At 68.4% G+C, this 55,834-nt stretch carries 52 protein-coding genes (1 of these 52 cut by a window edge); 17 read left to right on the top strand and 35 right to left on the bottom strand.

The annotated features are described in order from the left end of the window. The 7 genes from DOL89_RS16350 to DOL89_RS16320 form a co-directional block, all read right to left on the bottom strand. A protein-coding gene (locus DOL89_RS16350; protein ID WP_119680115.1) for a peptide ABC transporter ATP-binding protein crosses the window boundary here: on the bottom strand, positions 1 to 29 show its start. Its footprint begins 988 nt before the window's first position; the window shows 29 of its 1,017 coding nt (coding positions 1-29); its start codon is at positions 27 to 29; the stop codon falls past the left edge of the window. Positions 30 to 36: 7 nt separating this feature from the next. Further along, entirely contained in the window at positions 37 to 285 is a 249-nt protein-coding gene (locus DOL89_RS16345) for a toxin-antitoxin system HicB family antitoxin (RefSeq protein WP_119680114.1), read from the bottom strand. After that, positions 282 to 695 (bottom strand): putative toxin-antitoxin system toxin component, PIN family, encoded by a 414-nt coding sequence (locus DOL89_RS16340; RefSeq protein ID WP_449768886.1) that lies wholly within the window; start codon positions 693 to 695, stop codon positions 282 to 284. The genes DOL89_RS16345 and DOL89_RS16340 overlap by 4 nt, the downstream gene beginning before the upstream one ends. Positions 696 to 726: 31 nt before the next feature. Beyond that, the gene (locus DOL89_RS16335; RefSeq protein ID WP_119680113.1) at positions 727 to 1,713 is read right to left on the bottom strand and encodes an ABC transporter ATP-binding protein; all 987 of its coding nucleotides are present in this window, start codon (positions 1,711 to 1,713) and stop codon (positions 727 to 729) included. 9 nt (positions 1,714 to 1,722) lie between these two features. Next, complete coding sequence (locus DOL89_RS16330; RefSeq protein WP_119680112.1) at positions 1,723 to 2,622, bottom strand: ABC transporter permease subunit; 900 nt, start codon at positions 2,620 to 2,622, stop codon at positions 1,723 to 1,725. A 144-nt stretch (positions 2,623 to 2,766) separates the two neighbouring features. Continuing rightward, positions 2,767 to 3,777 carry an ABC transporter permease subunit gene (locus tag DOL89_RS16325; RefSeq protein WP_119680111.1) on the bottom strand — a complete coding sequence of 337 codons (1,011 nt, stop codon included), beginning with the start codon at positions 3,775 to 3,777 and terminating at the stop codon, positions 2,767 to 2,769. Positions 3,778 to 3,985: 208 nt separating this feature from the next. Then, positions 3,986 to 5,587, bottom strand: a complete 1,602-nt coding sequence (locus DOL89_RS16320; RefSeq protein ID WP_119680110.1) for an ABC transporter substrate-binding protein — start codon at positions 5,585 to 5,587, stop codon at positions 3,986 to 3,988. 160 nt (positions 5,588 to 5,747) lie between these two features. Between DOL89_RS16320 and DOL89_RS16315 the strand changes: the two genes are divergently transcribed. Continuing rightward, the gene (locus DOL89_RS16315) at positions 5,748 to 6,176 is read left to right on the top strand and encodes a CBS domain-containing protein (RefSeq protein WP_119680109.1); all 429 of its coding nucleotides are present in this window, start codon (positions 5,748 to 5,750) and stop codon (positions 6,174 to 6,176) included. 99 nt (positions 6,177 to 6,275) lie between these two features. Here DOL89_RS16315 and DOL89_RS16310 read toward each other — a convergent pair whose 3' ends face one another. The 6 genes from DOL89_RS16310 to dapF form a co-directional block, all read right to left on the bottom strand. Continuing rightward, positions 6,276 to 7,793 carry an AMP nucleosidase gene (locus DOL89_RS16310; protein WP_119680108.1) on the bottom strand — a complete coding sequence of 506 codons (1,518 nt, stop codon included), beginning with the start codon at positions 7,791 to 7,793 and terminating at the stop codon, positions 6,276 to 6,278. A gap of 425 nt (positions 7,794 to 8,218) precedes the next feature. After that, complete coding sequence (locus tag DOL89_RS26040) at positions 8,219 to 8,437, bottom strand: type II toxin-antitoxin system RelE/ParE family toxin (protein WP_225889980.1); 219 nt, start codon at positions 8,435 to 8,437, stop codon at positions 8,219 to 8,221. Between the two features lie 13 nt (positions 8,438 to 8,450). Beyond that, positions 8,451 to 8,675: a hypothetical protein gene (locus DOL89_RS16300; RefSeq protein WP_119680106.1), complete on the bottom strand. Its 225-nt coding sequence runs from the start codon at positions 8,673 to 8,675 to the stop codon at positions 8,451 to 8,453. A 58-nt stretch (positions 8,676 to 8,733) separates the two neighbouring features. Continuing rightward, entirely contained in the window at positions 8,734 to 10,026 is a 1,293-nt protein-coding gene (gene ftsY / locus DOL89_RS16295) for a signal recognition particle-docking protein FtsY (RefSeq protein ID WP_119680105.1), read from the bottom strand. After that, entirely contained in the window at positions 10,026 to 11,363 is a 1,338-nt protein-coding gene (gene mtaB, locus DOL89_RS16290) for a tRNA (N(6)-L-threonylcarbamoyladenosine(37)-C(2))-methylthiotransferase MtaB (protein ID WP_119680104.1), read from the bottom strand. Before mtaB ends, ftsY begins: the two co-directional genes overlap by 1 nt. After that, positions 11,360 to 12,208 carry a diaminopimelate epimerase gene (gene dapF, locus DOL89_RS16285; protein ID WP_119680103.1) on the bottom strand — a complete coding sequence of 283 codons (849 nt, stop codon included), beginning with the start codon at positions 12,206 to 12,208 and terminating at the stop codon, positions 11,360 to 11,362. The genes mtaB and dapF overlap by 4 nt, the downstream gene beginning before the upstream one ends. A gap of 181 nt (positions 12,209 to 12,389) precedes the next feature. On the opposite strand from dapF, the gene cysE reads away from it, so the two are divergent. After that, positions 12,390 to 13,229 (top strand): serine O-acetyltransferase, encoded by an 840-nt coding sequence (gene cysE, locus DOL89_RS16280; protein ID WP_119680102.1) that lies wholly within the window; start codon positions 12,390 to 12,392, stop codon positions 13,227 to 13,229. Between the two features lie 12 nt (positions 13,230 to 13,241). Here cysE and DOL89_RS16275 read toward each other — a convergent pair whose 3' ends face one another. Continuing rightward, positions 13,242 to 13,838: a DUF2147 domain-containing protein gene (locus DOL89_RS16275; RefSeq protein WP_162937575.1), complete on the bottom strand. Its 597-nt coding sequence runs from the start codon at positions 13,836 to 13,838 to the stop codon at positions 13,242 to 13,244. On the opposite strand from DOL89_RS16275, the gene lepA reads away from it, so the two are divergent. Then, entirely contained in the window at positions 13,819 to 15,621 is a 1,803-nt protein-coding gene (gene lepA / locus DOL89_RS16270; protein ID WP_119680100.1) for a translation elongation factor 4, read from the top strand. The two genes, DOL89_RS16275 and lepA, sit on opposite strands and share 20 nt — an antisense overlap. Positions 15,622 to 15,675: 54 nt before the next feature. On the opposite strand, the gene upp is transcribed toward lepA, so the two are convergent. Further along, positions 15,676 to 16,326: a uracil phosphoribosyltransferase gene (gene upp / locus DOL89_RS16265; RefSeq protein ID WP_119680099.1), complete on the bottom strand. Its 651-nt coding sequence runs from the start codon at positions 16,324 to 16,326 to the stop codon at positions 15,676 to 15,678. Between the two features lie 91 nt (positions 16,327 to 16,417). Continuing rightward, positions 16,418 to 16,618: a hypothetical protein gene (locus tag DOL89_RS16260; RefSeq protein WP_162937574.1), complete on the bottom strand. Its 201-nt coding sequence runs from the start codon at positions 16,616 to 16,618 to the stop codon at positions 16,418 to 16,420. Between the two features lie 157 nt (positions 16,619 to 16,775). On the opposite strand from DOL89_RS16260, the gene DOL89_RS16255 reads away from it, so the two are divergent. From DOL89_RS16255 to DOL89_RS16245, 3 genes are all read left to right on the top strand, one after another. Next, complete coding sequence (locus tag DOL89_RS16255; protein WP_119680097.1) at positions 16,776 to 18,680, top strand: ABCB family ABC transporter ATP-binding protein/permease; 1,905 nt, start codon at positions 16,776 to 16,778, stop codon at positions 18,678 to 18,680. A gap of 60 nt (positions 18,681 to 18,740) precedes the next feature. After that, on the top strand, positions 18,741 to 19,283 hold the full coding sequence (locus DOL89_RS16250; protein ID WP_162937573.1) for a PRC-barrel domain-containing protein: 543 nt from the start codon (positions 18,741 to 18,743) through the stop codon (positions 19,281 to 19,283). A gap of 327 nt (positions 19,284 to 19,610) precedes the next feature. After that, entirely contained in the window at positions 19,611 to 20,744 is a 1,134-nt protein-coding gene (locus DOL89_RS16245; protein WP_162937572.1) for an acyltransferase family protein, read from the top strand. Positions 20,745 to 20,777: 33 nt separating this feature from the next. Here the strand turns inward: DOL89_RS16245 and DOL89_RS16240 are convergent, their stop codons facing one another. From DOL89_RS16240 to rpmB, 4 genes are all read right to left on the bottom strand, one after another. Continuing rightward, complete coding sequence (locus tag DOL89_RS16240) at positions 20,778 to 21,686, bottom strand: diguanylate cyclase (protein ID WP_119680094.1); 909 nt, start codon at positions 21,684 to 21,686, stop codon at positions 20,778 to 20,780. Positions 21,687 to 21,790: 104 nt separating this feature from the next. Beyond that, positions 21,791 to 22,990 (bottom strand): tRNA guanosine(34) transglycosylase Tgt, encoded by a 1,200-nt coding sequence (tgt, locus tag DOL89_RS16235; protein WP_119680093.1) that lies wholly within the window; start codon positions 22,988 to 22,990, stop codon positions 21,791 to 21,793. 109 nt (positions 22,991 to 23,099) lie between these two features. Continuing rightward, on the bottom strand, positions 23,100 to 23,888 hold the full coding sequence (locus DOL89_RS16230) for a queuosine precursor transporter (RefSeq protein WP_119680092.1): 789 nt from the start codon (positions 23,886 to 23,888) through the stop codon (positions 23,100 to 23,102). A 118-nt stretch (positions 23,889 to 24,006) separates the two neighbouring features. After that, entirely contained in the window at positions 24,007 to 24,312 is a 306-nt protein-coding gene (rpmB, locus tag DOL89_RS16225; protein ID WP_119680091.1) for a 50S ribosomal protein L28, read from the bottom strand. A gap of 295 nt (positions 24,313 to 24,607) precedes the next feature. Between rpmB and DOL89_RS16220 the strand changes: the two genes are divergently transcribed. Continuing rightward, entirely contained in the window at positions 24,608 to 26,614 is a 2,007-nt protein-coding gene (locus DOL89_RS16220; protein WP_119680090.1) for a histidine kinase dimerization/phosphoacceptor domain -containing protein, read from the top strand. Between the two features lie 67 nt (positions 26,615 to 26,681). On the opposite strand, the gene purH is transcribed toward DOL89_RS16220, so the two are convergent. The 5 genes from purH to DOL89_RS16195 form a co-directional block, all read right to left on the bottom strand. Continuing rightward, positions 26,682 to 28,268, bottom strand: a complete 1,587-nt coding sequence (gene purH / locus DOL89_RS16215; RefSeq protein ID WP_119680089.1) for a bifunctional phosphoribosylaminoimidazolecarboxamide formyltransferase/IMP cyclohydrolase — start codon at positions 28,266 to 28,268, stop codon at positions 26,682 to 26,684. A gap of 3 nt (positions 28,269 to 28,271) precedes the next feature. After that, positions 28,272 to 28,478 (bottom strand): hypothetical protein, encoded by a 207-nt coding sequence (locus DOL89_RS16210; RefSeq protein ID WP_119680088.1) that lies wholly within the window; start codon positions 28,476 to 28,478, stop codon positions 28,272 to 28,274. 21 nt (positions 28,479 to 28,499) lie between these two features. Continuing rightward, positions 28,500 to 30,221, bottom strand: a complete 1,722-nt coding sequence (locus DOL89_RS16205; RefSeq protein WP_119680087.1) for a heparinase II/III family protein — start codon at positions 30,219 to 30,221, stop codon at positions 28,500 to 28,502. 9 nt (positions 30,222 to 30,230) lie between these two features. Next, a complete protein-coding gene (rpe, locus tag DOL89_RS16200; RefSeq protein WP_119680086.1) occupies positions 30,231 to 30,914 on the bottom strand; it encodes a ribulose-phosphate 3-epimerase in 684 nt (227 codons plus the stop codon). 111 nt (positions 30,915 to 31,025) lie between these two features. Further along, positions 31,026 to 31,271: a hypothetical protein gene (locus DOL89_RS16195; RefSeq protein ID WP_162937571.1), complete on the bottom strand. Its 246-nt coding sequence runs from the start codon at positions 31,269 to 31,271 to the stop codon at positions 31,026 to 31,028. 133 nt (positions 31,272 to 31,404) lie between these two features. Here DOL89_RS16195 and DOL89_RS16190 point away from each other — a divergent pair, with 133 nt between their 5' ends. Beyond that, positions 31,405 to 32,007, top strand: coding sequence for a hypothetical protein (locus DOL89_RS16190; RefSeq protein ID WP_119680084.1), 603 nt, complete (start codon positions 31,405 to 31,407; stop codon positions 32,005 to 32,007). A gap of 105 nt (positions 32,008 to 32,112) precedes the next feature. Next, on the top strand, positions 32,113 to 33,045 hold the full coding sequence (locus DOL89_RS16185; protein ID WP_119680083.1) for a DUF481 domain-containing protein: 933 nt from the start codon (positions 32,113 to 32,115) through the stop codon (positions 33,043 to 33,045). Between the two features lie 64 nt (positions 33,046 to 33,109). Here the strand turns inward: DOL89_RS16185 and fsa are convergent, their stop codons facing one another. The 3 genes from fsa to DOL89_RS16170 form a co-directional block, all read right to left on the bottom strand. Next, a complete protein-coding gene (gene fsa, locus DOL89_RS16180) occupies positions 33,110 to 33,793 on the bottom strand; it encodes a fructose-6-phosphate aldolase (RefSeq protein WP_119680082.1) in 684 nt (227 codons plus the stop codon). Between the two features lie 118 nt (positions 33,794 to 33,911). Continuing rightward, positions 33,912 to 35,846 carry a glycosyltransferase family 2 protein gene (locus DOL89_RS16175; RefSeq protein WP_119680081.1) on the bottom strand — a complete coding sequence of 645 codons (1,935 nt, stop codon included), beginning with the start codon at positions 35,844 to 35,846 and terminating at the stop codon, positions 33,912 to 33,914. 44 nt (positions 35,847 to 35,890) lie between these two features. After that, the gene (locus DOL89_RS16170; protein ID WP_119680080.1) at positions 35,891 to 37,114 is read right to left on the bottom strand and encodes a glycosyltransferase; all 1,224 of its coding nucleotides are present in this window, start codon (positions 37,112 to 37,114) and stop codon (positions 35,891 to 35,893) included. Between the two features lie 603 nt (positions 37,115 to 37,717). Between DOL89_RS16170 and DOL89_RS16165 the strand changes: the two genes are divergently transcribed. From DOL89_RS16165 to DOL89_RS16155, 3 genes are all read left to right on the top strand, one after another. After that, the gene (locus DOL89_RS16165; protein WP_119680489.1) at positions 37,718 to 37,927 is read left to right on the top strand and encodes a cold-shock protein; all 210 of its coding nucleotides are present in this window, start codon (positions 37,718 to 37,720) and stop codon (positions 37,925 to 37,927) included. A gap of 101 nt (positions 37,928 to 38,028) precedes the next feature. Further along, complete coding sequence (locus DOL89_RS16160) at positions 38,029 to 38,253, top strand: hypothetical protein (protein WP_119680079.1); 225 nt, start codon at positions 38,029 to 38,031, stop codon at positions 38,251 to 38,253. A 217-nt stretch (positions 38,254 to 38,470) separates the two neighbouring features. After that, positions 38,471 to 40,750, top strand: a complete 2,280-nt coding sequence (locus DOL89_RS16155; RefSeq protein WP_404813500.1) for a primosomal protein N' — start codon at positions 38,471 to 38,473, stop codon at positions 40,748 to 40,750. 19 nt (positions 40,751 to 40,769) lie between these two features. Here DOL89_RS16155 and DOL89_RS16150 read toward each other — a convergent pair whose 3' ends face one another. Together DOL89_RS16150 and DOL89_RS16145 are read right to left on the bottom strand one after the other, a co-directional pair. Further along, complete coding sequence (locus DOL89_RS16150; RefSeq protein ID WP_225889829.1) at positions 40,770 to 42,080, bottom strand: CCA tRNA nucleotidyltransferase; 1,311 nt, start codon at positions 42,078 to 42,080, stop codon at positions 40,770 to 40,772. A gap of 51 nt (positions 42,081 to 42,131) precedes the next feature. Further along, entirely contained in the window at positions 42,132 to 42,461 is a 330-nt protein-coding gene (locus DOL89_RS16145; RefSeq protein ID WP_119680077.1) for a DUF6111 family protein, read from the bottom strand. Between the two features lie 168 nt (positions 42,462 to 42,629). On the opposite strand from DOL89_RS16145, the gene gcvA reads away from it, so the two are divergent. Beyond that, entirely contained in the window at positions 42,630 to 43,532 is a 903-nt protein-coding gene (gcvA, locus tag DOL89_RS16140) for a transcriptional regulator GcvA (protein ID WP_119680076.1), read from the top strand. Here gcvA and DOL89_RS16135 read toward each other — a convergent pair. From DOL89_RS16135 to DOL89_RS16125, 3 genes are all read right to left on the bottom strand, one after another. After that, positions 43,519 to 44,322 (bottom strand): crotonase/enoyl-CoA hydratase family protein, encoded by an 804-nt coding sequence (locus tag DOL89_RS16135; protein WP_119680075.1) that lies wholly within the window; start codon positions 44,320 to 44,322, stop codon positions 43,519 to 43,521. The two genes, gcvA and DOL89_RS16135, sit on opposite strands and share 14 nt — an antisense overlap. A 107-nt stretch (positions 44,323 to 44,429) precedes the next feature. Then, entirely contained in the window at positions 44,430 to 45,062 is a 633-nt protein-coding gene (locus DOL89_RS16130; RefSeq protein ID WP_119680074.1) for a CoA pyrophosphatase, read from the bottom strand. A gap of 41 nt (positions 45,063 to 45,103) precedes the next feature. Continuing rightward, positions 45,104 to 45,682, bottom strand: a complete 579-nt coding sequence (locus tag DOL89_RS16125; RefSeq protein WP_225889828.1) for a DUF1285 domain-containing protein — start codon at positions 45,680 to 45,682, stop codon at positions 45,104 to 45,106. 290 nt (positions 45,683 to 45,972) lie between these two features. Here DOL89_RS16125 and DOL89_RS16120 point away from each other — a divergent pair, with 290 nt between their 5' ends. From DOL89_RS16120 to DOL89_RS16105, 4 genes are read left to right on the top strand one after another with little or no spacing between them, the layout of a single operon-like run. Continuing rightward, complete coding sequence (locus DOL89_RS16120) at positions 45,973 to 46,890, top strand: AAA family ATPase (RefSeq protein ID WP_449768890.1); 918 nt, start codon at positions 45,973 to 45,975, stop codon at positions 46,888 to 46,890. 42 nt (positions 46,891 to 46,932) lie between these two features. Beyond that, positions 46,933 to 47,847, top strand: a complete 915-nt coding sequence (locus tag DOL89_RS16115) for a DUF58 domain-containing protein (protein WP_119680073.1) — start codon at positions 46,933 to 46,935, stop codon at positions 47,845 to 47,847. Then, positions 47,848 to 50,658, top strand: a complete 2,811-nt coding sequence (locus tag DOL89_RS16110; protein ID WP_119680072.1) for a DUF4159 domain-containing protein — start codon at positions 47,848 to 47,850, stop codon at positions 50,656 to 50,658. Further along, the gene (locus DOL89_RS16105; protein WP_119680071.1) at positions 50,655 to 52,781 is read left to right on the top strand and encodes a hypothetical protein; all 2,127 of its coding nucleotides are present in this window, start codon (positions 50,655 to 50,657) and stop codon (positions 52,779 to 52,781) included. The genes DOL89_RS16110 and DOL89_RS16105 overlap by 4 nt, the downstream gene beginning before the upstream one ends. A gap of 640 nt (positions 52,782 to 53,421) precedes the next feature. Here DOL89_RS16105 and DOL89_RS16100 read toward each other — a convergent pair. Beyond that, positions 53,422 to 54,417, bottom strand: a complete 996-nt coding sequence (locus DOL89_RS16100) for a hypothetical protein (protein ID WP_119680070.1) — start codon at positions 54,415 to 54,417, stop codon at positions 53,422 to 53,424. 97 nt (positions 54,418 to 54,514) lie between these two features. Further along, the gene (locus DOL89_RS16095) at positions 54,515 to 55,795 is read right to left on the bottom strand and encodes a hypothetical protein (protein WP_119680069.1); all 1,281 of its coding nucleotides are present in this window, start codon (positions 55,793 to 55,795) and stop codon (positions 54,515 to 54,517) included. Positions 55,796 to 55,834 lie beyond the last annotated feature (39 nt).

Here is a 55,834-nt window from a genome sequence, read left to right as displayed (position 1 = left end):
GTCCGGGCGGCGGTCAGGGTGGACGGCATCGGCTTCTCAATCCTCCAACCGGTCGTCCGGCCGGGGCTCATTCCCCTGACCGGCCTTGGCAAGAACGGCCCTCGCCCGGCCCGGAATGGCGCGGGCGGCACGAACAGCCAGCGAGCGCTCAGCATCCGACTGCGCAGCTACCCGCCCCGCCACAGCCAGGGCAATGTACTGGTTCAGGCTGATTCCAGCCTTCGCAGCCTGGGCGGCAGCGGCGGCCTTCAGGTCCTCCGGAAGTCTGAGCGGAAAGCTCGTCATCTTGTAATCCTCCTCAGCACCTCGACCGGGCGGCAAGCGATGATGCCGAAGTTTTCGGCACCAGCCCTGATGTCCTTGATATTGAACGTCGCAATGGCATCGGCCATGCCATTCACGGCGGTTTCAATCACAAGATCATCGTCAGGATCGTCTGCCACCGGACGCCAGCGGAAATCGAACCCGACGGGCACGCAAAGGGACGCGAGTTCATCCAGGAACTCCCTCACATCCACGCTTGTGACACCTGCCCTCTGCAGCACCTGTGGGCGGGTCAGTACGGCCTCATACTCAAAGAACAGCGGGGTCGAGCAGACCAGCACCGCCTTGCCATCCAAAATGGATAGCAGGAGCGCTCTCGACGCGCCGCTGGCGCTTTCGAGTGCGGCCACCATGACGTCGGTGTCGATCACCACCCGCATGCTCATGATGTCATATATAACATCACGAAGCCATTTCGCCCACCTGCCCTATCTCATCCGCCCGGATGCAGCGCACCCGCCCGCCGGCATCGTCCAGCAAGGGCGGGCGGCCAGCGCGGCAGGCGTCGATGGCGAAGGCGCAGCGGGGGTTGAACAGGCAGCCCTGCGGCCGGTCGAACACGCCGGGAACCACGCCGGGGATGGTGGGCAGGCGGCGCTTGCCCAGCGCCCGCTCTGGCAGCGCGTCCAGCAGGGCGCGGGTATAGGGATGGCGGGGGGCGGCGAACAGGTCGTCGGCCCGGCGGGTCTCCGCCACCTGGCCGGCATACATCACCACCACCCGATCCGCCATCTCCGCCACCACGCCCATATCGTGGGTGATCAGCACCAGCCCCATGCCGCGGTCGCGCTGAAGGTCGCGCAGCAGGTCCAGGATCTGCTTCTGGATGGTCACGTCCAGGGCCGTCGTCGGCTCATCCGCGATCAGCAGGCGCGGGTTGCAGGCCACGGCGATGGCGATCATCACCCGCTGGCTCATGCCGCCGGAAAGCTGGTGCGGGAAGGCGGACAGGCGGCTCTCGGGGGCGGGAATGCCGACCTGTTCCAGCAGCTCGATGCAACGGCGCTTCAGCGCCTTGCCGGATAGCCCCTCATGGGCCTTCAGCGTCTCGGCAAGCTGGAAGCCCACGGTGAAGCAGGGGTTCAGGCTGGACATGGGTTCCTGGAACACCATGGCCATGTCCTTGCCGTTCAGGGCCCGGCGCTGCCGCCCCGTCAGCTCCCGCAGGTCGCGGCCGGCGAAGGCCATACGGTCGGCGGCGATATCTGCGTTGTCGGCCAGCAGATCCATCACGGCCAGCGAGGTCACGGACTTGCCGGACCCGCTTTCGCCGACGATCCCCACCACCTCCCCCTCCTCCACGGGCAGGTCGATGCCGTCCACGGCGCGGAAGGGGCCGGCGCGGGTGGCGAAGGTGACGGTGAGGTTCCGGATGTCGAGAAGGGACATGGGACGCCTTTACCGCTTCAGCTTCGGGTCCAGGGCGTCGCGCAGCCCGTCGCCCAGCAGGTTGAAGGCCAGCACCGTGACCAGGATGGCGAGACCGGGGAAGGTCACCACCCACCAGGCGCGCTGGAGGAACTGGAGGGAGCTGGACAGCATGGTGCCCCACTCCGGTGTGGGCGGCTGCGCGCCCAGGCCGAGGAAGCCCAGCGCCGCCGCGTCCAGGATGGCGGTGCTGAAGCCCAGCGTGGCCTGCACGATCAGCGGGGCGGTGCAGTTCGGCAGGATGGTCACCAGCATCAGGCGCAGGCTGCCCGCCCCGGCCATGCGGCTGGCCGTGACGTATTCGCGCCCCTTTTCCGCCATCACCGCGGCACGGGTCAGGCGGGCATAGTGGGGCACCACGGTGACCGACACGGCGATGGCCGCGTTGATCAGCCCCGGCCCCAGGATCGCCGCCACCACGATGGCCAGCAGCAGGCTGGGCAGGGCCAGCAGGATGTCCATGAAGCGGGCGATGGCCATGTCCGCCATGCCACCATAGTAACCGGCTAGCAGGCCCAGGCAGATGCCCAGGGCCAGCGACAGGGTCACCACCAGCACGCCGATGAACAGCGACAGCCGCGCCCCGTAGATGAGGCGGGACAGCATGTCGCGGCCGATATCGTCGGTGCCCAGCGGGAACATCCAGCTACCGCCCTCCTGCCAGAAGGGCGGGGCCAGGATGTGGTCGCGGAACTGCTCCACCGGCGAATAGGGGGCGGCGATGTCGGCGAAGACCGCCAGCAGGGCGATGATCGCCACCACCACCAGCCCGCCCACGGCCCCGCGGTTCCGGCTGAAATCCTGCCAGAACTCCCGGACCGGGCCGGGGGGCGCCTTGGCGGCGGATGTGGTCGGGTCGAGGGTGGTCATGCTCCGCCCGCCTTTCGCGCAACCCGTAGGTCGGATCGAGCGCAGCGATGATCCGACGCGGTGGTGAAGACCTGGGGCGGTGTGTCGGATCGGCGCTCTGCTTGATCCGACCTACGCAATGGAACGGGGATCATCATTCTTCCCTCACCTTCCATGCCGGATGCGGGGGTTCAGGATGCCGTAGAGCAGGTCGACCAGCAGGTTCACCGCCATCACCACCGTGGCGATCAGCAGAACCCCGCCCTGAAGGGCCGGGTAGTCGCGGCGGTTGATGCTTTCCACCAGCCATTTGCCGATGCCGGGCCAGGAGAAGATGGTCTCCGTCAGGATGGCCCCGCCCAGCAGCACGCCGATCTGCAGGCCGATCACGGTCACCACCGGGATCAGGGCGTTGCGCAGGGCGTGCAGCCCGATGATCCGGGCCCGCGCCAGCCCCTTGGCCCGGGCTGTGCGGATATAATCCTCCCCCAGCACCTCCAGCATGGAGGAGCGGGTCATGCGGGCGATCACTGCCAGCGGGATGGTGCCCAGCACGATGGTGGGCAGGATCAGATGGTGCAGGGCGTCGCCGAAGGCACCCGGCTCCTCGCTCAACAGGCTGTCGATCAGCATGAAGCCGGTCACCGGCTCCACCCAGTACAGCGCGGAGAGACGGCCCGACACGGGCGTCCAGCCCAGCGTCACGCTGAACAGCAGGATCAGCAGCAGGCCCCACCAGAAGATCGGCATGGAATAGCCGGTCAGGCTGCCGCCCATCACCACATGGTCGAAGGCCGTGCCCCGCTTCACCGCCGCGATCATGCCGGCCGGCAGGCCGATGATCACGGCGAACAGGATGGCGCAGAGCGCCAGTTCCACCGTCGCCGGGAACAGGGTCAGGAACTCCTCCAGCACCGGGTTCTGGGTGACGACGGAGCGGCCGAGATCGCCGGTCAGCACTCCGCCGAGATAGTCCAGATACTGCTCCAGCAGCGGCCGGTCGAGGCCGAGCTGGGCGCGCATCTCCTCCAACCGCTCGGCCGAAATCCCCCGCTCGCCCAGCCGCACCTCCACCGGGTCGCCAGGCACCAGCCGGATCAGGAAGAAGGCCAGCAGCGTGACGCCCAGAAAGGTGGGCACCAGCACCGCGAACCGCGTCAGCAGGAACTTCAGCATGGGTGGGCCGGGATCAAGGAGGCTGCATTCGTTGGCCGGGGGCGGTCAGAACCGGCACAGCCGTCATCCCGGCGAAAGCCGGGACCCAGGGGCGGCATGCACCGCCCTAGGGGCTCCTGGGCCCCGGCTTTCGCCGGGGTGACGCAAGAAAATGCAACGGCAGACAGGAGCTTCGACACAGGAAGTTTTCCGCACCAGTCGAAAACCCTCACTGCTTCAGGTCCACGCCGTAGAACTCATGCCGGTTGAAGGGGCTCTGCTTGTAGTCGACGACTTCCTTGCGCACCGGCTCGAACACGATGGAATGGGCGATGGTGACCCAGGGGGCCTCCTCCTTGAAGATGCGCTGGGCCTCGGCATAGAGCTTGGCGCGTTCCGCCTGGTCGGGCACGCGCTTGGCCTCCGTCACCAGATCGTCGTAGGGCTTGTGGCACCATTTGGCGATGTTGCTGCCGCCCGGCACGGCGCCGGCGCAGCCCAGCAGCGTGTGCATGAAATTGTCCGGGTCGCCATTGTCGCCGGTCCAGCCGAACAGGGCCATGCCGTGGTCGCCGTTCTGGATGCGCTTGCGGTACTCGCCCCATTCGAAGCTGACGATGTCCGCCTTCACCCCGATCTTGGCCAGATCGGCCTGGATCAGCTCCGCCATGCGGCGGGCGTTGGGGTTGTAGGGGCGCTGCACCGGCATGGCGTAGAGGTCGGTCTGGAAGCCGTCGGGGAAGCCGGCCTCCGCCAGCAGCGCCTTGGCCTTCTCCGGATCGAACTCATAGTCCTGGACCTGCTCGTTATAGGACCAGATGGTGGGCGGGATCGGGTTCTTGGCCACGACGCCGGAGCCCTGGAAGACATTGTCGATGATGGCCTGCCGGTCGATGGCCATGTTGATGGCCCGGCGCACGCGCACATCGTCGAACGGCTTCTTCTGGGTGTTCAGCGCCATGTAGCCGATGTTCAGCCCCTCCTGCTGAAGCAGGTTGATGGCGGGATCGGCCTTCATGGCCGCCAGGTCCGGCGGGTTCGGATAGGGCATCAGATGGCATTCGCCGCGCTGGAGCTTGGCATAGCGCACGGCGGCGTCGGGCGTGATCGAGAAGACCAGCGAGTCCAGCGCCGCCTTGCCGCCCCAGTAATCCGGGAAGGCCCGGTACCGGACCTGGGCATCCTTCTGATAGACCTGCAGGAAGAAGGGGCCGGTGCCGATCGGGTCCTGGTCGATCCGCTCCTTCGCGCCCTTCTTGGCCAGGAAGTCGGCATATTCCGCCGATTGGATGTTGGCGAAATCCATGCCCAGCGTGGCGACGAACGGAGTTTCCGGATGCTTCAGCCGGAATACCACGGTGTGGTCGTCCACCTTCTCCACCGATTCCAGCAGGTCGGCCAGGCCCTGGGACTTGAAGTAGGCGTAGCCGCCGCCGGAGACCGGGTAATAGGGATGCTCCGGCTTCCATTGCCGGTGGAAGCTGAACACCACGTCGTCGGCATTGAAGTCGCGGCTCGGCTTGAAGTCCTTGTTGGAATGCCATTTCACGCCGCGGCGCAGATGGAAGGTGTAGGTCAGCCCGTCGTCCGATACCTCCCACCGTTCCGCCAGGGCCGGCTGCACATTGGTCTTTCCGCGCTCGAAGGCCACCAGCCCTTCCGCGATGGGACGGTTGGCGTCGAAAGTGGTGCCGGTGGTGTTGAGGGCGGCGTTGAAGTTCTCCGGACTGCCCTCGGAGCAGTAGACCAGCGTCTTCGGTGCGGCCTGGGCCGCCGGATGACCAACCATCAGAGCGGACAGAACCACAGTCCCCAACAGCAACGCGCGCATGCTTCCCCCTTGCCGGCAGATGTGAGCGGCAGTAGAGCCCGCGGGCATGGCCCGCGTCAACGGCTGCGGACCTTCGATGGCCCGGAACCTCGACTACCGGCCCCGGTTGAGGGCGCAGCGCCCCGAAATGGGGCACGGTACGCAGCAGGGAGCAGGACCCATGAAGATCCGCGACATCATGACCAGCGATGTGGAGCTGGTGAAGCCGACCACCACGCTGCAGGAGGCGGCCCGTCTCATGCGCGACGCCGATACGGGTTTCCTGCCGGTGGGGGAGGACGACAAGCTGGTCGGCACCGTGACCGACCGCGACATCACGGTGCGCTGCGTGGCGGAGGGGGCGAATCCCACCGAGGCCACGGTGCGCGACGCCATGACGGATGAGCTGGTCTATGTCTTCGACGACCAGGACAGCTCGGAAGCCGCCCAGCTCATGTCGGAGCGCAAGATCCGCCGCCTGCCGGTGATTGATCGCGACAAGCGGCTGGTGGGCGTGCTGTCCATCGGCGACGTGGCCGGCCGCACCCATGACGACGATGTGGTCGGCCAGACCGAGCAGGACATCGCCAAGGCCCCGCCGAACAATTGATGCAGCTCGTAGGTCGCAAGAAGCGGAGCGGATTGCGACGCCGCCCGACCGGCCCGTCGCAATCCGGGCTTTCAGCCCTCCTTGCGACCTACGCCGACCTCACTGGAATGCCGCCTCGGCGAAGCTGCGGAGCTTGCGGCTGTGCAGGCGGGCCAGGCCGTAGTCGCGCATGATCTCCATCGCCCGCATGCCGATGGCCAGATGCTGGTCCACCCGCTGGCGGTAGAAGGTGTTGGCCATGCCGGGCAGCTTGATCTCCCCGTGCAGCGGCTTGTCCGACACGCACAGCAGCGTGCCGTAGGGAACCCGGAAGCGGAAGCCGTTGGCCGCCACGGTGGCCGATTCCATGTCCAGCCCGATGGCGCGGGACTGGCTGAAGCGCAGCACCGGCTCGCGATGGTCGCGCAGCTCCCAGTTCCGGTTGTCGATGGTGGCGACCGTGCCGGTGCGCATCACCTTCTTCAGCTCCCAGCCGGACAGGCCGGTCACCTGCTCCACCGCCTGTTCCAGCGCCACCTGCACCTCGGCCAGCGGCGGGACGGGCACCCAGAGCGGCAGGTCGGCGTCCAGCACCTTGTCCTCCCGCACATAGCCGTGGGCCAGGACATAGTCGCCCAGCCGCTGGGTGTCGCGCAGGCCGGCGCAGTGGCCCAGCATCAGCCAGACATGGGGCCGCAGCACGGCGATGTGGTCGCTGATCGTCTTGGCGTTGGACGGGCCGACGCCGATATTCACGATGGTGATGCCGTTCCCGTCCGCCCGCATCAGATGGTATGCGGGCATCTGCGGCAGCCGCGCCACCCGCTCCCCGCTCGGCTCGCGGCCGGGATACAGGGCCTGGTTCCAGGTGATGCGGTCGCCAGGCTCCACAAACGCGATGTACTGGTTGCGGTAGGCCTGCGTGTCCGGATCGTCGCTGGGCTGCATCAGCTCCATGCCGCGGCGCACGAACTCGTCGATATAGAACTGGTAGTTCGTGAACAGCACGTAGTTCTGGAAGTGCTCCGGGATCGTGGCGCAGTAGTGCTTCAGCCGGTGCAGGCTGTAATCCACGCGCGGGGCCGTGAACAGGGCCAGCGGCTTCGGCTGCCCCTGCGCCGCCTCATAGGTGCCGTTGACGATGCTGTCGTCCATCAGCTCCAGATCGGGCAGGTCGAAATAGTCGCGGAGCTGGTACAGCCGCTGCGGGTCCAGGTCGCCTTCCACATGCATGCCTTCCGGGAAGGCGAACTGGATCGGGATCGGGCTGTCCGACACCCCGACCTCCAGCGCCACGCCATGGTTCTTCACCAGCAGCCGGAACTGGTCCAGGAAGTAGTGGTCGAACAGATCCGGGCGGGTCACGGTGGTGCGGTGCGTCCCCATGCCATGGACGAAGCCATAGGCCAGGCGACCGTCGATGCGCGGTTCGCTGCGGATCGTCACCTGGACATAGGGGTAGCAGGCGCGGACGCGGCCCGGCAAATCCTCGCCCCGGGCGAAGGCCTGGAACCGCTCCCTCAGATGGCGGACGGCCTGTTCATACAGGTCCTGGACACGGGCGAGGGCGGCCTCGGCATCCGTGAAGGTCTCAACCGGCGCGGCGCCGGGTACAATTTCGCTCACGTTACGCTCCATCCAATTTTCGACTTTATAGGGCCGGACGGGGCGAAGCGGAAAATGAATTTGCAGGGACGGGACCGGGCAGGGGCGGAAACAGCTTCTCCGGAATCGCGAAAGCGGGGAGTGGACTGTCTTGAAGGACGGATGGGGCCGGGTGTTTTTGGAAGGATGCCGGCTCCACCGGCTGGAAGATGGAAAGGATGGAGTTGGCTTGACGTCGGCGGGGTGCCGACCGTGTTGATCAGGCCGCCTGCCAAAGGCATAGCTGCATCGGCATGGTCCTTACCACGCCAGCCCCGCGCCCCACTTCATCCTTGCCATCTTTCAAGATGGCACATTGACGAAAGCCATCACGGCGGTGTGCGCAGAATATTCTCCGCCGGAACAGCGCCGTGGAGCACACGCAGGATGCGCAGGTGGCCGGAGTATACTGGGCGGTGCTAGAGAATGTATTTCGGGAAGGCAGGCACAGGCCAGGCCCGAGTGTCCCGCAGGGCCGGATTCTTCCAAAGCCGGGTCGATCCGATCTCTGGAAATGAGGAAATGCGCGTCGCCGCCGCGCTTACGGCATCAAGAAACCTGTCGGCAGCCGCAGGATCGCGCCCGCCGATATTAGCATAGATGTCCAGGATATCGGTCCGGGCGCGAGCACTGAGCACAACGCGCACCGGATCAGTTCCTCCCGAGCCGCGCGCGTCCTTCCGCCCGCAACGCCTCTATGTCCAGCGGCAGATCCGGTCCCTGGAGCCCGTCTGCGAGAAGGCTCTCCAGGTCGACCCCGGCGGCGGCATCGGTTGCAACCAGATGGGCGATGTAGTCGGCCGTATCCGTGAACCCGGCCTCCTCGGCCCGACGCCGGGCGAGTTCTTCAATGGCTCGGGGCAGGACCACACCCATGCATGCCTCCTTGCTTGCCGACCCAGTATGGCAGAAGCCCGGCAGCGCTGTAAGCCGCCTACTCCAACCCCACCAGCGCCCTGGCGAAGGCCTTCGCCTCGAAGGGGCGCATGTCGTAGACGCCTTCGCCGACGCCGATGGCGTGTACCGGGATGCCGAATTTGCTCGCCAGCGCCACCAGCACGCCGCCGCGGGCGGAGCCGTCCAGCTTGGTCAGGATCAGGCCGTTGATGGAGACCATGTCCTTGAACACCTCCACCTGGGAATGGGCGTTCTGGCCGGTGGTGGCGTCCAGGGTCAGCAGGGTGGTGTGCGGCGCGTCCGGCTCCAGCTTCTTCAGCACGCGCACGATCTTGCGCAGCTCCTCCATCAGCCCGGCCTTGTTCTGCAGCCGGCCGGCCGTGTCGATCAGCAGCACGTCGGCCTTGGCCGCGCGCGCCCGCTCCAGCGCCTCATAGGCAAGGCCCGCGGCATCGGCGCCGGTGTCCTTGGAGACAACGGGGCAGCCGGTGCGCTCCCCCCAGATCTTGAGCTGGCTGACGGCGGCGGCGCGGAAGGTGTCGCCGGCGGCCATCCATACCGTCTTGCCCTCGGAGGTGAGCTGGCGGGCCAGCTTGCCGATGGTGGTGGTCTTGCCGGTGCCGTTGACGCCGACGACCAGGATGACGTGCGGCTTCTTCGCGGCGTCGATCACCAGCGGCTGCGCCACCGGCTGCACCAGCTTGGTGACCTCCTCCGCCAGATATTCGCGCACCTCCTGCGGGCTGACCTCCTTGCCGAAGCGGGTCTTGGCAAGGCCAGCGGTCAGCTTGGCCGCCGTGACCGGGCCCAGATCGGCGCGGATCAGCAGCTCCTCCAGCTCCTCCAGCGCCTCGTCATCCAGCTTCTTCTTGGTGAAGATGCCGGTGATGCCCTCCGTCAGGCGGGAGGTGGATTTGGAAAGGCCGGACTTCAGCCGGGCGAACCAGCTCTTCTTCTCCGGCCGGTCCTCATCCTCGGGCAGTGCCGGGGCGGGCGCCGGGGCGACCTGTTCCGGTTCCGCAACGAAGCCGGCCTGCTCGGGCGTGACTTCGGGGGTGTCGTCGGCAGCAACGGTGCCATCCGCACCTTCCCCGTCGTCCTCGCGAAGGTCGGGACCCAGAGCCGCAGGCTCCGGCGCTCGGGACTCCTGGGCCTCGGCTTCCGCCGGGGTGACGACTGGAGCAGCAGTCCCGGCCGGAGTCTGCTCCTGCTCCGGCGCGGCAATGTCATGCTCCTCCGCCGGCGTGGCGGGGGCCTGCTCTTCCGGGCGCTTGGCCTCTTCCGGTTTCGGCTGCGCTTCGGGCTTCTTCTTGCGGAACCAGTCGAACATCAATCCTCGACCACAGCGGTGAGCCTGTCCCCGTCAACGCCGGTGAGGCGGCAACGGACAATGGTGCCGGGGGCATGATCGCCATCCACCCGCACCTCGGCAAAGCCGGGGGTGCGGCCGGTCCGGCCCTTTTCGATCAGCACGTCGGCAATGGCGCCGACCTGTGCGGCCAGATGGCGGGCCACGGCGGCCTGTCCCGCCGCGCGCAGCCGCGCCGCACGCTCCTTGCGGACGGGGCCGGGCACCTGGGGCATTCTGGCGGCCGGGGTGCCGGGGCGCGGGCTGTAGGGGAAGACGTGCAGCCAAGTCAGCCCGCACTCCTCCACGATGCGGAGGGAGTTCTGGAACATCTCCTCCGTCTCGGTAGGGAAGCCGGCGATGATGTCGGCCCCGAACACCATGTCGGGGCGCAGGCGGCGCGCCTCGGCGCAGAAGCGGATGGCGTCGGCGCGCAGATGCCGCCGCTTCATCCGCTTCAGCACCATGTCGTCCCCGGCCTGGAGCGACACATGCAGATGCGGCATCAGCCGCGGCTCCTCCGCGATCAGGCGCCAGAGGTCGTCGTCGATCTCCACCGCATCCAGGGAGGACAGGCGCAGGCGCGGCAGCTCCGGCACCAGGGCCAGCAGGCGGCGCACCATCTGGCCCAGCGTGGGCTTGCCCGGCAGGTCGGGGCCGTAGCTGGTGACGTCCACGCCGGTCAGCACCACCTCGCGGTAGCCGCTCTCCACCAGGGCGCGGACCTGGGACACGATCTCCCCGATCGGCACGCTGCGCGAATTGCCCCGGCCATAGGGGATGATGCAGAAGGTGCAGCGGTGGTCGCAGCCATTCTGCACCTGGACGAAGGCGCGGGCGCGGCCCTCCATCCCCTGGATCAGGTGGCCGGCGGTTTCCTTCACCGACATGATGTCGTTGACGCGCACCCGCTCGGTCGCACCGGCGCCGAAATCGGCCCAGGGCTGGGCGGTCAGCTTGGCGTCGTTGCCCAGCACATGGCTCACCTCCGGCATGGCGGCGAAGCTGTCCGGGTTCACTTGGGCGGCGCAGCCGGTGACGACGATCCGCGCCTCCGGCCGGTCGCGGCGCAGCTTGCGGATGGTCTGCCGCGCCTGCCGCTCCGCCTCCGAGGTGACGGCACAGGTGTTGACGATCACCACATCGTCCAGCCCGGCGGCGCGCGCATGGTTGCGCATCACCTCCGACTCATAGGCGTTCAGGCGGCAGCCGAAGGTGACCAGCGTGGGGCCGGCGCCATCCTGCTCGATCACCGGCGGCCCGCCCTCGCCATCGGCGTGGATGTCTTCGCGCTCGCGCAACTGCGTGGCCTCGGTCATGCCGCCACCTCTTCCACGGCCAGCAGCGTGTCCGACAGCTCTCCGGTGAAGGAGGTCGCGACCGGGCCGGTCATCAGCACATGGCCGTCCTCGCGCCACTCGATACGCAGGTCGCCGCCGTCCAGCCGGATGGTGGCCTTGCGGCCGGTCAGGCCGCGGCGGGCGGCCGCCACCAGCACGGCGCAGGCGCCGGTGCCGCAGGCACGGGTGATGCCGGCCCCGCGCTCCCACACCCGCATGCGGATCAGTTCGGGCGACAGGACCTGCGCCACCTCGATGTTGCAGCGCTCGGGGAAAATGGGATGGTGCTCCAGCCCCGGCCCCAGGGCGGCAAGGTCCACGGCCTCCGCATCCGGCACGAAGAACACGGCGTGCGGGTTGCCCATGTTCACACAGGTGGCCCCGTGCAGCGGGCCGGCGGACAGGGGAACGTTCAGCGTGTCCACGGCTTCCGCCAGCGGAATCCGGTCCCAGTCCAGCCGGGCCGGGCCCATATCGACGGTGACGCTGCCATCCGCATTCTCGCGGCTTGCCAGCAGGCCGGCAGTGGTCTCGATTGTGACGGCCTCTGCCCCGGCCTCGCGCGCCAGCAGGCGGGCGACGCAGCGCGTGGCGTTGCCGCAGGCGCCGCTTTCGCTGCCATCCGGATTCAAGATGCGCATGAAGGCGTCCGCGCCCGCGTTGCGGGGCGGTTCGATGAGGATAAGCTGGTCGAAGCCGACGCCGGTGCGACGGTCCGCGATGGCGCGGGCCTGCGCAGGCGTGACGGTAAACCGGTCCTCGCGGGCATCGAGAACAACGAAGTCGTTGCCCAGCCCGTGCATTTTCAAAAATCGGCGCGCCATGATGCGCCCTTATATGGCGATGCGGGGGTGAAGGTAAACGGGCGCTGGCGGCGGGGCGGGAATGCGCCGGGAGGATTGGGGCATTCCTGTGACGATGGGCACTGCGCGCGCCAATATGGTATGAGAACTGTTTGAACCCGGCGGGAAGGCCCGGGACCAGGTTTTTCGGGAGGAGGCGGCGATGCCGGCCTGTGCAGCGCGTATTGACGATCGGGCGGCGCCCACGCCCCTGTGGAAGGAGATGCGGCGGGAGGCGTTCGACGGCGGCCTTGCGGAACCTGCCCTGGCCCGCCTGTTCGAGCGGCTGATTCTGCGCCATGACGATCTGGACGGCGCGCTGGCCGACCTTCTCTCCGCCAAGCTGGCGGGGGAGGTCGGGGCCAACACGCTGTACGACCTGATCCGGCAGGCCCTGGCCGACGAGCCTTGCCTGGTGGAGGCCGCGGCGGTGGATCTGTCCGCCGTGCGCGACCGCGATCCCGCCGCCGCCGGTCTGGTTCATCCCTTCCTGCACTTCAAGGGCTGGCAGGCGCTGCAGGCCCACCGGGTGGCCCATCACTATTGGCAGGCCGGCCGCCACTGGATCGCGCACCATCTGCAGAGCGTGGTGGCGGAGCGGTTCGGGGTGGACATCCACCCTAATGCCCGCATCGGCGTCCGGGTGCTGATCGACCATGCCACCGGCGTGGTGATCGGGGAAACGGCGGTGGTGGGCGACGATGTCTCCATCCTCCAGGGCGTCACGTTGGGCGGCACCGGAAAGGAGTGCGGCGACCGGCATCCCAAGGTGCGCAACGGCGTGCTGATCGGGGCCGGAGCCAAGATCCTGGGCAATATCGAGGTCGGCATGTGCGCCAAGATCGGGGCGGGCAGCGTGGTGCTGCATCCGGTCCCGGCCTACAGCACCGTGGCCGGCGTCCCCGCCCGCGTCGTCGGCCGCCGCGCCAACGAAGTTCCCGCCCTGAACATGGACCACTCCCTGCCGGAAGCGGCCTTCATGGAGAACGGGGCGGGCATCTGACCTGCTCCCGTATCAGCGGGCTTCCGCCGTCATCGGCTGCGTGCAGAGGTCCAGATCGTCCGGGGCAGGCGCCCAGGTCTGGGTCTTGCCCAGCAGGGTCACGTATTTGTAGCCACGCACATTCAGGGTCTCCGGCCCCTCAATGACGATCCGGGCATTATAGGTGCTGCCGGTGGAGGGATCGTAAACCCAGCCATCCTCCCAGGTGTCGGGGCCGTCCCATTCCAGCCCCCACAGGATGACGGCTCCGCACAGTTCCCGGCTGCGTAAATCGGGGTCGGGATTGTTGATGTCCCTGGTCTGGCCCTCGGGATAGACGCTCTTGCGCGCCCACATCAGCCGGCCGCACAGCTTCCCGCCCTCACAGGCGAACAGCTCCACCGCCGCCTTGCCGCCAGGCTTCATCCAGATGCCGGCGGGCACCTGCGGTTCGGCCTGGGCGGAGGCCGGAAGAAGTCCCGCCAGCAGGGCGAGAAGGGGCGCGCAGAGCAGCCGCGAAGCGGCGCGGGCCGCCCATCCGCCGCGCCGACGTTGCACCGCATGCGCCGCGGCCTTATGTTCCTGCGGTCCTTTGAGGTGACCGCGCTCCATGACCGACCTGTCCCACATCCGCAATTTCTCCATCATCGCCCATATCGACCACGGCAAGTCCACCCTTGCCGACCGGCTCATCGAATTCTGCGGCGCCATCGAGGCGCGGGAGATGAAGGCGCAACTGCTCGACAACATGGATATCGAGCGGGAGCGCGGCATCACCATCAAGGCGCAGACCGTCCGGCTGAACTACAAGGCCAAGGACGGCAAGACCTACCAGTTGAACCTCATGGACACGCCGGGCCATGTGGACTTCGCCTATGAGGTCTCCCGCAGCCTTGCCGCCTGCGAAGGCTCCATCCTGGTGGTAGACGCTTCACAGGGCGTCGAGGCGCAGACCCTGGCGAACGTCTATCAGGCCATCGACGCCAACCATGAGATCGTGCCCGTCCTGAACAAAATCGACCTGCCCGCGGCGGACATCCCCCGTGTGAAGCAACAGATCGAGGACGTGATCGGTCTCGACGCCTCCGACGCGGTGGAGGTGTCGGCCAAGTCCGGCATCAACATCGAAGGCGTGCTGGAGGCGATCGTCACCCGCCTGCCGCCGCCCAAGGGCGATGCGGACGCCCCGCTCCAGGCCCTGATCGTGGATAGCTGGTACGACCCCTATCTGGGCGTGGTCGTGCTGGTGCGCGTCATGAACGGGGAGCTGAGGACCGGCCAGAAGGTGCGCTTCATGGCGACCGGCGCCACGCGCGAACTGGACCGCGTCGGCATCTTCGGGCCGAAGAAGATGCAGATCGACCGGCTGGGGCCGGGCGAGATGGGCTTCATCACCGCCGCCATCAAGGACATCCGCGATACCAAGGTGGGCGACACCATCACGGATGAGAAGCGGCAGGCGACCGGCATGCTGCCCGGCTTCAAGCCCAGCATCCCGGTGGTGTTCTGCGGTCTGTTCCCGGCCGACGCCGCGAACTTCGAGGATTTGCGCGACAGCCTGGGCCGTCTGGCGCTGAACGATGCCAGCTTCCAGTTCGAGATGGAGAGCAGTGCCGCGCTGGGCTTCGGCTTCCGCTGCGGCTTCCTGGGCCTGCTGCATCTGGAGATCATCCAGGAGCGGCTGGAGCGCGAGTTCAACCTGGACCTCATCACCACCGCGCCATCGGTCGTCTACCGCATGCACATGACCGACGGCACGGTGAAGGAGCTGCACAACCCGGCCGACATGCCCGATCCCATCCGGATCGACCGGATCGAGGAGCCCTGGATCAAGGCCAGCATCATGCTGCCGGACGAGTATCTAGGCGGCGTGCTGCAGCTCTGCACCGAGCGGCGCGGCATCCAGAAGGACCTCACCTATGTCGGCGGCCGGGCCATGCTGGTCTATGAGCTGCCGCTGAACGAGGTGGTGTTCGACTTTTACGACCGGCTGAAATCCATCTCCCGCGGCTATGCCAGCTTCGATTATCTGCTGGAGGAGTATCGGGAGGGCGACCTGGTCAAGATGTCGATCCTGGTGAACAACGAACCGGTCGACGCGCTGTCCATGATCGTCCACCGCACCCAGGCCGAATATCGCGGCCGCCAGCTGGTGGAGCGGCTGAAGGACCTGATCCCCCGCCACATGTTCAAGATCCCGATCCAGGCCGCCATCGGGGCCAGGGTCATCGCCCGCGAGACTATCGCCGCGATGCGCAAGGACGTGCTGGCCAAGTGCTATGGCGGCGACATCAGCCGCAAGCGCAAGCTTCTGGACAAGCAGAAGGAAGGCAAGAAGCGCATGCGCCAGTTCGGCGAGGTGGAAATCCCGCAAAGCGCCTTCATCGCCGCCCTGCGCATGGGGCAGGAGTAGAACGGAAACGGGGAGCGCCGGCACAGCGCTCCCCGTTCCTGCTTCAGCGGTCCGTTACTTCGTGCCGAACAGCCGGTCGCCGGCATCGCCCAGGCCGGGGACGATGTAGGCGTTCTCGTTCAGATGACTGTCCAGCGCCGCTGTGAAGACCGGCACGTTGGGATGCGCCTCATGGAAGACGCGGACCCCTTCAGGCGCCGAGACCAGCGCCATGAAGCGGATCTGCGCATCCAGCACGCCGTGACGGTTCAGCACGTCCACCGCATGCGCGGCGGAATAGCCGGTCGCCAGCATCGGATCGACCAGGATGAACATGCGGCCGGCCGGGTCCGGCAGCTTGACCAGATATTCCACTGGCCGCTTGGTCTCATGATCGCGGTAGAGGCCGATATGGCCCTCGCGCGCGGCCGGCACCAGCTCCAGCAGCCCTTCGGCCATCACCAGCCCGGCCCGCAGGATCGGCACCACGGCCAGCTTGCGCCCTTCGATCACCGGGGCGTCCATGGACACCAGCGGCGTCTCGATCCGCTCCGTCGTCATGGGCAGGTCGCGGGTGATCTCGTATCCCATCAGCAGTGCGATTTCCCGCAGAAGCTGGCGGAACCCCATGGTAGAGCGCGATTTGTCCCGCATGTGGGACAGTTTGTGCTGGATCAGCGGGTGATCCAGGATGAACAGGTTCGGATGATCGTGATGGGTGCGCATGTCCGCCCGGCAGTCGAAATGGTCGGTCCTGCCGCACGATAGCGGATCGCTCCCGCCACGTCAGCCGCTCCCGTTGCCGTCCTCCGGCGTTTTACGCCGCAACGACCGCAGCCGGCACGGGAGCAGCCTCCTGCGCCTCCACCTGCCCGGCGGTGACGACGGCGAGGCCCAGCAACAGCGTCGCGCCGAGCGCCGCGGCACGGGCCAGCATGGCCTCCCGACCCTGGCGGGTGACGGCTATGGCGCGCGCGCGGTTCCGGCGCTGCGGCATGGTCGGGTGATTCCGGATCATCTCTGCCCCTTTCCCGAAAGCGTTCTGCATCTCGCTTCCTTAACCGGACGGGGCAGCCCTGCGTTCCCACAATGGACGAGAGGGCTTTGCCCATGGCGACATCGCCCCTAGCTTTGGAGTGGATTGACAAAGACGAACGAAGCGAAGTTTCCCGCCCATGCGCCCCTCTGGCCTGCCGACCACCTATGCCCGCCCCGACGTGAACCGCCTGGGGGAGATCGGGACCATCCGCTCCCTGCTGCCCTATCTCTGGCCGCAGGGTCAGGGATCGATCAAGGCGCGGGTCGTGACCGCGTTGCTGTTCCTGGCCATCGCCAAGGCTGCCAACGTGGTCATTCCGATCCTCTACAAGGGCGCGGTGGATGCCCTGTCGGGAGAGGGCGGCGATCTGGCCCGCACGGCGGCGGAAAATCCCGCTGTGGCCATCCCGGTGGGCTTCATCCTGGCCTATGGCCTGGCCCGCGTGCTGTCCCTGGGCTTCGGGGAGCTGCGCGATGCCGTGTTCGAGCGGGTCAGCCAGCGCGCCATGCGCCAGGCGGCGCTGAACACCTTCCGCCATCTGCATGCGTTGTCCCTGCGCTTCCATCTGGAGCGGCAGACCGGCGGCCTGTCCCGGGTGATTGAGCGGGGGACCCGCGCCATCGACAGCATCCTGTCCACCATGCTGTTCAACGTGCTGCCCACATTGCTGGAGATCGCGCTGGTCACGGTGATCCTGTGGCGGATGTTCGACTGGCGCTTCGCGCTGGCCACCTTCGTCACGGTGGCCGGCTATATCGCCTACACCATCACCGTGACCAACTGGCGCACCCGCATCCGCCGGCAGATGCTTGAAGCCGACACCAAGGCCAACGCCAAGGCCATCGACACGCTGCTGAACTACGAGACGGTGAAGTATTTCGGTAATGAGCGGTTCGAGGCGGAGCGGTACGACAAAGCCCTGCACGCCTATGAGAACGCGGCTGTCCGTACCCAGTCCTCCCTGTCCCTGCTGAATGTGGGACAGGGCTTCATCATCGCCGTAGGCGTGGTGGTGGTGATGTGGATGGCGGCCAGCGGCATCGTGGCGGGCACGTTGACCATCGGCGACTTCGTCCTGGTGAACACCTATCTGCTGCAGCTCTACCAGCCGCTGAACCTGTTCGGTTTCGTCTACCGGGGCATCAAGGAAGCCCTGAACGACATGGAGAAGATGTTCGAGCTGATGCAGGTGGACCGGGAGGTGCAGGACCCGCCCGGAGCACAGCCCCTGCGCACCCTGGGCGGGGAGGTCCGGTTCGAGGACGTCTTCTTCGCGTACGATCAGCGCCGTCCCATCCTGAAGGGCATCGATTTCACCGTACCCGCCGGCCGCACCGTGGCGGTGGTGGGGCCGACCGGGGCGGGCAAATCCACCCTGTCCCGCCTGCTCTACCGCTTCTACGACGTCACCGGCGGCTCGATCCGGATCGATGGCCAGGATATCCGCGAGGTGCGGCAGGATTCCCTGCGCGCCGCCATCGGCATCGTTCCCCAGGACACGGTGCTGTTCAACGACACCATCCGCTACAACGTCGCCTACGGCCGCCCCGGAGCCTCGGACGAGGAGGTGGAGCGGGTGGCAGCCAGCGCCCAGATCCTGGACTTCATCCGCGCCCTGCCCGACGGCTGGAACACAGTAGTGGGAGAACGGGGCCTGAAGCTGTCGGGAGGCGAGAAGCAGCGCGTCGCCATTGCCCGGACCCTGCTGAAGGACCCGCCCATCCTGATCCTGGACGAGGCCACCAGCGCGCTGGACACCCATACGGAACGGGAAATCCAGGCGGCATTGACGGAAGCCAGCCGCGGACGCACCACACTGGTGATCGCCCACCGCCTTTCCACCATCGTGGATGCGGATGAGATCATCGTGCTGGATGCCGGCCGCATCGTGGAGCGCGGCACCCATGACGGCCTGCTGGCCCGCGGCGGGGCCTACGCGGCGCTGTGGGCCCGGCAACAGGCCGCCGGCAAGCGCGACGCCGACGGCGCTCCGGAAATTGCGGCCGAAGACGCCGCGGCGGAGGAGGCCGGCCCAGCGTGACGATTCCGGTCGGGGATGGTTGAGAAGGGCAATCCCAACGGAAAACCGGAGGAAATCAGCATGCTAGGCATGAACCGCACCCTGTTGCTGGGCGCCGCCGCAGGCGCGCTTCTCCTCGGCGGCCAGGCCCTGGCGCAGACCGACGCCACCCCGCCCCTGGAAGCCCGGCCGGCTGCGCCGGCGGTGACCACGCCGCAGGGCACCTCCACCGACCCCGCCATGACGCCCGACACCGTGGGCGACGACCGCACGGCCATAGCCTCTCCCCAGGGGCTTCAGGCGGGGATCGCCGACATCGACCTCGACGATCTGGACGACATGGACGTCTACAGCGCCGAAGGGGCCGAGATCGGCGAGATCGATGAGCTGATCCGCCGGAACGGCGAGGTGTTCGCCGTGCTGGAGGTGGATGACGGCTGGTTCAACTGGAACGACCAGGAGGTCCTGGTGCCGCTCCACATGTTCGAGCGCACGGAGCAGGGCCTGCGCCTGCCGCTGACCGAGCAGCAGGCCAAGGAGCTCCGGGAGTATTCCCGCATGGACGGCGATGAGCGTATCAACGACGACCAGGGCACCGTGGCCGAGGTCCTGGGCATCCAGTAACGCCGCACATCCGCGCGCATGAAGGGCCGGTCCCTCCGGGAGCCGGCCCTTTTTCATGTCCCGGTCGCCGCGGCCACCACCTTTTCGGAGCCGCCTCACGCGGCCTGCAGAGCGCCTGCCGCGCTTTGAAACGCAGCGCCGGTCCCGAACGGGGTGCGGCGCTCCCCCATTTCCCGCTGTGACATGGTCCCTGGGCCGGGAATGCGCGCCTCCCCGCCACGTTCATTCTACAGGGACCTGCATAGAAGGCCGGCCGCGAAACGCATTCGGAAGCCGGCACGAGGACCCGCCTGGGCGCTTCCCGCGCCCACAGCGGAGGACGCGAACATGGAGCCACCGCGCCAGATCATGGCGGACCGGCTGGCGGCATTGGATGGGTTGCGGGGCATTGCCGCCCTGCTGGTGGCGCTGCTGCACTTCAAACACTTCGGACCATGGTTCGAAGTGCCGTGGCTTGGCGGGACGCAACTGATCCAGAAGGGATATCTCTGGGTCGACCTCTTCTTCGTGCTCAGCGGATTCATCCTGGCCCATGTCCATGCGGGCGAGTTCCTGGACGGACCCGTCCGATGGAACCGGGTGCGGGGCTTCTGGTGGGCGCGGTTCGCGCGGGTCTATCCGCTCCACATCGCCACGCTGGCGCTGCTGATCGGGCTGGTCGCCACCGGGATGGTCGAAGGCGGCAACAGGTCGGTCGGGCGTTGCTATGATCCCGGCAATCTGGCGGCTTCCGTAGTGCTGCTGAACGCCTGGGGGGTCACAGACGGGCTCTGCTGGAACGTGCCGTCCTGGTCCATCAGCGCGGAGGCCGCGGCCTACGCCCTGTTCCCCTGGCTTGTGCCGCTGGTGATGCTGGTTCCGCGGGGCTGGCATATGGTGCTGCCGGCCGCCTGCATCGGCACGCTGACCCTGCTGGCGGAGGGGTTGGGACAGGGGCGACTGAATCTGCACCATGATTTCGGCGTGGTCCGCTGCCTGCCCTCCTTCATTCTCGGCATCTGGCTGTTCCGCGAATGGCGGAGCGGCGCGCGCTGGCTGCGGCTGGTGCAGACCGATACCGGCTGCGTGCTTGCGGGCGCCACGGTGGCGCTGCTGATGCATCACGGCGTCCATGACGAGCTGACCGTGGCGGCGATGGCGCTGCTGGTGGCGGGACTGTCCGGCAACCGCGGGTCCGCGGGGCGGGTCTTCGGCTCCCGCCCCCTGGTCTGGCTCGGCAGCATCTCCTATGCCGCCTACATGCTGCACTGGCCGTTGCTGCTGGTGATGTGGGCTCTGTTGCAGGCGTGGTTCCCGGGGCAGGAAAGCTCCCCCGGCTATCTGGCCGAGATCGCGCTTTACGCCGTCTTCTTCACCCTGCTTCTGGCGGTCTCCGCGGCGAGCTACCGGCTGGTCGAAGTGCCCGCCCGCCACTGGCTCCGCACCCACAGGCCCGGCGCCGGCCTGTCCTTCCGGGCGTAAGGGCTTCTTCCGCCCAGGCTGTCTGGGGCCTGCTCAGCCGGCGTCGGCTGCCACCAGATCCGCCTCGCCATGACAGACCACCCGGTTCCGTCCGGTGCGCTTGGCGCGGTAGAGGGCCTGGTCGGCCTGGTCCACCAGCTCTTCGAGCGGCGTATGCAGGGTTGCTTCGGCCAAGCCGAAGCTGGCGGTGACGTGCAGGGTGCCGCCGTCGGCGAGTTGCACCGGCAGCGCCTCCAGGTCGGCGCGCAGGCGTTCCAGCACGAACAGCGCTTCCGGCGCGGTCGTGTCCTTCAGCAGGATCAGGATTTCCTCGCCGCCCATCCGAAAAGCCTCGTCGAAGCTGCGGATGCCGCGGTTGATGGCCCCGGCGGCGGCCATCAGGACCCGGTCGCCGGCCTCATGCCCGTAGGTGTCGTTGACCGACTTGAACTTGTCCAGGTCGCACAGGGCCACGCAGAAGGGTCTGCCCATGCGGCGGAAGCGGTTCAGTTCCCGCTCCAGCTCCTCATGCATGCCAGTGCGGTTGCGCAGGCCCGTCAAGGGATCGATGCCGCTGCCGGCAATGCTGAACGCCTTCTCGAACCGGCGGCACTGGGCGATGAAATCCTCGAACTTCTCCACCACCGACTCGTACGCCGGCAGGGTCAGCCGGTCGCCCTCGATCGTGCGGGCCAGCATCAGCCGGGCCATGCGGTGAAGCTGTTCGTGCAGATGGACCAGCCGGTCCACCGCCGGCTGCTCCGTCAACTCGGTGTCGCGGATGCGGCGGACCCAATCCAGGAAGGCCGTGGGCGGCGTCACCGCCTCCACGCCCGGCAGGCCGGACTCCGCATGGAAGAACACCGCCCGGTGCCAGCGGGTCAACCAGCGCAGATGTTCATCCACCACGGGGCCCAGGCTGGCGGCCGTGCTGGAACTGCTGTGCGGGACGGGGCTGGACATGACGGATCAGGTCCTTGTCGAATGCTGACCCATCCAGTTTAGCGCGATTTTGGGTTAATTCATACTCTATCGGAGCGATGCACCGCTCCGGCTGCGGAGGTGCGTCACCCCTGCCACACCCAGCGCCGCCTCGCCTCCTCCAGCGTATTGGTGCGGATCGCCTCGCGCACGTCCCGCATCAGGCGGTTCATGGTGTGGATGTTGTGCAGGCTGACCAGCGACATGGCCAGCAGCTCCCCTGCCTTCAGCAGATGGTGGATATAGGCGCGGCTGTAGGTGCGGCAGGCGTGGCAGCCGCAGCTTTCATCGATAGGGGCCGGGTCCTCGCGGAACCGGGCATTGCGGAGGTTCAGCCGCTCCCCCTTCGCGCCGGGCATCAGGGCCCAGCCATGGCGGGCGATGCGGGTGGGGCTGACGCAGTCGAAAGTATCGATGCCGAGCTTCACGCCCTCGAAGATGTCGACGATGCCGCCGATGCCCAGCAGATGGACCGGCCGGTCGGGATGGACATGCGGCATCGCCATGGCCACCACCTCCACCATCTGGTCCTTGTGCGCGCCCAGGCTTCCGCCCACGGCAGTGGCGAAGAAGGGCCGGCTGGCGGTGTACTCAGCGCTTTCCTTGCGCAGGTCCGGATAGATGCCGCCCTGGATGATGCCGTACATGGCCTGGGGCATGCCGTTGGCGCTGATCCCCCCGCCGCGCTCGAACTCCGCCAGGCTGCGGTCGCCCCAGCGATGGCTCATCCGCATGGAGCGGGCGGTGTAGTCGCGGTCCACATGGAAAGGCGTGCACTCGTCCAACTGCACGATCAGGTCGGCGCCCAGCTTGCGCTGGATGTCGATGGACCGCTCCGGCGTCAGGAACAGCTTCTCGCCGTTCGTGTAGCTGCGGAAGGTCGCCCCCTCCTCGGTGATCTTCAGCAGGGTCTTCTCGCGGGCGGTGCTGCGGCGGCCCTTCACCTCGTCCGCCACGCTGCCATGGCCCATGGCGAAGATCTGGTAGCCGCCGCTGTCGGTCAGCATCGGCCCGTCCCAGCCCATGAATTTGTGCAGCCCGCCCATTGCGGCGACCGTGTCCGCACCGGGCTGGATCATCAGATGGTAGGTGTTGGACAGGATGATGTCCGTCTGCTCCGCCCGGAGCTGCTCCGGCGTCACACCCTTCACGCTGGCCTTGGTGCCGCAGAAGATGAAGTTGGGCGTCTCGATGGTCCCGTGCGGCGTCTCCAGCCGGCCCGTGCGGGCGCGGCTCTCGGGATCGCGGTGGGTGATGTCGAAGGAAAAGCCGGGATAGGAGGTCATCTTATCGGTCTTGCCAGATGCGTAGGTCGCTCGGTGCGGATTGCGACGCCTTGGGGAGGGAGGATGCCGGTGCGGGACCATACAGGACGGGGCTTGGCCCGTCCCCTGCTTAAAGCGCCGCCGTCCCCGCCACCTGCCGTCCCAGCGCCCGGCGGGACAGGTACATGAAGGGCGTGTCCAGCACGGCCAGGGCGAGGCGCATCAGATAGGTGCCCAGGATGTAGGTGAAGACCAGCGCTTCCCAGCTCACCGGGGTCGGGGCGAAGACCACCCAGGCCAGCACGCTGAAGACGATGTTGTCCACCAGACTGGAAATCGCGGTGGAGCCGGTGTTGCGCAGCCACAGATACCGCCCGCCCGTTGCCGCCCGGATGCGCTGGTAGACCCAGACGTCGAAGAGCTGGCTGGTCAGGTAAGCTGTCATGCCGGCCGCGAACAGGGCCGGGGCCGGGGTGAACAGGGCGGCGATATGGTCCTGCATCGGCAGCGCCCATTCCATCTCCGCCCCAGCCTGCGCCGGAGTCATGGGCGAGAAGCCCAGCGTCACGATCATGAAGACCGTGAACAGCAGGTAGGCCGCGAAGCCCAGGAACACCGAGGTGCGCGCCGCTTCCCGCCCGAAATGCTCGGTCAGTATGTCGGTGGCGAGATATGTCGAGCCGAACAGCACCGTGCCCATGGCGACCGGATGGTCGTAGAAGCCGAACTGGACAGGCTTCAGCACCTCCACATTCGCGCCGATCACGGCCACGGCGATGTAGAGATACAGGCCCGCGGCCCCGAACAGGCGGCCCATCAGGAGGATGGCGCCGAAGCACAGCAGGGCCTGACCTAGGAGCAAAAACTCCGGCGGGATGCCGTTCAGGAGCTGGATCAGGGCTGCGGGAGAGAGCGACATGGAACCGGCTCGGGCTGGGGCGCGGACGCGCAAACGCATGCGGCCCCGCGGGTGAGCGCGGGGCCGGATCAGCCCGTCAAGCGGATCGATGCGTCAGCGAAGCTGGGACGCGCCTGTATCAGGCGGCAACGTCGTCCTGCTTCTTCGCGATCGCCTTGGCGATCTGCTTCTTGACCTTCAGCGCGGCCGGGGTCAGGTCGGCGTCGCGGATGTCCAGCAACGCCGCGTCCAGACCGCCCTTGTGCTCGATCGTGCGGATGCCGTTGGTGGACAGGCGCAGGCGCACCATGCGGCCCAGCGCGTCGGACAGCAGCGAGGTTTCCTGCAGGTTGGGCTCCCACCGGCGGCGGGTCTTGTTGTTGGCGTGGCTGACGTTGTTGCCGAACTGCACACCCTTGCCGGTCACGGCGCACTTGCGGGACATCGGAACACCCTATGCTTTGCGGCGAAATCCGCCCACACTGGCGGGGCGGCAAAGATCGCACGGACACACGAAAATCGTAACGCCGGACACAGATGCGCCCGGCGAAGGCGCGCTTTCTAACCGAGGCTGCGATATGAGTCAAGCCGCCGCGACGCATGGAATGCGCGCAGGGCCGCGCCGCTTGGCCCATCACCAGCCGCCTATGCCGTTCGGCATATCTCCAATGCCTTGTGGCGGAGATATTGCCTGATCGGTCTAATAGCCTGCTGCTACATCCGGTCGGGGCCAGTCTGCTATGCGCACCCGTCTGCTGGCCCGACTGCCTGGGTCCACCACCTTCCGGTGGCTCATCGCAGCGGCCATCCTGTTTCCGTTGGCCGTCCTTGCCATTGCCGGCTTCCTCAGCCGGCAGGAGGCTTTGCGCGCGGCCGAACGGAACGTGGCGCAGAAGATCGATATCCTGCATGAGCATGCGGCGAAGCTGTTCGAGACGCAACAGCTTGTTCTCTGGCAGGTGGATGCGCTGATCCGCGGCATGAGTTGGGAGGAGATCGCCGCCTCCCAGGCGCTGCACGGGGAGCTGGTCCGCACCGCGGACGCGCTGGACCAGGCCGACGCCATCTGGCTGAGCGATGCCGACGGAACGGTACGGGCCGGCAGCCACTCCTTCCCCCTGGCCCCCTTCAGCATTGTCGACCGCGACTACTGGCAGGCCCTGCGCGAGAGCGGCGTCGGCCCCTATATCAGCCGGGCCTACCCCGGCCGCGTCACCAGCCGGTTCCGCTTCAATGTCGCCGTCCGCCGCACGTCGCCCGGCGGAGAAGGATTCGACGGCGTCCTGGTCGTATCCGTCGCGCCGAAATATCTCGAGGATTTCTATTCCCGCGTCAGCGACGAGGCGGGTTTCATCGTGGGCCTGGTCCGTGACGACGGCCACATGATCGTCCGCTACCCGAGCCTGGGCGGCGCGCCCCCTGTCCTGACGCAGCAGAATCCCGTTGTGGCGGCTGTCGCCTCCGGAGCCGACCGTGGCCTCTATTGGGCCCGGTCCGAACTGGAGGGCGTCTTGAAGCTCTATGGCTGGCGGCGCGTTTCCGGATTCCCGGTATCCGTGATCTTCGCCCTACCGGAAAGCACGGTGCTGGCCCCCTGGCGGGAGGCGATGGTGCGGAACGCCTGGGTCGCCGCGGCATCGATTGCAGTGCTGATCGCCGTGATCCTGGGCGTCTACAAGCTGCGCCGGCTTGAGCTGGAGGTGCTGGCGGACAGGTTCCAGACCGTGCAGCAGCTTTCCCTGGACAGCTTCGCCCTACTGACGGCCGTGCGCGGGCGGGACGGGCGCATCGTGGATTTCGTCTGGGATTATGCCAATCCCGTTGCTCTCCGGATATTCGGAGCGGAGGAGACGGGGCTGAAAGGCCGGCGGCTGCTGGAACAGCTTCCCGCTACCGCGGCCGGGCCGGGCGGCCTGCTGGAGCGCTATGCCCAGGTGGTGGAGACAGGGGAGCCGCACGATATCGAGGTGAGCTTCAGCGGCGACGGCATTCCCGGCTGGTTCCGCAACTCCGCCATCAGGTTCGGCGACGGCGTCGCCATCCAGTGCAGCGATGTGACCGAGCGGCGCCAGGTGCAGGAAGGTCTACGCGCGGCCCTGGCGGAGCGCGACCGTCTGCTGGAGCAGAAGGAGCTGCTGATCAAGGAAGTCAACCACCGGGTCAAGAACTCCCTCCAGCTCGTCTCCGGCATGCTCAGCCTGGATGCGCTCTCGGCCGCCGATCCGGCGGTGCGGCGGCGGATGGAGGAGGCCGTGGGGCGTGTGCGCGCCATCGCCGCCGTGCATGAGCGGCTCTATCGTAGCGACGATGTCCAGAAGGTGGAGGTCGGGGTGTTCCTGCGGGAGCTGTGCGGCCATCTTGCCCGGCAGCTCGGCTTGCCGGCGCAGAATCTGGTCGTCGATGCCGACGACACCACGGTGCTGACCGACCGCGCCCCGCCGTTGGCGCTGCTGACCAACGAGCTGGTGACCAACGCGCTGAAGCATGGCCGGGCCGAGCGCGGGGAAATGCGGGTGGAGATCACGTTCCGCCGCAGCGAGGCCCATTTCCGGCTGGAGGTACGGGATTACGGCCCCGGCCTGCCGCCGGGTTTCGACCCGTCCCAGACCAAGGGGCTTGGCATGCGCATTGCCCAGGGCCTTGCCGCCCAGGTCGGCGGCCGCGTGGCCTTCGAGGCGGCCAACCCCGGCACCCGCGCCATCATCATCGGCGTGGTGGAGGAGCTGACCGCCTCGCAGGCTGCGTAAGCCTGGGCTGAGCGCCTGGAGGCTACGCCCGATTCCCCTCTCCCCGGCAAGGAGAGGCGGCTTGGCATCAATGCCGGAAGTGGCGCATGCCGGTGAAGACCATGGCGAGGCCGCGCTCATTGGCAGCGTCGATCACCTCCTGGTCGCGCATGGAGCCGCCGGGCTGGATCACAGCGGTGACCCCGGCCTCCGCCGCGGCGATCAGCCCGTCGGCGAAGGGGAAGAAGGCGTCGGAGGCGACCACGCTGCCCTTGGTGCCCGGCTCCGCCTGACCGGCGGCCTGGGCGGCGTCACGGCTCTTCCAGGCGGCGATGCGGGAGCTGTCCACCCGGCTCATCTGCCCGGCGCCGATGCCCACCGTGGCCCCGCCCTTGGCGTAGACGATGGCGTTGGACTTCACATGCTTGGCGACGCGGAACGCGAAGAGCAGGTCGCGCAGCTCCGCCTCGCCGGGCGCACGCTCCGTCACCACCTTCAGCCCGTCCAGCGCGACCCGGCCGGAATCGCGGCCCTGCAGCAGGAAGCCGCCGGAAACCGACTTGTGGTACAGCCCCTTGGCCGCCGGGTCCGGCATGGCGCCGGTCAGCAGCACGCGGAGATTCTTCTTGGACGCCAGCAACTTGCGGGCCTGCTCATCCGCGTCGGGGGCGATCACCACCTCGGCGAACAGCTTCGCGATCTCCTCCGCCGTGACGGCGTCGAGCGTGCGGTTGGTGGCGATGATGCCGCCGAAGGCCGAAACCGGATCGCAGGCCAGTGCGCGCAGATAGGCCTCGTGGATGCTTTCCCCCTCGGCCACGCCGCAGGGATTGGCGTGCTTGATGATGGCGATGGCGGGCTTCTCGAACTCGGCCACCAGCTCGAAGGCGGCGTCCGTGTCGTTGAGGTTGTTGTAGGACAGCTCCTTGCCCTGCAACTGGGTCGCCGTGGCGATGCCGGGCCGCTTCTCCCCCGTCACGTAGAAGGCGGCGGACTGGTGCGGGTTCTCGCCATAGCGCAGGGTCTGGCGCAGCTCGCCGGCGATGGCGAAGCGCTGCGGATACTCCTGCCCGACCTGGCCCGCGAACCACTGGCCGATGGCGGCGTCGTAGGCGGCGGTGCGGGCATAGGCCTTGGCCGCCAACCGGCGGCGGAACTCCAGCCCCGTCCGCCCGTCATTGGCTTCCAACTGGGACAGCAGCTCGGCATAGTCGCCCGGCTCCGTCACGATGGCGACGAAGTCGTGGTTCTTGGCCGATCCGCGGATCAGGGACGGGCCGCCGATGTCGATATTCTCGATGCAGGTCTCGAAATCGGCGCCCTTCGCGACCGTGGCCTCGAACGGGTAGAGGTTGACCACCACCAGATCGATGCCGGGGATGTCGTGCTGCTCCATGGCCTGCACATGGCCGGGCTCATCCCGGCGGGCCAGGATGCCGCCATGGATTTTGGGGTGCAGGGTCTTGACCCGGCCGTCCATCATCTCCGGAAAGCCGGTGTGGCTCCCGACCTCGACGACCGGCACGCCGGCCTCCAGCAGGGTCTTGGCCGATCCGCCGGTGGACAGGATCTCCACCTTGCGGGCGGCCAGCGCCTTGCCGAGATCCACCAGCCCCGTCTTGTCGGAGACGGAGATCAGGGCGCGGCGGATGGGGACGAGATCGGGGGAAGCCATGGGTCAGTGTCTCTGATGCGTGGGAGGAACGTTGCGGACATTGTCCGCCTGCCGGGGCTGGGGATGGCCTTCCCGCAGCTCGCCGGGGGTCTGCATGGGGCGCCGACGGCGATTGCGGATCATCGCGTAGAGCAGGATGGCGCCCAGCAGAATGGTGCCGCCGACAACGGCGATCAGATAGAAGAGATCGGTGAAATCGTTGTTTTCCATGTCCGGAGGCTCGCCCTTGTGTCAGGTGGCCAGGTCCGGCGTGGAGCCGTCCGCGTCGTCGTCGGTGGTCCGGGCGGTCGCGCGGGGCGCCGCCGGCTTCTCCCGGCGCAATGCCCACTTGACCGTAGTCGCGCCGGACCCCGTCAGGCCCCGGATGACCAGCTGGCTGCTTTTGCGCGGTTCCGGGCCGCTGCCCAGATAGACGCTGTCCGCCAACTCCAGCACACCGCCGGCCACACGAAGGCGCCAGCCTTGCCCTGATGCCATCCTTAACAGCGCAGCGTCGCCAGCGTTCAGAATGCTTGCTTGAACAGTTGGATGAAGGTGGAAGCGGACGGCGAATTCCTTGCCCTGGCCGGCCGTGCCGACACCCTCCAGGCTGTCCTCGCCCCGCAGATCCTCCCCGTTCTCGAACAGGAACAGGCGGCGGCGGTGGATCAGGCCGTGCGCCTCGCGGTAGCCGTCGTGGCTGGCCTCCACCAAGCAGCCGGCATCGCTGTCCTGCCGGGTGACCTCCACCTTGCGGGGCCGGCGGACCAGCCCGCCCTCATCCATGACGGAGGAGGAGTTGGTATCCGCCACCGTCACGGTGGAATGGGCCGCGGTGGCGGCCAGGGCGGCGCGCCAGGGACCGAACTCGGACGGATGCGCCCCGCAATTGACGATCAGCCGCTCCCGCCCCACTGACAGCTCGAAGCTCAGCGTGCCGGCATGGGCGACGGCGTCCAGGCCCGGCGGCGGCGGCGCGCCCGTATCCATCAGCAGGCAGGCGCGGCCGGCATTCATCCGCTCGAACCCGATATGGGGCAGCGACTTCAGCGGCCGGCCGCGGGCGTCCGCCTGACCCAGCACGGTGTCGATCAGCACCGCTTCCTGCTCCGCCGTGCCGTTGAACAGGGCCAGCCCCCCGTCCCCGTGGCGGAAGAAGCGCAAGGTCGGCGTCATCCGATCAATGGCGTGCTGCAACGCCTCCGGCACCTCCGCCCGCGCGGTGCGGAAGCAGGTGCGCAGATCGATCAGGTGGCGCAGCGTGTGGAGCTGCACGGCGGGCGAGCGTTCCACATGCCCGCCATCGGGCAGAATCTGGCGCGGCAGCTCCCGCACCAGCAGGTCGCGCGCGGCCTGGGCCGCCGCCTCGAACCCCGGCAGGCAGAGACCGCCATAGGCCAGCCCCTTGATGGCCAGCAACAGGGCATCGCCGCGCAGCTTGCCCGGCACGGTGCGCTGCAGATGGCGCATCTGCTGCGCCATGCTGTCGAAGACGCGGGCGCGGAGATGATCGTCGGCGCTGGCCAGGAAGAAATCATGCTGCCCGATCCAGGCGCAGAGCCGGCCGCCCATGATATCGGGAGCCCAGGCCACCGGGTTCCAGCGGCCCTGCGTCTCCACCCAGTGATCCACCAGCAGCCGCGCCTGCCGCCGGGCCGCGTCCCCGCCCACGGCGCGCAGGTCGCGCAGCCAGTCGAAGCCGTGCATCCGCGCCAGCCAAGCCGGACCGGCTGCATCGTCCAGCCAGGGCGGCAGCTCCGCGCTCAGCGTCTGGCCGGCGAAGCGGAAGACGTTGTTCAGCAGCTCCTGCCCATGCGCGGCATCGCCCGGCCAGGGATCGGGCGGGGCGGCGGACAGGCCGGACGGGCCGCGCCCGGCCAGCGCCGTCAGGCGGTAGAGCGCGCTGCCATACAGCCAGCCGCCGCCGGCGGTGAAGCGCTTATGCGTTCGGCCGGGGCGGGATGGGCTTGGCATCTGGCGGGATCAGCCCTGCTCGCCGCGCAGCCGGCGCATGTTCGCGCCATAAGCCGCCGGCCCGCCCTGGAAGGTGGAGGTGCCCGCCACCAGCACGTTGGCCCCGGCCTCGACGCACAGCTTCGCCGTCTCGACATTCACGCCGCCATCCACTTCCAGGTCGATGGGGCGGCCGCCCTGCTGGCTGCTGACATCGTCGATACGGCGGCGCAGCTCCGCGATCTTGCCGAGCTGGCTCTTGATGAAGCTCTGGCCGCCGAAGCCGGGATTGACGGACATCACCAGCACCAGATCCACATCGCCCAGCAGGTAATCCACCATCTCCACCGGCGTGTGCGGGTTCAGCACGATGCCCGGCTTCTTGCCCAGCGACCGGATGAGCTGGACCGTGCGGTGCGGGTGCGGCCCGGCTTCGGGATGGAAGCTGATGATGTCCGCGCCGGCATCGGCGAAGCCCTGAATGAAGGCATCCACGGGCGAGATCATCAGATGCACGTCGAAGGGCTTGGCCGAGTGCGGGCGTAGCGCCTTCACCACGCCGGGGCCGATGGTGATGTTGGGCACGAAATGCCCGTCCATCACATCAACATGGATATAGTCGGCGCCGGCGGCGTCGATGGCGCGGACCTCCTCCCCCAACTTGGCGAAGTCGGCGGAAAGGATGCTCGGGGCGATCTTGACCTGCGTATTCATGCCGGGTTCCTACCAATCTCCGGCCCCGCCCGCAAGGTGCCGCCGCTCCCTGCATGCATGCCTTTCGCGGAGCGCGGTGCCGGTAACCGTCAACGACCGCAATTCACCGGGTTACCCGCTCCAATCCTCATAGAAATCGCGGGCTTCAGGGCATTCGGCGATACAGGCGGCAAGGGCATTGCTTTGTGCGCGGATGCGCTCCCGCCGGATGCGTTTTGCCTCGTTCACGGCAATTTCATGAAGATAAGCGGAGAGGCTGATGCCGCGCTCCTGGGCAGCGCTGTCCAACAGGCTCCATACCGCATCGTCCAGAGATAAGCGGATGTGATGTTCCATGACCACCTCCTGCTCCAGCATATGGCCGAAACCCGTTTCGCCCAAATCGAAAGCCGCGCCTGGAATAGGGGTTCAGGGTGACCTGGATATCTGGTCCCCTTGGGAGCCGTCGCCATCATCGGCGGACCATCCCCGAAGCCAGGCATGAGGTTCGATGCAGCCGGTCATCATCAATCCCCGCGGCACCGCCGGTGCCGGCAAGACCCATTTCGTCCGCAGGCTGCTGGCCGCCTATGGCTGGACCGGCGAAGCAGCGCCGCCGCAGGCCGTGCCGGTGATGCGGGCCGGGCGGAGGCGGCCCATCGCCTGGCATCTGGCCCACCCTGCGGGCGGGCGGCCATTGGCGGTGCTGGGTCATTATGGCGAGGCCACCTGCGGCGGGTGCGACACCATCCGGGCGGTGGATGGCGGCTTGGCCGAGGCGTTCCGGCTGGCCCGCCGTTTCGCCGCGGAAGGGCACGACGTTCTGCTGGAGGGGCTGGTGCTGAGCGCCGAGGTCGAGCATACGAGCGAGTTGGCGCGGGAGCATCCGCTGCATGTAATCCGTCTGGACACCCCGCCGGAGGATTGCCTGCGCCGCCTGCTGGCCCGCCGCCGTTCCGGACCGGCCGCCAGGACCCGACTGGCGGAGAAGCTGGAGCGGGAGCGGCGGCGGCTGGAGCGGGCCTGCGCCGAGCTGTCCCCGCCGGTGCGGCTGGAAATACTGCGATTCGACGCCGCTCTGGGCCGGGCCCACAGCCTACTCGAGCTGCATTGAGGGCGGCGCGGGGTTGCCAGAGGGGACGCCCCTGTGCTTGAACCCCGGCCGGACGGGCCGATCCCGCCCCGCCCGCCCCTGCTACCAGTCAGACATCGCTTCTCCATGATCCAACGGACACAGATGCGCGCCGTGGCGCTCGCGCTTTGCCTCGCCTTTTCCGCTTCTCCGGCCCTGGCCGGACAGGGCCTGCCGGACGGCGTGGAGCGGATGCTTCGCCAAGCCGCCCTGACCGACGGAGAAACCCTGGGCGAGACCGCCGCCCTGGCCACCGCCGCCTATCCGGAGCTGGCGGCGGAGATCGCGGCTCTGACAGCGGTGCTTCAGGGCGAGCAGGCGGAGGCAACGCGCCGGGCCAAAGTCGCCGCCGCCGACTATGTATTCGTCGGCTGGGCCGGCAGCGCGGAAGCCGGCGCATCCCTTTCCACCGGCAACAGCAATGAGACGGCGGTGACGCTGGGCTTCGGGCTGTCGAAGGAGACGGTTTATTGGCGTCACGCTATCAAGGGCACCGCCGACTACCGCCGTGCCGGCGGCCAGACCACGTCCGAACGCTTCACCACCAATTACGAGCCGAACTGGTTCTACGATCCCCGCTTCTTCGTGTCCGGCCATCTGGGGTGGGAGCGGGACCGCTTCGCCGGCTATTCCTGGCGCTTCACCGAGACGCTCGGCCTCGGCTGGGTGGCGGCGGACGGGCCGGCGGTGCGGTTGGAGCTGGATGGCGGCCCCGGTCTGCGCCAGACCCGCTACGTCTCCACCGAACAGGAAGCCGCCCGAACGGAGGCGGAGACGGTGCTGCGCGGCTCGGCCTCGATGCGTTGGCAGATCGCGGCGCGCGCCCGGTTCCTACAGACCGTCAACGCCCTGGTCGGCGCGGACAACCGCTCGCTGGAAGGCATCTCCGCCCTTGAGCTGAAGGTCAGCCGCCATATCTCCTCCCGCCTGTCCTTCACCGTCCGGAACGAGAGCGATCCGCCGGAGGGGCTGACCGGCACCGACACGATCAGCCGCGTGACTCTGAAATACGATTTCTGAGCCCGCTCCAATGAAAAAAGGGCCGCCCCTGCGGACGGCCCTTTCGGGAACGCGTGCCTGCGGCTCAGCCGCGCTTCGGCAGCTCCTGGCTCAGAATGTCCTGGCCGGTCTTCTGCCAGTCGGCCACGAACTGGGACAGGCCCTTGTCCGTCAGCGGGTGGTTGGCGAGCGAGCGGATCACGGCCGGCGGCATGGTGGCGACATGGGCGCCCATGCGCGCACTCTCCACCACATGGATCGGGTTGCGCACGCTGGCCACCAGCACCTCGGTGGTGAAGGCGGGATATTGGTTGTAGATCTCGACGATCTCGGCGATCAGGTTCAGCCCGTTCTGCCCGATATCGTCCAGCCGGCCCACGAAGGGGGAGACGAAGGCGGCGCCCGCCTTGGCGGCCAGGATGGCCTGGGCGGCGGAGAAGCAGAGGGTGACGTTCACCATCGTGCCCTCGTTCGCCAGGGTGCGGCAGACCTTCAGCCCGGCCGGGGTCAACGGCACCTTCACCGCGACATTCGGGGCGATCTGGGCCAGATGGCGACCTTCCTTCAGCATGGTCTCGAAGTCGATGGCAGCGACCTCGGCCGAGACCGGCCCGTCCACCACCTCGCAGATGTCCGCGATCAGCTCCACGAAGCTCGACCGGCCGGACTTGGCGACCAGCGACGGGTTGGTGGTCACCCCGTCCAGCAGTCCAGTGGCGGCGAGATCGCGGATCTCGGCAATATCGGCGGTGTCGGCGAAGAACTTCATGAGGGACCTGTCCGGCAAGGGTGGCAAGGGTTGGCGCCTATATAGGGCAGCGGGCCGGGAGGGTCCATACGCCACCCATGCAGCCTGCGGCTGTCTGCTGCGCCCGATGCAGGTTCCGTCAGGCCTGCCCGGCGCCGAACCAGAGCCGCTGCGGCACCACCCGTTCCCGGAAGCTCTTGATCGCCGGCCCCATCGCCTCCCGCGGGCCGCGGGGCAGAAGGGCGAACAGCAGCCACATATAGAGGCGCGGCTCCGCCGGACGGTTCTTGATGGCGCGCAGCAGCGCCTTCACCGCCGCCCGCGAATCCCCAACGGGAGAGCGGAGCTGGCGGCGGGCGGTTTCCAGCAGGAACAGGTGGCGCACCCCCTCCCGCTTCGCCTCCGGCGCATAGCGCTGGGCGTAGGCATGGCGGGCGGCCATGTTGGCGGGGAAGTTGCGCGACCGCCGCTCCAGTTCCGCCGACTCGTCCTGATCCTCATTGTGATAAATGGTCAGAGCGTCGGGCACGAAGTCGAACTCGTAGAAGCGGGCGATGCGGGTCCAGTAGTCGAAATCCTCGATGGCGGGCAGGGTCTCGTCGAAATAGCCCACCATCTCCACCACCTCGCGGCGGAGCATGGTGCTGCTGGTGCCGTGGATCGCGTTCCGGTGCAGCATCTCCCGCCAGACATCGCCGCGATGGACGGGCACCTCGATCTGCCGGTCGCCCTCGGCGCCGTAGGTCAGCACGCCGGTGTAGAACAGCCCCACCTTGTCGGGCCGGCGGCGCACCAGCTCCACCTGCCGGGCCAGCTTCTCCGGCACCCATTCATCGTCGGAGTCGAGGAAGGCGATCAGCTCCCCTTTCGCTTCCCGCAGGCCGCGGTTGCGGGCCGCGGAGACTCCGCCATTCTTCGGCTGACGGATATAGCGGATGCGGGCATCGCCGAAGCCTTCCACCACCTCCGCCGTATTGTCGGTGGAGCAGTCGTCGATGATCAGCAGTTCGAACCGGTCATAGGTCTGGGCCAGCACACCGCCCACCGCCCGCGGCAGCAGATGGGCACGGTTGTAGGTCGGCACGATGATGGAGACCAGCGGGCGCTCCGGCCCCGGCTCCGCCCGGTCGGGCGACACGCCCCTGGCGGCCACCGGCGGCAATGCTGGCGGGCGCATGCTGCGGCGGGCGCGGTCCGTCACGCGCTCCAGCCGCCGGCGCAGGCGGCGCAGCTTCTCCGGCCCACCATGGGTCGTGGCGGCGGCAAGGGCACGGCTACGCAGATCGGGGAACCCGCCGGCATCGCGGACCAGCCCGTCATAAGCCTCCGCCAGGGCGGCGCGGTAGCGGGCGATCCGGCCGGCTTCGCCCAGCCGATCCGCCACCCGGTCCAGCACGGCCAGCCGGGATTCCAGGCCGGTGCGGGTGAAGCGCTTGCCGCTCAGCGACACGGCGTCGCCGGGCAGGCGGCGGTAATAGGCCGTGCCGCCGGCGGTCGGCGCCAGCTCCACGCCCGCGATCAGGGCGCGCATCATGATGTCGCCGTCGGTATTGACCTTGATCTCCGGGTCCCATCCCCCGCTCGCCTCATAGGCGGCGCGCGACCACAGCAGGGCGCAGGGCGGATGGTACCAGCCGGTGAGCCAGGCCTGCAGATCGTCATGCCCGTTCCGCCGCGGCGCGCAGGAGGCCGGGGCGGCCAGCCAGCTTTCCCCCACCAGCTCGAACCGCATCCAGGGGCAGCAAGCCACCGTGCCCGGCCGCCGTTCCAGCACCGCAGCCAACTCCTCGATCACCGTGGGGCCCAGCAGATCGTCGGCGTCCAGGAACATGATGGCGTCGCCCGTGGCCTCCCGCACCCCGGCATTGCGGGCGGCCGACGCGCCGCCGCCGGGCGCGCTGATCGTCCGCACGATGCCGCCGAAGCCCTGCGCAATCTCCACGCTGCGGTCGCTGGAGCCGTTGTCGACCACGATCACTTCATCCGGCCGCCGCGTCTGGTTCAGGACGGAACGGAGGGTCTGGGCCAGGAAGGCCTCGCCATTGAAGACGGGGATGATCACGGACACGCGCACGGAGTCGACCCTCGCTGAATTCCAGTCACAGGCAGCCCGACGGGTCAGGCCCTGCGCAGTAACGGTTCATGCAGGGGGAAGGGTTCATGCTCCCGCCCGGCCAGCCGGCGCAGCATCGCGTCCAACCTGTCGTTCAGGAGCCGCTCATTGAAGTGAAGCTCCACCGTCCGCCGCGCCGCACGGGCCAGCTCCGCCCGCCCGTCCGCATCGGTCATGATGCGGGTGAGCTGCCGGGCCAGATCCTCCACGTCGCGCTCCTCGGCCAGGAGGCCGCTGACGCCGTGCTCGACCAGTTCCGGTATGCCGCTGTGGCGGGTGGAAACGACCGGAAGCCCGCTCGCCATCGCCTCCATCAGCGACACGGGAATGCCCTCCATGTCCCCATCGGACGCCACCACGCTGGGCAGCACGAAGGCGTCGGATGCGGCCAGCACCTCCGCCACCCGCTCATGCGCCACCGCCCCCAGGAACTCCACCCTGTCCTGCAATCCCAGCTCGGCGCGCAACGCCTCCAGCGGTTCGCGCAGCGGCCCGTCGCCGATGGCGCGCAGCCGGAAGCGGAGATCGGGGCGGCTCTCCCGCACCCGCGCCAGGGCGCGCAGGATGAATTCCGCCCCCTTCTTCTCCACAAGTCGCCCCACGGTGACCAGCTCGAAGGGTCGAGCCTCGGCCGGCGGACGGAGATTGAACGGATAGCGGTCCACATCCACACCCATATGGTGGACGGTCAGCTTCTCCTCCGGGGCACCCAGCTCGACCAGGCGGCGGCGCCAGAAATCACTGACCGCCGCCAGCACGTCGCCGACCCGGAACAGTTCGGCATAGAGGTCCGGCTCCGCCTGGGTCACGGTGCGGGACATGTCGTCGCCATGGAAGATGGTGAGGATACGGGCGCGGCGCTGCCGGCCGCCGACGCTTTCCGCCGTCATGGCCCCGAACCAGCCGAAATTGCAGACCACGATGTCGTTGTCCCGGCACATCCGCCGCTCTTCCACCCCGGCCAGGGCACGGCGGATGCGATAGGGCAGGTGCATGTAGGTCTGGGCCAGCAGCGGGCTGCGCGGCAGCACGTAATTGACCTCCTCCAGCCCCGCCAGTCGGCCCGGCAGCGCGGCAGGCCCGTCCCCGTCCGCCGGGGAATCGGCCAGGATCGAGACGCGGTGGCCGCGCTCGATCATGCCTTCGATCTGGCTCAGCACGAAGGTTTCGCTCAAGGTCGGAAACCGGCCGACGCGGAAGGCGATGCGCAAGGGATCGCGATTCGTCATCAGGCTGTCAGGTCCGGATTGAAGGGTTGGAATGCAAAGGGCGGGGCTTCGGCAACGGAAATGGCGACGGCCGCGCCGCGGCGCGGTCCCAGATATATTCGGCTTCTCTGGATCGTCATGCCTTCCCAGCGACCCCACGCAAGCAATTGGCCAAGGCTCTCACCACTCCGAATCTTACCGGAACCAACCGCCGCTCCGCCCGGGTGTTACGGGGTTAACGCGCAAGGGCCGCAAAGGGGGTGTGGGACAAAAAGAGGAGATGGGATCGGGCCGTGTCTTTTCCGATCGCCCGGCGCAGTGCCGGGCGGGCGATCCGGCGCGTGGAGTCCAGGGCCGGCCGTGCATCCAGGATGTCGGCGACCGCGCTTCCACAGGGCGGGCACGGAGCCGATCCCACTCCTTGCGACAACGCTGTTCCTCCCTCCGGCTAGGGGGGCCGACGAATTCGTTCTTGTCTAGTGGGCCTGACAGGCTCACATCTAGGGGGTCATTCTGTTTCGGACGACCGGCCTATCCGCCTTCGGGTGATCGGATCGCTACTCCCCAGTCTGGCGCGCCCCTGCATGCGCGCAGGGGTGCAACTCTTCCATGATGGAGGATTGGATGCCGATCGGCACCGTGAAGTGGTTCAATGGTACCAAGGGCTATGGTTTCATCCAGCCCGACAATGGCGGCGCTGATGTGTTCGTGCACATCTCCGCGGTCGAGAAGGCCGGGATGCGCAGCCTCAATGAAGGCCAGAAGGTCTCCTATGAGGAAGTGCGCGATCCGCGGCGCGGAAAGACCTCTGCGGAAAACCTGCAGAACGCCTGAGCAGCCGGGACCGGCTCGCTCATACAGGTCGGCGAAGGGCACCGGGAGACCGGTGCCCTTTTGCTTGCCTGTCTTATGACCGATGAATTGGGAGCAGTCTGATGGCTCGCAAGAAGCCGCCCGTCGAGACGGGCTATGTTCTTTACGACGTCCTCTACCAGGACGGCGCGCGCAGCTCCAACCGCAAGGTGCCCAAGGCCGAAGTGCCGGAGCATGAAGGCGAAGCCGGCGTGCGCGCCTGGCTGGAGGCACAGGACCGCAAGATTGCCGAGATGTCCGGCAATCCTCGCGGCCCCATCAAATCCATCAGCCGTTCGCCGACCTGATGGACAGGGCGCCTCCCTTTTCCTGCCAGGGGATACGCCCACTCTACTCTGTCATCCCGGCGCAAGCCGGGCTGACGGCGGACACGGAAAAGCACCCCGCCCCTGGCGCGGAAGCTCCCATATCTGCTAAGCCATCACCAGGAACGAAAGCGGCACGGAGCCGGACGTGGAGCGGGAAGGCAGCAGCAGCGGCAGCCTTGCGCCGGACGACTTCCGCCTGACGGCGGAGGAGCCGGAAGCGCCGAAGCTTGGCCGCGCATCATCGCCCAAATCCAAGCCGCCCCCGCCCGCCGGCCCGGCCCGCCGCGTGGCCGTGGCCCTGCCGCTGCCCTTCCCCGAACCCTTCGACTACCGCGTGCCGGACGGGCTGGACCTCGCCCCCGGCGATTATGTGGAGGTGCCGCTGGGTCCCCGCCGGGTCTTCGGCGTGGTCTGGGGCGCGCCGGCGCAACCCGCCGAACCGGCGGAGAACGCGGTTCCCGATGCCAAGCTGAAGCCGGTGGCGCGCCGCTTCGACCTGCCGCCCATGCCGGAGGCCTCGCGCCGCTTCATCGAATGGGTGGCCGGCTACACCATGTCCCAGCTCGGCAACGTGCTGCGCATGGCGGTCAGCGTGTCGGCAGCGCTGGAGGAGCCGCGGGCCATGACCGGCTATTGCCGGGCCGACGCCGACCTGCCCGACGGCTTCAAGCTGACCGCCGCGCGGAAGGCCGTGCTGGCGCTGATGGCCGACGGGCCGCCCCGCACCGCCGCCGACATCGCGAACGAGGCCGGATGCAGCCCGGCCGTGGTGCGCGCCATGGCCGATGCCGGCGTGCTGCTGCCCGTACCCATCCGCCCGCTGGGCCGCTTCCAGGCGCCGGACGGAACACTGGCCGGCCCGACCCTGTCCGACTTCCAGCGGGAGGCGGCGGACCATCTGGCGGCCCGCGTCACGGAGGGCGGCTATAGCTGCACCCTGCTGGACGGGGTCACCGGCTCCGGCAAGACGGAGGTGTATTTCGAGGCGGTGGCGGCGGCGCTCCGGGCCGGCAAACAGGCGCTGGTGCTGCTGCCGGAGATCGCGCTGTCCGCCCAGTGGCTGGACCGGTTCCAGGCCCGTTTCGGCGCGCGCCCGGCGGAGTGGCATTCCGACCTGACCGGCATGATCCGCCGCACCACCTGGCGCGCCATCGCCAGCGGGGAGGCCAGGGTGGTGGTGGGGGCCCGTTCCGCCCTGTTCCTGCCCTATCCCGATCTCGGCCTCATCGTGGTGGATGAGGAGCATGAGCCCGCCTTCAAGCAGGAGGACGGGGTGATCTACCATGCCCGTGACATGGCCGTGGCGCGGGCGCATCTGGGCAAGATCCCCACCGTCCTCGTCTCCGCCACCCCGGCGCTGGAGACGCTGGTGAATGCGGAGGTCGGGCGCTACACCCGCATGGACCTGCCGGGCCGGCATGGCGGTGCCACCATGCCGGACGTGACCCTGATCGATCTGCGCAAGCCCGACGCCGCCCCGCCGCGCCACCAGTGGCTGAGCCCGATCCTGCGCAAGGCCATGACGGAGACGCTGGAGGCGGGGGAGCAGGGCATGCTGTTCCTGAACCGCCGGGGCTATGCGCCGCTGACCCTGTGCCGCGCCTGCGGCCACCGCTTGCAATGCCCGAACTGCACCGCTTGGCTGGTGGAGCACAGGCTGACCAAGCGGCTTCAGTGCCATCATTGCGGCTTCACCGCCAAGACCCCCGAATCCTGCGAGAATTGCGGGGCGGAGGAGAGCTTCGTCGCCTGCGGTCCGGGCGTGGAGCGGGTGGCGGAGGAGGCGGCGATGCTGTGGCCCGAGGCCAGGGTCGCCATGATGACGTCGGACACGCTGCTGGGTCCCCGCGCCATCCAGGACGTGATCGACAAGGTGAAGGCGCAGGAGATCGATCTGCTGATCGGCACCCAGGTGATGGCGAAGGGACACCATTTCCCCATGCTGACCCTGGTGGGGGTGGTGGATGCCGATCTCGGCCTGTCCGGCGGCGACCTGCGGGCGTCGGAGCGCACCTTCCAGCTTCTGCACCAGGTGGCGGGCCGTGCCGGGCGTGAGAGCCGGCCGGGCCGTGTCTACCTCCAGACCCACATGCCGGAGCATCCGGTGATGCAGGCCCTGGCCTCCCACGACCGGGAGGCGTTCCTGGATCATGAGAAGCAGAGCCGGCTGGAGACCGGCATGCCGCCCTTCGGCCGGTTGGCGGCCCTGATCGTGTCCGGAGAGGATGACCGGCTGGTTGACCAAGTGGCCCTGCGCCTCGGCCGCACCGCGCCTCGCGACCGGCAGGAACTGCTGGTGCTGGGGCCGGCCCCTGCCCCCCTGTCCATCCTGCGTGGGCGGCACCGGAGGCGTCTGCTGATCCAGGGGCCGAAGGGCCTGGCGCTCCAGCCCATCGTGGCCGAGTGGCTGGACAAGGTGGAAATCCCGCCCCAGGTGCGGGTGCAGGTGGATATCGACCCCTACAGCTTCATGTAAAGGCGCGGCCGGGCCGCGCTCAATCGCCCGCCGCGCGCTCCGCCAGCTTGCGCCGAAGCTCGGCCAGACACTCCTCCCGCGTGGGCTGGAACTCGCGGGCGGCCCACCATCCCTCCACCCCGGCCAGAATCCGCCCGACTTCCGGCCCCGGCGGCACGCCCATGTCCAGCAGATCCTGCCCCTTCAACGGGAAGGGAACGATGATCCAGGACGCGGCCTCCGCCAGCGGCTCCAGCAGTTCCGCCGCCGGGGTGCCGCGGTCGGATGCCGCCAGCAGCAGCAGATCGCGGTAGGGCTCCGTGCCCAGCTTCTGCAATGCGTGCCGCCGGGCCTTGATGCCGAGGTCGGGATGCACGTCCACCGGCGGATCGGCCAGCAACAGCAGCCGGTCCCGCTGGGCGTTGGACAGTTTCAGCCGCTCCGCCACCTCCTGCGCCGTCGTCCGCCCCTTGGGCAGCAAAGCCGCAAGCCGGGCCATGGGATCGGCTTCCCCCACCATCCATTCCAGCCGGTCCAGTGCTGCCAGCCGCTCCACCCGCGTCGCCTGGGGCAGCAGATGCGCCACAATCCCGTAATCCAGCATCAGCCGCCAGACATCCACCGCCCGGTCGGCGTCCAGCAGGCGCAGCAGTTCCTCCCGCACCCGTTCGCCAGACAGGGTCGGCAGCAGGTGCGCCAGTTCGGAGCAGGCGCGGATGGCCGTCGGCTCCGGCTCCGGCCCGCCGAACCGGGCATGGAAGCGGAAGAACCGCAGGATGCGCAGCACATCCTCGCGGATGCGGGCCTGCGCCTCGCCGACGAATCGGACGCGGCCTTTCTCCAGATCCTCCAACCCGTTGAACGGATCATAGAGGTCCCCCTCCGGGGACAGGGACATGGCGTTGAAGGTGAAGTCCCGCCGGGTCGCGTCTGCCACCCAGTCATCCGTGAACTCCACCCTGGCATGCCGGCCGAACGTCTCCACGTCCCGGCGCAGGGTGGTGATCTCGAAGCTGTCATGGTCGAGTACGGCGGTGACGGTGCCGTGCTTGATCCCGGTGGGCACGACGCGGATGCCATCGGCCTTCAGCCGGCGCATCACCTCTTCCGGAGGCAGCGGCGTCGCGATGTCCACATCCGACGCCTCCACCCCGAGCACGGCGTCGCGGACGCAGCCGCCGACGAACCGCGCCTCCTGCCCCGTACGCATCAGGGATTGCAGCACCCGGCGGGCCTGAAGGCTGGCCATCGGGCCGACGGGATCAAGGTGGCGGACTGGTTCCATGCGCGGCGTGCCGATGGCGCCTCTTGGCAACGGTCTCGAACGGTCGGGACCGGAAAGGTCCAGCATTGCCGATCTAACCAAGCCGGCGCGGGATTGTCCAATGCCCCCTTCGGACGCTCACTGCGGGGCTGCGTCCTCGGCCGGCGCAGCCTCGCGCGGCAACTGGTCGGCCGGAATGACGCGCGCCGGAACGGTCTGCCCGTCCGGCCCCACATGGGCGGGGATATAGAGGCTGTCCGTACCGTGCCCGCCCAGCAGCGCCAGCGAGACCAGGAAGGCCGCCATCAGACCGATACCCGCCGCCAGCAGCCAGACCCAGGGGACATCCGCCGCCGGCTCCCCACCCCGCCCCACGGCCGCCCGCCGGCCGGTCAGCACCAAGTAGCCGACATAGACCAGGGTCGGCAGCAGCAGGGGGATGAGGATGGTGAGCAGGACCCTGAGCATCGGCGGAACCGCATTATGGTGGCTATACCGAAGATGGGGCAGCCGGAGCTGGATGCCAATGCATCTCCAAATCCACCGGCTATTCGGGTGAATTCCACTCACTCGGATCGAAATGGATTTCGTTTGGCCGCCTTCCGGCACCGGGCCATGCTTCCGCGATCTGGAGGGATGCGCGCCTTGGCCTACCGACTGCCCCCACTGAACGCCCTACGCCTGTTCGAGGCGGCCGGCCGGCATCTGAGCTTCAAGCGCGCGGCGGAGGAGCTGCACCTGACGCCCAGCGCCGTCAGCCATGGCATCCAGTCGCTGGAGGCGTGGCTGGGCGTGCCCCTGTTCGCGCGCGGCAACCGCAGTCTGGAGTTGACCGCCGCCGGGGCCGCCTACCTGCCCCAGGTGCGGGCCGCGCTGGAGCTGCTGACAAGGGCGACCGAATCGGTGCCGGGGCGCAGGCCCTGCGGGCGGCTGTCGGTCAGCGTGCCGCCCAGCTTCGGCCTGCTCTGGCTTGTCCCCAACCTGCCCCGCTTCGCAGCACGCCATCCGGACATCGCCGTGTCGCTGGACACCAGCCACCGCCATGTGGAGTTCCCGCGCGACGGCGTCGATCTGGCCGTGCGGATGGGGCGCGGCGGCTGGCCCGGCCTGTCCGCCGTTCGGCTTGCGCCGGAATATCTGGTTCCCCTCTGCGCCCCGTCCCTGGCCGCCGGCATCCGCACGGCCGCCGACCTGGCCGGAACCACCCTGCTGCATGTGGAGAGCGTGGAGGAGGATTGGAGCCGCTGGTCGGAGCTGACGGGGGCGGGGCTGGAGACGGGCCGGGGCGGGCTGCGCTTCGACACCATCCACATGGCGCTGGAAGCAGCGGCCAGGGGCCTCGGCGTCGCCATGGGACGCCTGCCCCTGGCCGGGGCCGACCTGGAAGCCGGGCGGCTGGCGCCGGTGCTGGGGCCGCCGGTGCGGGCAGAGACCGCCTACTGGCTGGTGGCGGCCCCGGAGTCCCTGGCCCGGCCGGAGGTGGCCGCCTTCCGCGACTGGATGCGCGGCGCCTTGGCGGAGACGGTCAGCATCCCGTGAAGGCGGGCGGCCGGCGCGCCATCCAGGCATCCAGCCCTTCGCGCAGGTCGCGGCTGGGCACCACCCGCGCGAACTGCTCTGCCTCCATCTGCAGCCCCTCCCCGATACTCATGTTCAGCCCGCGGGTCGCGGCGGTGATGATGGCCGCGGCGGCCAGCGGGGAATGGCGCAGGATCCGCCGGGCGAGATCGCGGGCGGCCGCCATGAGGTCCCCATGCGGCACCACCTGATTGACGAGGCCGAGTTCCAGGGCGCGGGCTGGCGGGAACGTGTCCCCGGTCAGCAGCAGCTCCAACGCCCGCTTCCGCCCGGCCAGCCGGGACAGGCGCTGGGTGCCGCCGAAGGTGGGCGGCATGCCCAGCCTGATCTCCGGCTTGGCGAACAGGGCGCGGTCGCTGGCGACGGCCAGATGCGCCGCTTCCGTGATCTCGCAGCCGCCGCCAAAGGCGAGGCCGTTGACGGCGGCGATGATGGGCTTGGGAAAGGCTTCCAGCCGGGCGGTCATGGACTGGCCGCGGCGCACGAAGTCACGCACGGCGACCAATGGCCCCTGCGCCACGCTGCCCGAAAATTCGCGGATGTCCCCGCCGGCGGAGAAGGCCCGGTCGCCGGCCCCGGTCAGGATCACCGCCCCGATGCTCCGGTCCGCCTCGATCCCGTCCAGCAGCTCCATCAGCCGGTCCGCCATGGCGTAGTCGATGGCGTTCAGCTTGTCCGGGCGGTTGAGGGTCAGGGTGGCGATGCCGTCGGCGGCCTCGAAGAGAACTCGGCTGGTGCTGGTGCTGGACATGGGCGCTGGCTCCGGATCGGTGGGGCTGTGTCCCCACTCTCGGCAGCTTCCCGCCCGTCGGCAAACGCGGCCTTTTCACGATCGGGTGAAGCGGATTCACCCGGCCGTCACGCCGCCTCCACCTCTCCGCCCAGAACCTCGCACAGATTGATCAACATGCCGGCGGTCGCGCCCCAGATATAATGCCGGCCATAGGGAAAGGCCCAGAAATGGCGCATGGCGCCCTTGAACTCCCGGGATTCGCGGATGCGGTTGGCAGGGTCCAGGATGAAGGAGAGGGGGGCCTCGAACACCTCCTCCACCTCATAAGGGTCGGGGCGCAGGATGAAGGGCGGGCGGATGATCGCCACCACCGGCGTGATGCGGAAGCCGGTGCGGGTGATATAGGTGTCGAGGAAGCCCAGCACCTCCACCCGCGTGCGGGGCAGCCCGACCTCCTCCTCCGTCTCGCGGAGCGCGGTGTCCACCGGCCCCTGATCCTCCGGCTCCACCCGGCCGCCGGGGAAGCTGATCTGGCCGGCATGGGCGGCCAGATGGGCGGTGCGCTGGGTCAGCATCACCGTCAGCCCGCTGTCATGCGCGACCAGCCCCACCAGAACGGCGGCGTCCCGCAGCTCCGCCGGGGGATGAAGGCCGGGATTGCCATCATGGTCGCCACGGATGCCGATCACCCGCATGGGCGGATTGCGGCGTCGGCGGAAGCGGCTGCGGATATCTTCTTCGGTGGGCGTCGGCGTCATCGTGCCATCAGGTTACACGAACAATCCAATGCGGGCCAAATTCATGCAGGCAGCCGGCCCAGGGGGAAGAAGCAGCCGCCGCTCCAGACGCCGAACTCGGTGCCTTCCGGTCCCGCTTGTTCCTCGCCCCGTTCGACCAGATGGTAGAAGGTAGCGCGATTGATGCGGGCTTCCAGATTGTCGCGCACCAGCACATAGGGGCTGGGTTCGCCCGTACCCGGATCGGTCTCTACCCGGATCGGGTGGTCGGGACCGGCCGTGACCTCATGGTCCAGGTTGGTGCGGAAGGTCAGGCGCTGATCCTGCCCTTCGCCGTCGGCGGTGACCTCCACCGCGACAAAAGGCGCATCCTCCACCGTGATGCGCCCGCGCTCCGCCGGCGTGATCAGCCAGTAGTCGCCCCTCTCGTCCCGGCGCAGCACGGTGGAGAAGAGCTTGCACAAGGCGATGCGGCCGATCGGGCTGCCGTGATAATACCAGGTGCCGTCCCGGGCGATGCGGATTTCATAGGCTTCGTCTTCCGCCGTCGGGCCGGGTCCGCCGCTGGCACGGCGGGCGCCGCCGAGGCTCGGGAACTTTTCCTCTCGGCTCTTGCTTTCCTCCATGGCGGGATCGACCATCTACTCGGTGAAAGGGTTGCCGTCGGCGTCGTGGTCCAGGGGAGTCACCCCTGAATGGCACCGCACAGGGCCATGAAGTTAACATAGTCTGGCGGTCTTGGTTCGGGAACCGGACCGGACTTGCTGACCGCGGCGCCTTCCAGGAGGCCGGGTCGGCCTGGGACAGAAGGAATCTGGATGTGAGCACGTTCGACCTTTCCCGCGGCGCCCCCGACCCGCAAGGCCCCGACGCCAAGGCCCTGGTGGCGGAAGTGGAGCAGCTCGGCGAACGGCTTGCCACCGTGCGGGAGATGATCGGCCGGGTGATCTATGGCCAGCAGACCGCCATCGACCTGTCGCTGGTGACCCTGCTGGCCGGCGGCCACCTGCTGCTGATCGGCGTGCCCGGCCTTGCCAAGACCCGGCTGGTGGAAACGCTGGGCACGGTGCTGGGCCTGGATGAGAAGCGCATTCAGTGCACGCCCGACCTGATGCCGGCCGACATCCTGGGTTCCGAAGTGCTGGAGGAGGGGGAGCAGGGCCGCCGCGCCTTCCGCTTCATCCCCGGCCCGGTGTTCAGCCAGCTCCTGATGGCGGACGAGATCAACCGCGCCAGCCCGCGCACCCAGTCCGCCCTGTTGCAGGCGATGCAGGAGGGGCGGGTCAGCGTCGCCGGCCATTACCATCCCCTGCCCCGCCCCTTCCATGTGCTCGCCACCCAGAACCCGCTAGAGCAGGAGGGCACCTATCCCCTGCCCGAGGCGCAGCTCGACCGCTTCCTGCTGCAGGTGGACGTGCTCTATCCCGACCGTGATGCGGAACGCCGCATGATGATCGCCACCACCGGCGCCGACACCGCCCGCGCCTCGGCCGTGCTCACCCCGCAGGAGCTGATGACCGCGCAGGCGCTGGTCCGCCGTATCCCGGTGGGCGACAGCGTGGTGGACGGCATCCTGGACCTCGTGCGCAACGCCCGGCCGGAGGAAAGTCCGATCGAGGAGGTGCGGCGGCATGTGGCCTGGGGTCCCGGCCCCCGCGCCAGCCAGTCGCTGATGCTCGCCGCCCGCGCCCGCGCCCTGCTGGATGGCCGGCTGGCCCCGTCGCTGGACGATGTGCTGGACCTCGCCAAGCCGGTGCTGCGCCACCGCATGGCGCTTAATTTCTCCGCCCGCGCCGACGGCGTCACGCTGGACGACGTGATCGACCGGCTGTGCCGGCCCTTGATGTGATGTAGGCGGCCCGGACACGGGCCGTCCGATTTGGACAACGGAATGGCCGCCACCAATTCCCGCACCGCCCCCGATACCGCGGACGTGATCCGCACCCAGCACCGGGCGGAGGATCTGGCCCTGCGCCTGCCGCCGCTTCTGGTCGCGGCCGAGCGGGTCGCCGCCACCGTGTCCCAGGGCGTCCACGGCCGCCGCCGGGTCGGCACCGGCGAGACCTTCTGGCAGTTCCGCCGCTACATGGAGGGCGACAGCGCCCAGTCCATCGACTGGCGGCAATCGGCCAAGAACCGCCACGTCTTCGTCCGCGAGACGGAGTGGGAGGCGGCGCAGACCGTCTGGCTGTGGCGCGACGGCTCCCCCAGCATGGACTGGCGCAGCCACAAGAGCCTTCCCACCAAGCGGGAACGCGCCGACCTGCTGCTGCTGGCCGCCGCCGTGCTGCTGGTCCGCGGGGGGGAGCGCACGGCCATCCTGGGCAGCGGCATCGCCCCCAGTGCCGCCCGCAGCATCACCCCGCGCCTCGCCCTGCATCTGGCCGGCAAGGCCGGTGCGCCCGACGGCGACGGTCTGCCCACGCCGGAGCCCCTGCCCCGCCATGCCCAGGTGGTGCTGATCGGCGACCTGCTGTCTCCGATCGAGGAGACCCGCCGCGTCGTCTCCGCCCTGGCCGGGCGCGGGCTGCGCGGCCATCTGGTCCAGGTGCTGGACCCGGCGGAGGAGACGCTGCCCTTCGAAGGCCGGGTCGAGTTCAAGGGGCTGGAAGGCGAGGAGGAGTTGCTGGTGCCCCGCGTGGAGGGCATCCGCGCCGCCTATCTGGAGCGACTGGCCGCCCAGAAAGCCGGCCTGTCCGATCTGGCCCGCGCCACGGGCTGGAGCTACACCCTGCACCTGACCGACAAGCCGGCGCAGACGGCCCTGCTGGCCCTTTGGGGCGCATTGGCGATGGAGGCCGTCTAGATGTTGAGCCTCGGCCCCCTGGCCTTCGCGGCCCCCTGGCTGCTTGCAGCGCTGGCGGTCCTGCCGGTGGTCTGGCTGCTGCTGCGGGTGACCCCGCCGGCCCCCCGCACCATCGACTTTCCCGCCATCCGGCTGCTGCGCGACCTTACCAACCGGGAGGAGACGCCGGCCCGGACCCCGCTCTGGCTGCTGATCCTGCGCATGCTGCTGGCGGCGCTGATCATCCTGGCGCTGGCCCGGCCGCTGCTGAACCCCGATGCGGTGCTGCCCGACGGCGGGCCGCTGCTGCTGGTCGTGGACAATGGCTGGGCCGCCGGCCGCGACTGGCCGTCCCGGCAGGAAACCATGGAGCGGCTCATCGACCAGGCCGAGCGGTCGGACCGGGACGTGGTGATGCTGGCCACGGCCCCCGGCGCCGGGGACGGGGTGCCGCGGCTGGTCGGCCCAATGGTGGCCGCGGATGCGCGCCGGGAGGCGCAGGCCCTGGCGCCCGTGCCCTGGTCCTCCGACCATGCGGCGGCGCTGAAGGCGCTCGAGGCCTTCCAGCCGGACGGCACGCCCTACACGGTCTGGCTGGCCGAAGGGTTGGCCGGCGAAGGCACGCCGGCGCTGGTCGACCGGCTACGCCGCATGGGCGGGCTGGAGGTGGTGGGCGACGGGGCGGAGCGTCCGGCCCTGCTGCTGCGCCCGCCCGCCGGCGACCCGCAAGGGTTGACGGTGCCGGTGGAGCGCAGCTTCGGCGGCCTGCCGCAACCCGTCACCCTGCGCGCCACCGGCGAGGATGGCCGGCTGCTGGCGACCGGCGAGGCGGCGTTTGAGCCCGGCCAGACCCGCACCGAGGTCCGGCTGGAGCTGCCGACCGAGCTGCGCAACGAGGTGACGGCCGTGCGGCTAGACGCCCAGACCACCGCCGGGGCCACCATCCTGCTGGATGAGCGCTGGCGTCGCCGCCCCGTGGGCCTTGTCTCCGGCCGGCCGGAAGGCGAGAACCAGCCGCTGCTGTCCGAGATCTATTACCTGAACCGCGCCCTCGCCCCCTTCGCCGAGGTGCGCCAGGGCACCACGGCCGACCTGATGGCCCGCGAACTGGCCGTGCTGATCCTGGCCGATGTCGGCTCCCTGACCGGGCCGGAGGCGGAAGGGCTGACCGAGTGGGTGGAGAATGGCGGCCTGCTGGTCCGCTTCGCCGGGCCGCGGCTCGCCCAGAATGCCGACGAGCTGGTGCCGGTGCGCCTGCGCGCCGGCGACCGCGCCCTGGGCGGCGCCCTGAGCTGGAGCGAGCCCGCCCGTCTGGCCCCCTTCGCGGAGGAGAGCCCGTTCCAGGGCTTGCGCATCCCGCCCGACGTGACGGTGAGCCGGCAGGTGCTGGCCGAACCGTCGGTGGAGCTGCAATCCCGCACCTGGGCCCGTCTGGCCGACGGAACCCCGCTGGTGACGGCGGAGAAGCGCGGGGCCGGCTGGATCGTGCTGGTCCACACCACCGCCAGCCCGGACTGGTCCAACCTCGCCATCTCCGGCCTGTTCGTGGAGATGCTGCAAAGGATGGTGGCCCTGTCCTCCGGCGTCGCCGCCGAGGGTGCGGCCGGCACGCTGCCCCCGCTGGAGCTGCTGGACGGGCTGGGCCGGCTGGCCCCGCCGCCGGCCACCGCCTTCCCCGTCTCCGCCCGGCAGGCCATGGAGCAGCCGGCAGAGGTGGTCGGACCGCGCCACCCGCCCGGCTTCTACGGTACGGCGGAGGCGCGGCAGGCCCTGAACCTGTCCCCGGCGGTACCTGAACTGCGGCCCCTGCAAGCGGAGATCAATGGATTGGCACAGGGGCTGTACGGCGCCCGCGGCGAGGTGGATCTGAAGCCCTGGCTGCTGGCCGCGGCGCTGGCGTTGGCTGTCATCGACCTGTTCATCGGACTGGGCCTGCGCGGCCTGCTGGGCCGTCCGGGGCGGATCGGCAAAAGCGCGCTCGGCCGCTTCGCCCGGCGGGGGGCTGCGGTGCTGGCGGTTATCACCGCCGCCGGTCTGGCCGTGCCGCCCGAGGTCTCGGCACAGGACTGGACCTTCGGCGCCCGCAGCTTCGCCCCGCCGCCCGATCCGGACACCATGTCGCCGGAGGAGCGGGCCATTGCCGCCACCTCGGAGAACTGGCTGGCCTTCGTGCGCACCGGGGACGGCAGTGTGGACCAGACCAGCAGCGCCGGGCTGACCGGGCTGGGCCATGAGCTGGAGCGGCGCACGGCGGTGGAGATTGCCGGGGCCATGCCGGTCGATCTGGAGACGGACGAGCTGGCCTTCTATCCCATGATCTACTGGCCGGTGACGCCGGGGCAGGCCTCGCCGTCCGAAGCCGCGAAGGCCCGGTTGAACGAGTATCTGCGCAATGGCGGCATGCTGCTGGTCGACACCCGCGATCAGGCCTTCGGCAGCGGCGGCCCCGGAGGGCCGTTCCTGGAGGAGATGCTGTCCGGCATCGACGTTCCCCCGCTTGCCCCGGTTCCGCCGGAGCATGTGCTGACCAAGGCCTTCTACCTTCTCCAGGATTTCCCCGGCCGCTATGCCGGCGGCGATGTCTGGGTGGAGGCGACGGAGGGGCGGACGAACGACGGCGTCTCCCCCGTCATCGTCGGCAGCAACGATTGGGCCGGCGCCTGGGCCGTGAACGATCAGGGGCGGCCCATGAACGCGGTCGTTCCGGGTCCGGAACGGCAGCGGGAGATGGCCTACCGCTTCGGCATCAATCTGGTCATGTACGCCCTGACCGGCAACTACAAGGCCGACCAGGTGCATGTGCCGGCCATTCTTGAAAGGCTGGGGCAATGATCACCGGCACCTCCATCGCCCTGGACCCGCTTGTTCCAGTCTGGGTCGTCCTGGCCCTGGCCGCCATCGCCGCCATCGGCATCGGGATCGCCGTCTGGCGGCGGGCGCGCGGGGCGGGCTGGCGCACGCTGGCCGTGTCCGTGCTTGTGCTGGCCCTGCTGAACCCGTCGCTGGTGCAGGAGGAGCGGCAGCCCATCAAGGACGTGGCCGTCATCGTCGTGGACCAGTCGCCCAGCCAGAATGTGGGCGACCGGCGGGAGCGCACCGAGCGCGCCGTGGCCGCCTTGCAGGAGGAGCTGGCCCGGCACGAGGATCTGGAGGTGCGCATCGCCCGCACGGCCGACGCCGCGGGACCGGAGGGCGGGGCCATCGAGGAGACGCGCCTTCTGGAAGCCATGACCCGCGCCGTGGCCGACGTGCCCCGCCGCCGCATCGCCGGGGCCGTGCTGGTCACGGACGGTCAGGTGCATGATGTGGAGGAGGCGCTGCCCACGCTGGAAGGCTTCGGCCCCGTCCATGCGCTGCTGAGCGGGGAGCGCAAGGAGGCCGACCGCCGGCTGGCCGTGCTCCAGGCCCCCAGCTTCGGCATCGTGGACCGGGAGGTCACGGTGACGGTGCGGGTGGACGATCTGCCCGGCAACAACCAGGGCGGCATCGCCACCCTGAACGTGTCCCAGGACAACCGCCCTGCCCGCCCCTTCCGCGTGCCGGTGGGGATGGAGGTGCCGCTGACCTTCCAGGTCGAGCATGGCGGCCAGAACGTCATCGAGCTGGAGGTGGATGAGGGGCCGGGCGAGTTGACCCTGGCAAACAACCGCGCCGCCATCGTGGTGAATGGCGTCCGCGACCGGCTGCGCGTGCTGCTGGTGTCCGGCGAGCCCCATGCGGGGGAGCGGACCTGGCGCAACCTGCTGAAGGCCGATCCGTCCGTGGATCTGGTCCACTTCACCATCCTGCGCCCGCCGGAGAAGCAGGACGGCACGCCGATCCGGGAGCTATCGCTGATCGCCTTCCCGATCCGCGAGCTGTTCGAGATGAAGCTGGACGAGTTCGACCTCATCATCTTCGACCGCTACCGCCGGCGCGGCGTGCTGCCCAACATGTACCTGGCCAACATCGCTGAATATGTGCAGCGCGGCGGCGCGTTCCTGGAGGCGAGCGGCCCGACCTTCTCCACCCCGCTGTCGCTCTACCGCACCCCGCTGGGCACGGTGCTGCCGGGCGAGCCCACGGGCGATATTGTGGAGACCCCCTTCACCCCCGCCGTGACGGGGCTGGGCCAGCGCCACCCGGTCACGGCCGGCTTGGCCCCGCTGCCCGCAGGGGAGCAGCCCACGGACGACGCCGCCCCGGTGGAAGGCAAGTGGGGACGCTGGTTCCGCCAGATGGATGTGGTGCCCACCAGCGGCTCGGTGGTCATGAGCGGGGCCGACGGCCGGCCGCTGCTGATCCTGGACCGGGTCGGCGAGGGGCGCGTGGCCCAGCTCACCAGCGATCATATCTGGCTCTGGTCCCGCGGCTTCGAGGGCGGCGGCCCGCAGGCGGAACTGCTGCGCCGGCTGGCCCACTGGCTGATGAAGGAGCCGGAGCTGGAGGAGAACGACCTCCGCGCCCCGGTCGAGGGCAACCGCATCACGGTGGAGCGCCGCTCGCTGGAGCCCGACCCGCGCCCCGTCCAGATCACCTCCCCCAGCGGGGAAACGACGGAACTGGTGCTGGAGGAACATGGCAACGGTACCGCCACGGGCACCATCCTGGCGACCGAGCCCGGCATCTGGCGCATCACCGACGGGGAACGCACCGCTCTGGCCGTGGTGGGGGCCGTCAACCCCAAGGAGCTGGCCGACATGCGCACCAGCCCGGAGCCCCTGGCCCCGGTGGCCGAGGCGACGGGCGGCGGAGCCTTCTGGCTGGCCGATTATGACGGCGGCAGCAGCGCCATCCCGGCGGTGCACCGCACGGCCCCCGGCCGCGACGCCGAGGGCCGTGGCTGGCTGGGCCTGCGGGCTAATGGCGATTACGTCGTCAGCGGCGTGAACCAGGTGCCTCTGCTGCCTGCGGCCCTGGTGCTGCTGCTGGCCATCGGCCTGACCCTGGCCGCCTGGCGGCGCGAGGGAAGGTAATCACCCCTGCACGCCCCTTCCGGCTGGAGTCGAGCCGTAGGTCGGTCACGCACAGCGTGGCCGACGATAATCGCTCATCCGGCAGGCCATTCGACGCCGCCCTCCCCGTGGAGAGGGCTGGTTCGGGGTATGGGCAAGGATGGATGGGATGAATGGGATGGCACGCCGGACCGGCGGAGCCAGCCCTGGATCACCAGCCCACACCGGCGGATGAGGTGCTCTCCCTCATCCTATTCATCCCATTCATCCTTGCCTTATAACCGATTGCCTGCCGGAACTGGCGCGGACAGGGTCGAATGGATGGGCCGGTGACATCTCGAAAGATGAAAATGATGAAGAGGATGAAAATGATGGTGCGGTGCCATTCGGCTTCCGCCGCAGCTCCTGCCCGGTCTTGATCACGGCCTGCGGCGCGCCCGGTCCATCATTTTAATCCTTTCCATCCTTTTCATCATTCATGATGTCTCGAACCCCGACGCCGAAGCGCGGACAGTCCTGTCGGCCACGCTCCGCGTGACCGACCTACTCCGGATATCGATCCGTAGGTCGCAAGGAGGCCGAAGGCCGGATTGCGACGTTGGTACCCGCCAAACGGCAGGAGCCGTCGCAATCCGCTGCGCTCCTTGCGACCTACGCCGGCTTATGCGCTACGGGTCCAGACCTGGGCTACCAGGAAGTGCTGAGCCAGGAACTGGTAGGTCCGCTTCAGCAGCATTTCAGTCTCAGCGCCTTTGTCCACTTCACGCTCGGACCATGCCTGAATCAGCTCATCCCACAGCATCAGGCGGATATGCAGCTCGTCACGCATGCGCCGGATGAAGGCGATGGAGGCATCATAGGTCTTCAGCATGGCCATGACCTCGGCCGTCTGGCCGTCCACCTGCATGAAGACGTCGTCGAATGCCCCGATGGGCGTCTTGGCCAGGGCCTGCATCCGGGTGATGTCGGCCTGCAGATGGTTCTCCCCTTTGAAGGCGCGCTTGGCCTGGTTGATCTTGACCATGATCTTCTGGATCTGCCCGTAGCGCTCGCGCAGCGCTTCGATGTAGCTCAGCTCGCGGGCCAGCGCGTCCACCTTCTCCACCACTTCCTGCCGACGATCGTCCGGCAGGCCGAACTGACGGGCCAGCTTGGAGAAAGCCTCCTGCGTCCGCTGCTTGGTGGTCGGGTCCTCCATGATCTGCTCAAGCTGGTAGCGCTCGGAAATCGCTACCTCCTTGCCCGTGATCCAGGAGACGAGCTGGAGGGTCAGCCTTCCCTTGGCGAGTTCGAGATGGTGATCCTCCACCCGCCAGGAGGCGGTGCCGTCCAGCAGTTCCCGCGGAATACTGTCGCCCGGCCGGATCTCCTTCACATATTTCAGGCCTTTCTCGACCACGCCCAGCAGCTTGGCATCATCGCTTCCCTCCGCGATATCGAAGGATTCGCGGAGCGCGCGGAAAGCGATCTTGCCCCAGACATCGCCCAGATCGACGTTCAGGACGGGTTCGCCCGTGTCCCGGGCGGTGCTGAAGTACGCGCCCGGCAGAGCGAAGACCTTGCCGGTGAAGACGAAATGCGTGTTGCCGGACGCTCCGCCGGAAGGTGCCGTGGAGGCCGGCGTTCCGGATGTGGTTGGCACGGTCATCGCCGTCATGCGCGACGCCTATCTCCTTGGAGGCGGGGAAAGGGTTCGGGAACCCTACCCACTATGCTACCCCCGAAGAGGTTAAGAGAACCACATATTATGGTAGTCAATCCTCGTTCATCACGCGCGCGGTCTTGATGGCGTCGCGGATCAGCACGCCCTTGCGCAGGATGTTGTCCACGATCCGGCCCTGGACGAGGGAAATTCCCACCCTTTCCGCGAACATCAGGCCGGAGACAGTGCCGCAGCGCGCCAGGATGAAGCGGCAATTGTTCTGAGCCTGGATTTTTTCCCGGAACGATTCGTACTCGTCCGGCGACATCTGCTCCAGATCGTCGGACCAGATGATCTTGGCATAGTCGGCGGCCATGTATTCCAGGTCCATGTGCGTGACCCAGAAGTCGTTCAGCCCGTCGATGGAGATCTGGTAGCCGCGGGCGGCGGCGAAATCCACCACCTCCTTGTACATGCCGATATTCTCGACAAGGTCGGCCTTGTTGATCTCCAGCACCACATTGCCGCGCAGGTCGGTGGTCAGCCGCTCATCGAATTTGATGAAGTTGGCGGACAGGATGGTGGAGAGGTTCAGGTTCAGCCCGATGCGGCGGCCGCGCAGGAAATCCACGCCGTAGTTCAGCGCCTTCAGGACGGAGTTGTCCAGATTGGCGCTGAAGTGGCTGAACAGCCACTTGTTGGCTGTGATGTCGTAGTCCGGCGACAGCCGCTCCTCCAGCGCCTTCACGGCGATATAGAGCTCGAAATACTCGTATTCGTTCTGCTCGCCGTTCTGGATGTTGACCACGGGCTGGTTCAGCATGAAGGGCGAGAGGTCGAACATCTGGACCGCGCGCTCGATCTTGCCCAGCTCCTCCAGCGTGATCGGCGGCTTGGTCTTCTGCTGCTCCCCCTCGCCGATGCCGTCCTTGTTCAGCCCCTCGATGAAACGGATGACGTTCACGAAGTTGAGCGACAGCTCCATGATGGAATAGAGGCTGTCCTCCCCATAGGGATTCCGCTTCATCATCTGGGTGCGCGACAGCATCAGCTTCTCGATCTTCGAGCAGACCTCGGAAATCAGTGAGAATTTGATGCCCTTGTACAGAACGATGACGTCATCGTTGGACAGGCTGAAAACCTGGAGATAGGCGGACTGGTCCGCAGTCTCCTGCATGGCGCGCTTGATGGACATGGCGTCCAGGTTGGACTTGTCCTTCAGCAGCGACATGTGCAGATGGATCAGGCGCAGCCCCTGCACCTCCCGCTTCGCCGATTGGAGCAGGGTCAGGAGCTTCTGATCGTCATAGTCGGGCTTTTCCGGGACCGCGGCAGTGCGCTCCCCCGGCTTGACCCTGACCCAATCCCGCTTCGGTGCGTTGCCTCGGTTCATCCCCGCCCTGCGATCAACACCCCCGCTTCGAGCCCTGCC

The sequence above is a fragment of the Indioceanicola profundi genome (assembly GCF_003568845.1).
Classification (GTDB): Bacteria; Pseudomonadota; Alphaproteobacteria; order Azospirillales; family Azospirillaceae; genus Indioceanicola; species Indioceanicola profundi.
The sequence above is the reverse complement of the archived record's forward strand: the minus strand, read 5'-3'. Positions and strand labels throughout refer to the sequence as shown.

What these genes read in the sequence shown, in the direction of transcription:
- DOL89_RS16240 (WP_119680094.1), bottom strand. Translation starts at nt 21,686, where the DNA reads ATGTCCAGCCCCGTCCCGCACAGCAGTTCCAGCACGGCCGCCAGCCTG.
- DOL89_RS16120 (WP_449768890.1), top strand. Translation starts at nt 45,973, where the DNA reads ATGATCGGCCGGGTGATCTATGGCCAGCAGACCGCCATCGACCTGTCG.
- DOL89_RS16245 (WP_162937572.1), top strand. Translation starts at nt 19,611, where the DNA reads ATGGAGCCACCGCGCCAGATCATGGCGGACCGGCTGGCGGCATTGGAT.
- DOL89_RS16110 (WP_119680072.1), top strand. Translation starts at nt 47,848, where the DNA reads ATGTTGAGCCTCGGCCCCCTGGCCTTCGCGGCCCCCTGGCTGCTTGCA.
- DOL89_RS16165 (WP_119680489.1), top strand. Translation starts at nt 37,718, where the DNA reads ATGCCGATCGGCACCGTGAAGTGGTTCAATGGTACCAAGGGCTATGGT.
- DOL89_RS16315 (WP_119680109.1), top strand. Translation starts at nt 5,748, where the DNA reads ATGAAGATCCGCGACATCATGACCAGCGATGTGGAGCTGGTGAAGCCG.
- DOL89_RS16160 (WP_119680079.1), top strand. Translation starts at nt 38,029, where the DNA reads ATGGCTCGCAAGAAGCCGCCCGTCGAGACGGGCTATGTTCTTTACGAC.
- DOL89_RS16255 (WP_119680097.1), top strand. Translation starts at nt 16,776, where the DNA reads ATGCGCCCCTCTGGCCTGCCGACCACCTATGCCCGCCCCGACGTGAAC.
- DOL89_RS16185 (WP_119680083.1), top strand. Translation starts at nt 32,113, where the DNA reads ATGATCCAACGGACACAGATGCGCGCCGTGGCGCTCGCGCTTTGCCTC.
- dapF (WP_119680103.1), bottom strand. Translation starts at nt 12,208, where the DNA reads ATGGCGCGCCGATTTTTGAAAATGCACGGGCTGGGCAACGACTTCGTT.
- DOL89_RS16220 (WP_119680090.1), top strand. Translation starts at nt 24,608, where the DNA reads ATGCGCACCCGTCTGCTGGCCCGACTGCCTGGGTCCACCACCTTCCGG.
- DOL89_RS16210 (WP_119680088.1), bottom strand. Translation starts at nt 28,478, where the DNA reads ATGGAAAACAACGATTTCACCGATCTCTTCTATCTGATCGCCGTTGTC.
- DOL89_RS16145 (WP_119680077.1), bottom strand. Translation starts at nt 42,461, where the DNA reads ATGCTCAGGGTCCTGCTCACCATCCTCATCCCCCTGCTGCTGCCGACC.
- DOL89_RS16345 (WP_119680114.1), bottom strand. Translation starts at nt 285, where the DNA reads ATGACGAGCTTTCCGCTCAGACTTCCGGAGGACCTGAAGGCCGCCGCT.
- DOL89_RS16150 (WP_225889829.1), bottom strand. Translation starts at nt 42,080, where the DNA reads ATGCTGGACCTTTCCGGTCCCGACCGTTCGAGACCGTTGCCAAGAGGC.
- DOL89_RS16130 (WP_119680074.1), bottom strand. Translation starts at nt 45,062, where the DNA reads ATGACGCCGACGCCCACCGAAGAAGATATCCGCAGCCGCTTCCGCCGA.
- cysE (WP_119680102.1), top strand. Translation starts at nt 12,390, where the DNA reads ATGCCGGCCTGTGCAGCGCGTATTGACGATCGGGCGGCGCCCACGCCC.
- DOL89_RS16125 (WP_225889828.1), bottom strand. Translation starts at nt 45,682, where the DNA reads ATGGTCGATCCCGCCATGGAGGAAAGCAAGAGCCGAGAGGAAAAGTTC.
- fsa (WP_119680082.1), bottom strand. Translation starts at nt 33,793, where the DNA reads ATGAAGTTCTTCGCCGACACCGCCGATATTGCCGAGATCCGCGATCTC.
- DOL89_RS16260 (WP_162937574.1), bottom strand. Translation starts at nt 16,618, where the DNA reads ATGATCCGGAATCACCCGACCATGCCGCAGCGCCGGAACCGCGCGCGC.
- gcvA (WP_119680076.1), top strand. Translation starts at nt 42,630, where the DNA reads ATGCGCGCCTTGGCCTACCGACTGCCCCCACTGAACGCCCTACGCCTG.
- DOL89_RS16320 (WP_119680110.1), bottom strand. Translation starts at nt 5,587, where the DNA reads ATGCGCGCGTTGCTGTTGGGGACTGTGGTTCTGTCCGCTCTGATGGTT.
- mtaB (WP_119680104.1), bottom strand. Translation starts at nt 11,363, where the DNA reads ATGACCGAGGCCACGCAGTTGCGCGAGCGCGAAGACATCCACGCCGAT.
- upp (WP_119680099.1), bottom strand. Translation starts at nt 16,326, where the DNA reads ATGCGCACCCATCACGATCATCCGAACCTGTTCATCCTGGATCACCCG.
- DOL89_RS16230 (WP_119680092.1), bottom strand. Translation starts at nt 23,888, where the DNA reads ATGTCGCTCTCTCCCGCAGCCCTGATCCAGCTCCTGAACGGCATCCCG.
- purH (WP_119680089.1), bottom strand. Translation starts at nt 28,268, where the DNA reads ATGGCTTCCCCCGATCTCGTCCCCATCCGCCGCGCCCTGATCTCCGTC.
- DOL89_RS16105 (WP_119680071.1), top strand. Translation starts at nt 50,655, where the DNA reads ATGATCACCGGCACCTCCATCGCCCTGGACCCGCTTGTTCCAGTCTGG.
- DOL89_RS16195 (WP_162937571.1), bottom strand. Translation starts at nt 31,271, where the DNA reads ATGCTGGAGCAGGAGGTGGTCATGGAACATCACATCCGCTTATCTCTG.
- DOL89_RS16310 (WP_119680108.1), bottom strand. Translation starts at nt 7,793, where the DNA reads ATGGAGCGTAACGTGAGCGAAATTGTACCCGGCGCCGCGCCGGTTGAG.
- tgt (WP_119680093.1), bottom strand. Translation starts at nt 22,990, where the DNA reads ATGACCTCCTATCCCGGCTTTTCCTTCGACATCACCCACCGCGATCCC.
- DOL89_RS16300 (WP_119680106.1), bottom strand. Translation starts at nt 8,675, where the DNA reads ATGGGTGTGGTCCTGCCCCGAGCCATTGAAGAACTCGCCCGGCGTCGG.
- DOL89_RS16115 (WP_119680073.1), top strand. Translation starts at nt 46,933, where the DNA reads ATGGCCGCCACCAATTCCCGCACCGCCCCCGATACCGCGGACGTGATC.
- DOL89_RS16205 (WP_119680087.1), bottom strand. Translation starts at nt 30,221, where the DNA reads ATGCCAAGCCCATCCCGCCCCGGCCGAACGCATAAGCGCTTCACCGCC.
- DOL89_RS16095 (WP_119680069.1), bottom strand. Translation starts at nt 55,795, where the DNA reads ATGAACCGAGGCAACGCACCGAAGCGGGATTGGGTCAGGGTCAAGCCG.
- lepA (WP_119680100.1), top strand. Translation starts at nt 13,819, where the DNA reads ATGACCGACCTGTCCCACATCCGCAATTTCTCCATCATCGCCCATATC.
- DOL89_RS16325 (WP_119680111.1), bottom strand. Translation starts at nt 3,777, where the DNA reads ATGCTGAAGTTCCTGCTGACGCGGTTCGCGGTGCTGGTGCCCACCTTT.
- DOL89_RS16170 (WP_119680080.1), bottom strand. Translation starts at nt 37,114, where the DNA reads ATGACGAATCGCGATCCCTTGCGCATCGCCTTCCGCGTCGGCCGGTTT.
- DOL89_RS16190 (WP_119680084.1), top strand. Translation starts at nt 31,405, where the DNA reads ATGCAGCCGGTCATCATCAATCCCCGCGGCACCGCCGGTGCCGGCAAG.
- DOL89_RS16275 (WP_162937575.1), bottom strand. Translation starts at nt 13,838, where the DNA reads ATGTGGGACAGGTCGGTCATGGAGCGCGGTCACCTCAAAGGACCGCAG.
- ftsY (WP_119680105.1), bottom strand. Translation starts at nt 10,026, where the DNA reads ATGTTCGACTGGTTCCGCAAGAAGAAGCCCGAAGCGCAGCCGAAACCG.
- DOL89_RS16335 (WP_119680113.1), bottom strand. Translation starts at nt 1,713, where the DNA reads ATGTCCCTTCTCGACATCCGGAACCTCACCGTCACCTTCGCCACCCGC.
- DOL89_RS16330 (WP_119680112.1), bottom strand. Translation starts at nt 2,622, where the DNA reads ATGACCACCCTCGACCCGACCACATCCGCCGCCAAGGCGCCCCCCGGC.
- rpmB (WP_119680091.1), bottom strand. Translation starts at nt 24,312, where the DNA reads ATGTCCCGCAAGTGCGCCGTGACCGGCAAGGGTGTGCAGTTCGGCAAC.
- DOL89_RS16100 (WP_119680070.1), bottom strand. Translation starts at nt 54,417, where the DNA reads ATGACGGCGATGACCGTGCCAACCACATCCGGAACGCCGGCCTCCACG.
- DOL89_RS16250 (WP_162937573.1), top strand. Translation starts at nt 18,741, where the DNA reads ATGCTAGGCATGAACCGCACCCTGTTGCTGGGCGCCGCCGCAGGCGCG.
- DOL89_RS16135 (WP_119680075.1), bottom strand. Translation starts at nt 44,322, where the DNA reads ATGTCCAGCACCAGCACCAGCCGAGTTCTCTTCGAGGCCGCCGACGGC.
- rpe (WP_119680086.1), bottom strand. Translation starts at nt 30,914, where the DNA reads ATGAATACGCAGGTCAAGATCGCCCCGAGCATCCTTTCCGCCGACTTC.